This is a genomic window from Lachnoanaerobaculum sp. Marseille-Q4761 (assembly GCF_017565785.1).
Taxonomy (GTDB): domain Bacteria; phylum Bacillota; class Clostridia; order Lachnospirales; family Lachnospiraceae; genus Lachnoanaerobaculum.
Genome location: NZ_JAGEKB010000005.1, coordinates 18,562 through 60,092 on the forward strand (window position 1 = coordinate 18,562; position 41,531 = coordinate 60,092).

The 41,531-nt window shown below is 34.1% G+C and carries 32 protein-coding genes; 29 read left to right on the forward strand and 3 right to left on the reverse strand.

The window, feature by feature from the left end; genetic code table 11:
• The 3 genes from J4O15_RS15365 to J4O15_RS15375 all read right to left on the reverse strand — a co-directional run.
• The coding region (locus J4O15_RS15365; protein ID WP_243762111.1) for an ABC-ATPase domain-containing protein at positions 1–600 on the reverse strand (600 nt) is incomplete at its 3' end.
• A gap of 15 nt (positions 601–615) precedes the next feature.
• The gene (locus tag J4O15_RS15370) at positions 616–1,149 is read right to left on the reverse strand and encodes a PadR family transcriptional regulator (RefSeq protein ID WP_009220708.1); all 534 of its coding nucleotides are present in this window, start codon (positions 1,147–1,149) and stop codon (positions 616–618) included.
• A gap of 185 nt (positions 1,150–1,334) precedes the next feature.
• Positions 1,335–2,093, reverse strand: coding sequence for an SAM-dependent methyltransferase (locus J4O15_RS15375; RefSeq protein ID WP_208101448.1), 759 nt, complete (start codon positions 2,091–2,093; stop codon positions 1,335–1,337).
• Positions 2,094–3,211: 1,118 nt separating this feature from the next.
• Here J4O15_RS15375 and J4O15_RS15380 point away from each other — a divergent pair.
• The 29 genes from J4O15_RS15380 to J4O15_RS15525 all read left to right on the forward strand — a co-directional run bounded on the left by J4O15_RS15380 (position 3,212) and on the right by J4O15_RS15525 (position 41,030).
• Entirely contained in the window at positions 3,212–5,386 is a 2,175-nt protein-coding gene (locus J4O15_RS15380) for a hypothetical protein (RefSeq protein ID WP_009220999.1), read from the forward strand.
• A gap of 119 nt (positions 5,387–5,505) precedes the next feature.
• The gene (locus J4O15_RS15385; protein WP_009221000.1) at positions 5,506–5,931 is read left to right on the forward strand and encodes a hypothetical protein; all 426 of its coding nucleotides are present in this window, start codon (positions 5,506–5,508) and stop codon (positions 5,929–5,931) included.
• Between the two features lie 19 nt (positions 5,932–5,950).
• Positions 5,951–6,379 (forward strand): hypothetical protein, encoded by a 429-nt coding sequence (locus J4O15_RS15390; RefSeq protein ID WP_008752381.1) that lies wholly within the window; start codon positions 5,951–5,953, stop codon positions 6,377–6,379.
• 179 nt (positions 6,380–6,558) lie between these two features.
• Entirely contained in the window at positions 6,559–7,086 is a 528-nt protein-coding gene (locus J4O15_RS15395) for an FHA domain-containing protein (protein ID WP_009221001.1), read from the forward strand.
• A gap of 10 nt (positions 7,087–7,096) precedes the next feature.
• Positions 7,097–7,588: an FHA domain-containing protein gene (locus J4O15_RS15400; protein ID WP_009221002.1), complete on the forward strand. Its 492-nt coding sequence runs from the start codon at positions 7,097–7,099 to the stop codon at positions 7,586–7,588.
• Between the two features lie 110 nt (positions 7,589–7,698).
• Complete coding sequence (locus tag J4O15_RS15405; protein ID WP_040457741.1) at positions 7,699–8,523, forward strand: protein phosphatase; 825 nt, start codon at positions 7,699–7,701, stop codon at positions 8,521–8,523.
• Between the two features lie 14 nt (positions 8,524–8,537).
• Complete coding sequence (locus J4O15_RS15410) at positions 8,538–10,388, forward strand: PP2C family protein-serine/threonine phosphatase (protein ID WP_009221004.1); 1,851 nt, start codon at positions 8,538–8,540, stop codon at positions 10,386–10,388.
• Between the two features lie 80 nt (positions 10,389–10,468).
• Positions 10,469–11,770 (forward strand): hypothetical protein, encoded by a 1,302-nt coding sequence (locus J4O15_RS15415; RefSeq protein ID WP_208101450.1) that lies wholly within the window; start codon positions 10,469–10,471, stop codon positions 11,768–11,770.
• 25 nt (positions 11,771–11,795) lie between these two features.
• The gene (locus J4O15_RS15420; RefSeq protein ID WP_009221007.1) at positions 11,796–12,488 is read left to right on the forward strand and encodes a hypothetical protein; all 693 of its coding nucleotides are present in this window, start codon (positions 11,796–11,798) and stop codon (positions 12,486–12,488) included.
• 121 nt (positions 12,489–12,609) lie between these two features.
• Positions 12,610–15,204, forward strand: coding sequence for a molecular chaperone (locus J4O15_RS15425; protein ID WP_009221008.1), 2,595 nt, complete (start codon positions 12,610–12,612; stop codon positions 15,202–15,204).
• A 19-nt stretch (positions 15,205–15,223) separates the two neighbouring features.
• Positions 15,224–16,000, forward strand: coding sequence for a hypothetical protein (locus J4O15_RS15430; RefSeq protein ID WP_009221009.1), 777 nt, complete (start codon positions 15,224–15,226; stop codon positions 15,998–16,000).
• Positions 16,001–16,045: 45 nt separating this feature from the next.
• Positions 16,046–17,011: an FHA domain-containing protein gene (locus J4O15_RS15435; RefSeq protein WP_208101452.1), complete on the forward strand. Its 966-nt coding sequence runs from the start codon at positions 16,046–16,048 to the stop codon at positions 17,009–17,011.
• A 45-nt stretch (positions 17,012–17,056) separates the two neighbouring features.
• Positions 17,057–17,533 carry a hypothetical protein gene (locus tag J4O15_RS15440; RefSeq protein WP_009221011.1) on the forward strand — a complete coding sequence of 159 codons (477 nt, stop codon included), beginning with the start codon at positions 17,057–17,059 and terminating at the stop codon, positions 17,531–17,533.
• Positions 17,530–18,882 carry a hypothetical protein gene (locus tag J4O15_RS15445; protein ID WP_208101454.1) on the forward strand — a complete coding sequence of 451 codons (1,353 nt, stop codon included), beginning with the start codon at positions 17,530–17,532 and terminating at the stop codon, positions 18,880–18,882. The genes J4O15_RS15440 and J4O15_RS15445 overlap by 4 nt, the downstream gene beginning before the upstream one ends.
• Positions 18,883–18,939: 57 nt before the next feature.
• Positions 18,940–20,181 (forward strand): hypothetical protein, encoded by a 1,242-nt coding sequence (locus J4O15_RS15450; RefSeq protein WP_009221014.1) that lies wholly within the window; start codon positions 18,940–18,942, stop codon positions 20,179–20,181.
• Between the two features lie 163 nt (positions 20,182–20,344).
• On the forward strand, positions 20,345–21,421 hold the full coding sequence (locus J4O15_RS15455; protein ID WP_009221015.1) for a PAAR-like protein: 1,077 nt from the start codon (positions 20,345–20,347) through the stop codon (positions 21,419–21,421).
• Between the two features lie 12 nt (positions 21,422–21,433).
• Positions 21,434–21,724: a hypothetical protein gene (locus J4O15_RS15460; RefSeq protein ID WP_009221016.1), complete on the forward strand. Its 291-nt coding sequence runs from the start codon at positions 21,434–21,436 to the stop codon at positions 21,722–21,724.
• Entirely contained in the window at positions 21,721–22,041 is a 321-nt protein-coding gene (locus tag J4O15_RS15465; RefSeq protein ID WP_009221017.1) for a hypothetical protein, read from the forward strand. Before J4O15_RS15460 ends, J4O15_RS15465 begins: the two co-directional genes overlap by 4 nt.
• A gap of 110 nt (positions 22,042–22,151) precedes the next feature.
• Positions 22,152–22,727 (forward strand): hypothetical protein, encoded by a 576-nt coding sequence (locus tag J4O15_RS15470; protein ID WP_009221018.1) that lies wholly within the window; start codon positions 22,152–22,154, stop codon positions 22,725–22,727.
• A gap of 3 nt (positions 22,728–22,730) precedes the next feature.
• A complete protein-coding gene (locus J4O15_RS15475) occupies positions 22,731–23,294 on the forward strand; it encodes a hypothetical protein (protein ID WP_009221019.1) in 564 nt (187 codons plus the stop codon).
• Between the two features lie 95 nt (positions 23,295–23,389).
• Entirely contained in the window at positions 23,390–28,603 is a 5,214-nt protein-coding gene (locus J4O15_RS15480; RefSeq protein WP_208101455.1) for a DUF6531 domain-containing protein, read from the forward strand.
• A gap of 19 nt (positions 28,604–28,622) precedes the next feature.
• Complete coding sequence (locus J4O15_RS15485; RefSeq protein ID WP_009221023.1) at positions 28,623–29,108, forward strand: hypothetical protein; 486 nt, start codon at positions 28,623–28,625, stop codon at positions 29,106–29,108.
• A gap of 195 nt (positions 29,109–29,303) precedes the next feature.
• On the forward strand, positions 29,304–31,046 hold the full coding sequence (locus J4O15_RS15490; protein WP_243762114.1) for a leucine-rich repeat domain-containing protein: 1,743 nt from the start codon (positions 29,304–29,306) through the stop codon (positions 31,044–31,046).
• A gap of 39 nt (positions 31,047–31,085) precedes the next feature.
• Positions 31,086–33,053 (forward strand): RHS repeat domain-containing protein, encoded by a 1,968-nt coding sequence (locus tag J4O15_RS16390; protein WP_009221025.1) that lies wholly within the window; start codon positions 31,086–31,088, stop codon positions 33,051–33,053.
• Positions 33,037–33,516 (forward strand): DUF5071 domain-containing protein, encoded by a 480-nt coding sequence (locus tag J4O15_RS15505; RefSeq protein WP_208101459.1) that lies wholly within the window; start codon positions 33,037–33,039, stop codon positions 33,514–33,516. Before J4O15_RS16390 ends, J4O15_RS15505 begins: the two co-directional genes overlap by 17 nt.
• A gap of 107 nt (positions 33,517–33,623) precedes the next feature.
• Positions 33,624–34,088, forward strand: coding sequence for a hypothetical protein (locus J4O15_RS15510; RefSeq protein WP_009221240.1), 465 nt, complete (start codon positions 33,624–33,626; stop codon positions 34,086–34,088).
• Positions 34,089–34,189: 101 nt separating this feature from the next.
• A complete protein-coding gene (locus J4O15_RS15515) occupies positions 34,190–39,352 on the forward strand; it encodes a DUF6531 domain-containing protein (RefSeq protein WP_208101461.1) in 5,163 nt (1,720 codons plus the stop codon).
• Positions 39,339–39,863, forward strand: a complete 525-nt coding sequence (locus J4O15_RS15520; protein ID WP_243762115.1) for a hypothetical protein — start codon at positions 39,339–39,341, stop codon at positions 39,861–39,863. The genes J4O15_RS15515 and J4O15_RS15520 overlap by 14 nt, the downstream gene beginning before the upstream one ends.
• A gap of 768 nt (positions 39,864–40,631) precedes the next feature.
• Positions 40,632–41,030, forward strand: a complete 399-nt coding sequence (locus tag J4O15_RS15525; protein ID WP_040457782.1) for a sigma-70 family RNA polymerase sigma factor — start codon at positions 40,632–40,634, stop codon at positions 41,028–41,030.
• Positions 41,031–41,531 lie beyond the last annotated feature (501 nt).

A 41,531-nucleotide genomic window follows, 5' to 3' on the forward strand; every position in this document is an offset into this window, starting at 1 on the left:
GGCAACAAATGCAACCAAATTTCTTCGCTTTAATTCTTCCCTTATATACTCTTGGTCAATCATTAAAGAAATTTGTTTTTTCAATTCATTATGATCAATATTTTCATACAGTAATGCTGCATCTACAATTTTTACAAGAGTTTGTGAGAAAATCCGATGGGCTTCTTTTCCTAAAACGCGTCTACCGGCTGCCGGAAGCCCTATCTCAAATCTCACCTCAACTCTGTTATCCTTAATCAAAACGGAAGTTCTCTCCAACATCTCCTGTCCGCATCTGTCAATTACAATCATACCGCTACCACCTGTAGCATTTATTTTCTGACTGTAAATTTCAGCTTTTTTATAAAACTCTCTTGTTAAAAAATCCGAAACGACAATAATTTTACTTTTTGAATCAAGTAGTTCATCAGGTATACCTGTTACTTTCCTGTTCATAATAATACGCACTTTTGACGGCGGTGCATACGGGTCAACTTGTACATGGTCAATGGAAAGAATATATTTCCCAAAGTTATACTCCCCCTTTATAGATTTATATGCACCATATCCCTGACCGTTTATTGAAAATAATAATTGCTCCAGTTCCTGTCTACTTTTCAAATGTATACCTCCATATCATGTTTCCAAACATTTTAATACTTTTTTTATAAAATCCTGCTGTTGCCTAATTATTGCGAACATATTATCAAAAACCAACTTTACCATAGGCGCAACATCATTATTCATTGCTTCACACTTTTCTTTCCAGCCTTTCATAACAGATTCATATTCAATATCAAGCCTTTTAAGTTGGCTTTCCAAAGCGGTATAAACCTCATCGGATGTCAACTTATCACATAATGATATCCCGGCATATAAAGATGACGGATAGGAAAGAGAAAACTCCGTCAAAGAATCATAAATTAATGTTCTCAAATATTTTTTTCCTTTTTGAGTAATACTATAAGTTACTCTCGGTCTGTATTGTGCCTGTTCCATATCCGTTACACAGATATACCCGTTCTTTTCAAGCTTTTTTAAAGCATAATAAATAGAACCTATAAGCACTCCTCCCCATCTTTTTGCATCCATTGTTTGTAACATCTGCTTTATATCATAACCTGACATAGGTTCGTTATCCAGTAACCAAAGCACCAATAACCGTATCACAAAACTACCTCCATATTCAACATTGAATATAATACAACGAATATTTTTATATGTCAATATATAACACTTCTACATATTAAAAAAGCTATTATGAATTTTTCACTAATCCAAATCCATAATAGCTCTAATATTTTATTTATATTTAAGAAGTTACAGCTTTTTTATAAGCCTTATCATGATATATTTTATTCTTTTCTCCCTGCAAAGCATATATATCCAAGTTCTTTTTTATTATCCATCATAAATGAACGCATCCTTTGAAAGTATTCCTTATTAAAATCCTGTAATCCTGTTCTTATAATACTGAATGCTCCAAAAATACCCTCATCCTTCATCATTCCGGGAATACTCATAAGACTCATCGGACCGCTCTTTTCCTCCACTTGAAATCCGGACCTTTCAAAGCAGGCTCTCCACTCCGTTTCTATAAGCGGTTCCACATTTACATTTATAGCCCTGCTAAGACCGATACGAAGTTCCCTTGCCCTATTTTCATCATCAGTGATTAAAACAACATCCTGAGTTAATACAACCCCGCCGGGCTTCAATACTCTGTAATATTCTTTTAATGCTCTCTCCTTTTTATCACCCAAAAGCATTGTCAGCATGGCTTCATTTACCACAACATCAAAGCTCTCATCCTCAAAAGGAAGCTTAAAGGCATCACCTTCCATAACCTTTACTTTGTCTTCCAGGTCATTATCTTTTATCTTCTTTTTTGCCTTTTCAACCGCTTTTTCATCCAAATCCACTCCTACAATATCACAGCCGTATTTCTTTGCTGTATGAATCAAGGTGGTTCCCATATTACAAGCCACCTCCAAAACCTTTGAATCAGCTTTGATATTTCCCTTCTCAAGTAACCAATCGGTAGCCACCACACCACCAGGTCTTAACCTTGTCTTACCTATTCTTGCCAAAAATTCATGACCTTTCTCTGCCATAATCTCCTCCTGTAAACTAAAAACTATCTGCAAGTTAGGATTTACTAACTCAAATGTAAAATACTGCCTTTTAAAATAAATAAATTATACTTCATTTTATCGGGGATATTTACAAATACAGATATCATTAAATACTAAGAAAATATACTAAGCCGAATAACCGACTTACCAAGAGTTTTAGATATACATACGGTAAAAGTCAATATTAAAAATACAGAAAACGAAATACCTAGTGTATAGTATCGTTGATATTTAGTCTTATTACTGCTTTGTTAATAGATTGTAACAAATACATAATAAAGGGAGTTGAGATCTACTCTACTGTTGCTGTTATTAATTAAATGTCAATGATACATTACTTTTTCAAAAACCACTTAGTTGATGAAATCAAAGAAGTTACTTATGCAGGGGTTTGGGGATATTCCCCAACAAGCAAAAATTGACTGAAAGAGTCCGATGCAAAAGCGAAGATTAAGTCAATTTTTCGTAAGTGCATATGCACTTACTGTGCTTGCTACAATTATCCGGAAAAGTCCACATAATATTTTTGTTTTTTAATCATTCAAATCATGTTGGTTTTAAATTTCAACTATAAAAAAGTCGGTATAACTTTTTGTTGAAATCATAAAAATAAAAAAGATAATAGAATTTACCATGGAGTACCGCTCAAAACTGATATTTTAGTAGAGTTTACAGCTGAGAAATAAGTATAACTAACCTTAACTTTAATACTATTTTATATATCGTAGTATAGATGTAAATTATATTAAAAAAGCTTGAAATTGTCCTGTATATATGCTACTATCGTAAGCAGATAAGGGATATAAAAATTTGTGAATAAGATAGGTGTAATTGTTGTTTTATTGTTATTAAGAAATTGTTTCTTAGTAAAAATATATACTGTTGGTAGCTGGAGTTAGTTCTGATAGAGATAAACAACATAATTTATCTGTTGTTATTTTTCTATTTAGTCTATGTTCTGTACTGCCAATAATAATAGTTATTGGTTTTGTGTCTTGTAGGGATTCCTACTGTTTATATTCCTTTTACCCGATATGTAATGAAATCTTAGAGTTTGTATTTTATGTAATAAAAATATAGATTTAAGGAGATGTAGGATGGCAGAGAGTATTATAAAGCAAACGAACCGTACTTTGTTGATTGAAGAGATTAATCCTGAAAAACTTAACTTACTTACCTTAGTCGGTGATGTAAGGGGACTGGACAGCTTAAGTGATGACAAGATAAAAGAAATCAATGAAGCACTGCTTGTCAGAAACTTTGAAGAGTTTTTAGAAAAGTTTGACCCTACGGTATATTCTTTTTTTAATGCTGCAACCGGGAAGATTGTATATTCTAAGGAAAAGCCGGCAGGTGTACCGGAAAACATGTTAAGCATAGTTCATCTTAATGCACATAACGACTTTCTAAAAATGCTTATGACCTTGGTTGAAACCAAAAGAAGTCAGGGAATTATCAATGCGGATTTTAAGTTTGAAAAACTTACAGAAATGATTTCACCTTCAAAGGTTATGGATGACATAAAGCAGGTAAGAAAAGAACTTCAGTATACTTATGCGGAGTATGCAAAGCTTGAAGATGGAGATCCTCATAAGCTAGATCTTGGTGATAAGCTTAATTCAATGTTTGAAGAAGCCAGTGCTAATTATCAAAATCTTATGGCGATGATTCCTCTTGCTATTTCAGATATAAAAACAAGACTTTTACTTGGAGAATCAAAAGAGTCTGAAAGTAATGATGCTCTAACTTTAGGACTTCTTACCATGTCTTCTGAAGGAGAACTTACAGTAATAGAAGCTCCAAAGGTGGAAGAAAGCGCTTTGGTGGTTACGGATGACAATTCAAATGCAGGACTTATTGAAGCTCTTGAAGATGACTATGATGCTCTAAATTCTGAAGGAAACAGTTATGTAAAACAGTTGGTGGTAAGAACTTTTTGTCCTCTTAATTCATCAATGCAAAGTCAGATCGATGTAAAAAAGGAAGTGGACAATTATAACACATATCTTGAGTTTTATAAAAATGCCAAGGATGATTTTATAAAGGTTGTAAAGCCTTTGGTCGAAAAGATTTTAGGTGTGTGGGCATTTTTTGAACAGTATCCCAAGCAGGTAAAAGGAATGAAACCAAGTCTTCTGATTGCCAATGTTAAAAATGAAGCCATGGCAAACAGCCTGAATGTACCTAAGCTTTGTGCTTATTTAAATACGGTAAATGAAAAGAATGATTATGGCAATACCGTTTGGTATGCAATAGTTGCAGGAGTGTCTTTGGATGAAAAATCAAAGATGAATGTTACAAGAGAAAGATTTAAGGGAAATAAAGACAGCATAAAAACTGAAAATGTCAGTGTGGAGTCTTTGGCAAGAATCGCAGATGCATTAAAAGATTATGGAGTACAATGCTTTTATTCCTACGAAACAGGGGATAAGACAACATTTAACAGTATGGCAATGACCGGAGTGGGATTTTTTGACGATAGATGTGCAAGCCTTAGTGGTAAGCCATATTCAGAGTATTTGATTCCTTGTGTGCCGAACTTTACAATTATTCCAAAGGACAAGTCCGGAGTGAAGCTTGAAAGCAGGATGATTGTCAATGAAAATGAAGCTGCTGAACTTTCAAAAGCCAAGGAAGATATCATGAAGCTTTGGATAGACGGAGTTTACATAGGTGCAGCATATGTGGCAGCCGGATTTGTGGCAAGTTATCAATCTCCTGAATATCTTAAAGAGTATTTTAAGAAAGATGTGGATACGGATTTACCGGGTGTACGATTTGATATTGAAGCAAAAAATAATTCTCTTAAGATACATACTACTATGTCAAAGGAGATTACCGGATTTACAAACAGTGTGAAAGATGATATTAACAAAAGAGGATTCGGCTTTGTATTTTCTTCAGAAAATGCGGTATTAGACGGAGAAAATATCAGCCATATAATGGTATATAAAGCAAGAAACTTAAAACTTTCAGGTGGCAGTTATGAGCCTATTTATAAAACACAGACCGCTAACTATATTGAGAGGATTTTAAGGCATGCCACAGGAGATTTTAAGGCGGAAAATATAGCAAAGTTCTTTTCAAATAATCCGTCCAGTCAAAAAAGCATCTGGCTTTCTAAAAAGACAAATATTAACGGTATACTTGGAAGTAATGATGATATTACTTATGAAGCGGATGAAACGGCAGGTGTATGTGCTATAGAGATAAGTTTTGGAAATGCCGTTAAGAGAGTTGAAGTGCCGCTAAATCGTGTGGCGGGAGAGTAAGGATACATATTAAGATGTGATATAAAATGAGAACTTCATTTTTAAGTTGATTACAAAAAATATTTTAAATATTTGGAGTAGTTTTATAAAAAATATATATTTTCATAGGAGGTAGCACAATGGGAATTAGGTTTAGAGTAACCGGTTCGGAAGTAGCAGACTTTGATGAGAGAAGCATAGTAAACGCAGAGTTTTTGTCCGAGTCTCCAAAGGATTCCAATGCCAAAGCAACAGATTACGGTCTTGGTGTAAAGGTATGGGGAAGAGTTTTATACAATGTCGGAGCGGATGTTGATGATGTATTAAAACTTGCCAAGTGGTCTCAGATTCCTTCCGAGAATGCGGATTGCTACAGAGTAGCGGAAGTAACAGTGGTATCTGCCGGCTCTGTTGTAAGAAAGTATGTAATTCCGAATGCATTCGTGGTGGAGTATTCTGAAAAGGCGGATGATGTAAACGGTACCGGAGAGTTTTATATCCATATCCGCCAAAAGAAGGATAATAATTCAAGGGTAGCGGTAGAAGGCGGATATGCCGGAGAATAAGGAATAGGAGGGATTAAGCATGGCATACAAAGTGAAAATAGAAGGTAATGAAAGTTTTGAACTTGCAAAGGAATGTGTAAACAGCGTATTTTTATCCACAGACATTCCTATTGACTCAAATGCCCGCACTAATGATGCAGGTGCAACAATGGAGATTACCGGCAAGATTTTAACTGCGGTAGACGGGGATCCTTTCGACTCAACAAGAAATATGGCACTTTGGTCAATGGTTCCAGCACAAAACAAGGATTGCTACAGAAAGGTTACCGTAGAACAGATAGTAGCGGGAATTACCAAAAGAAAATATGTATTTCCAAATGCTTTTGTAGTGAACTACAAAGAAAGACATGGAGATGAAGAGGGAGTAGGAAACTTTACCCTTGTAATAAAACAGAAAAAAGATAAGATGGCAGGTCTGATAGTTGAAGGCGGATACGCAGCCGAGTAACAAAAATCAGTCGTTAAAAGTTTGGGCTGCAAGACATTTATTGTCATGCAGCCTATTTTTATAAATTATCTTAGAAGACTATATAAGGGGATTATAACCCTTAGGTGAATACCGCAATGCATACAAGTAGGGAGGATAAATATTTTCCACACGATTAAAAGCGGTAGGGATGGGAATATATGAATAGAAGATTTGTACTTGATGTTTCAGGAATAATTGCGGCTATCTTGTGTGCCATAATTGTCGGTTTTTTTGGAAGAGGATTAAAGGGCGGATATATATTTTATATGTTTTCTTTTTTTATTTCAGGTTCTTTGATTTATTTTGCGATAAATGACTTTTCTTTTAAAAAAGAAAAGATACAAGATACATTTTTGTCCGAGCTTGTGCTTTTAAGTGAAGAAGATACCGTAGTAAAGACATGGAATATTTTAGGAAAGAACTCATTGGTAATCGGAAAGAAAAACAGTAAAGAGGATATAGACATAGATTTGTCCGATACTTACTTTTCGGGAACCGTAAGTGACGTTCATGCGATACTTAACTATGTGGACGGTTCATGGTATATAGAAGATATGCAAAGCAAGAACGGAACGCAGATTAAAGGATTTTTAGAAGATAAGCTTTATAACATTAAAGACGGGCAAAGTAAGCTGGCAAAAAAAGACTATATTTTTATAGGGCTTAATAAACTACAGATAAGGTAAGGAAGTTATCATGGGAAATTTAATAAGATGCAAAAACGGACATATGTTTTCAAAAAGAAGATACGGAAATATCTGCCCGTATTGCAACATGGACATGACGGAAAGAAAAGAACTTGAAGAATCATTTGATGATAAGGAGCTTGAAGAAAGTTTGGTAAGAATAAAAACCAAACCGGTGTGTGCATGGCTTGTGTGCATCAAGGGACCAAGATACGGAAAAGATTATCGTGTGGTATTCGGGAAAAACTATATCGGAAGAACGGATGCCATGGATATTCAAATCATTGGAGATAATGCCATAAAGCAGGAAAACCATGCTATTTTATCCTTTGATGAAAAAGACCTTGAAGCAACTCTTATCTGTACAGAGGGTGGAGGAATTACCTACCTAAACGGAAAGGCAGTTTACACTCCACAGGCTCTTGAAACTTATGATGTCATTACCATGGGGGAAAGTGAGTTTTTATACATTGCTTTATGTGGAAAGCAGTTTTCATGGTAAATGCTTTTAATAAGCAATTGGAGAAATCCCATAGGAATAGGGAAAATGTAATAGACATTTTCATGGAAAATATAATGGGTATTTCTAAAAAAAATAAGGGGAAAACAGATATGGGGACTGCTTTTTGGATGGCTTTAATTCTTATTCTAACCGCTTTTTTTATTCTTTCATGGAGAGTGTATACATGGATTAAAGAAGAAAAAATCAGGATATACGATATAGGAGCCTTACTTGATATCGGAAAAAGACAGGTTCAGGCAAATGCATACGGATTCAAACAGGAAAAAGACAGACTTATGGCAATACTTAGCGCAGGGGAAGGAAAAGAGTATACCGGGAAGGTTGCAGCACTGACTACAGTAAGAACTTTCACTAAACTTTATAACCGATATGATAACAACCAAAGCAGTCGCTATTTCTTTGACATAGCCTTTGAGACGGCTAACATGAATGTCTTAAATGCACTTAGAGGAGAAAACGGAAGGGCGTATGCAGCCTGTCTAATGCTTAGAGGAAATCTTTTAAGCTATGCCATTATGGGGCATATAAATATTTATATTTTCCGCAGAAAAGAACTTATACTTCTTAGCAAGGGTCAGATAATGGAAGAACTTATAAAAGAAAAGGTAAATAAGGGACTTTTAAGTAAGGAAGCGGCTCGTAGAATTTCTGATACGGATAAGGCATATAACTGTATAGGAAGGGATGACTATATGAAACCGCTTATGACTAAAGAAGAAATAAGGCTAAAGAAAAAGGATATGGTTGTTATAACGACTACCGGAGTAGAAAAAAACATCTCTGTCAGGGAACTTGAAATAATCATTTCAAGGAAACATAACTGTAAGGGAACGGCAAAAGAGATTATTGAAACAATAAAAAAGAAAAATAACGAAGACTTGGACAATCTTGGACTAATAATTATAGGGATTTAGGAGGCTTAAAGAAGATGCGTAAGCAAAACAGTAAATTCAATACAAACTTTATTTCGGAAGAAGGCAGTTCATTAAAAAACAGTGATTTTTTTGCTTATGCTGAACTTGATAACTTTGCCTGCTATGTGCTTGCTGACGGTATTGAAGATGTGGCGGATACCGAATCGGCAAAGGAAGCGGTGGAAAGTATCATTGCAAAGTTTGGGGAAAAGCCTTCCATATCCAAAGGGAAAATACACGGATACTTAAACCATGCCAATGAAGTGCTTTTAAAAGCTGAAAAATATATGAAGCTTAAAGCATCAATTGTAGTTGCCATAACTGATTATGAAAGTGTACGCTTTGCCTATGCAGGAAATGCAAGGGCAAAGCTTTACAGAAATAACAAGTCATTTTATAAAACTACGGATACATCACTAAGCAGTGAAATGGTATCAAAAGAGATGATTAGCGAAGATGCCCTGTCAAGACATGAGCAAAGAAGTAATCTGTATGCCTTTTTAGGGCAAAAAGGATTTTCACCGGTGATATCGGGAAAGATAAAACTTGTTGATACCGATATTTTAATTCTTTATACAAAAGGGGTTTGGGAAAATGTATCGGAAGGAGAGATTGATAACATCTTTGCCGACAGTGGAAAAGACCCGAAAGATGCCATTGAGAAGATTGAAAAAGTACTTCTTGATAAAGAGCCCGAGTACATTGATAACTATACAATTGCCGGTATTTATATTGATAAGGTATTTGTCGAGTCGGATACCAAAAAGAAAAAAAGAAGGAAACTGATTTTGATAATATCAATTGTATCTGTAGTTGTGATACTTGCGGCCGTCATTGCCCTTTACTTTTATAACCGATACAGAAAAGAACTTAGGGAAGATATGAATACACACTATGAAAAGATGCTTAAATTTATAGAAATGGAAAACTATACAAAGGCGGATACTGAGTGTGAAGAGTCCATAAAGAAGGCGGAAAGCCTTAGAGATAAGGAAATGAAAGACCTTTTGTACCACTATGAGCAGGTTATAGAAGGAATACTTGAAGCGGATGAAAAGTATGATGCGAAAAGCTACAAAGAAGCAAAACCTTTATATGAATTTATACTTAGTGAAATTCCTTATGCAGACAATGCAGGACTTTCCTATGTAAGAAAAAGACTTGATTTTATTGCAGGGTATGAAAGTGTAAACTTAAGCCTTGATAACGGAGATATCCTTTTTGATTCGGAAATATATGATAAAGCAAGAGAAAGGTATGTTGATGCGAAAACTGAAGCAAGAGATATAGGATATGAAGAGGGAAAGTTAAAAGCGGAAGCAAAGCTTTTAGCGGTAGATCAAGCCATTGAAAAGGAAAATGAAGGGAAACAGGCGGAAGCTGATAAGCAATCTAAAAATCTGCAATCCGCAAATGATATGCTAAGTGCCGGAGATGAGGCACTAAGTAAAGGAGATTTTTTATCAGCAAGAGCTAATTATAATACGGCAAAAGATATTTTGGAAAAATCAGGTGAAAGTGCTGGACTTGAGGAACTTGAAAAAAAGATATCCACTGCGGATGAGAAAATAAGCTTAAGTGAAGAAGAAAAAACCTCTGCCACAAGTTACGCAATAACAGCAGATGAGGCTTTTTTAAAGGGAGATTTTGAAACGGCAAGAGATAATTATGAGTATGCCAGAAGACTTTATGTAAAACTTAATGATGAGATAAATACCATAGAAATGGATAAAAAGCTTAGTGATGTGCAAAAAAGAATTGATGAAAAAGAAAAAGAAGAACTGAAGGCGGCACAAACAGCAGCACAACCCCCCCAGCAACAGACAAGTGAGGCAGAGACTTCTGCAAGCATAAATGCTGAGTAATCAGGTATTTATTTAAAACTTGTGTATCAGTGCAAGTGGCAATTGTTTTTACCTATTAAAGATAAAAGAGGTGTTTTTATATGGACGCAGCGTACTTGGATGAGTTTGACATAAAAAAGTATGTAAAGGACAGGCTTTCAGAGATAAAAGATGAAGATGAGTATGCCTTGGCAAAAAGTGTTCTATATGACGGTCTTTACAGGATGAGTGAGGTTTTTGAAGAAAGATACAGATCTTTATACAAGAAAGTCTATGATGAGCTTGAAAGTAAAGAAGAAAGTTATGAGATTGCAATACTTTTACTTTCAAAAAATGAAAACGTATTTTTAAGGATGTTTTTTCCGATATCGGATTTAGATGTTTTGGAAGATAAAAAAAATGATATTAAAGAAGACTATACCGAAAGTGAAGACCTTATAAAAACTGTTTATCTTAATGCAACCGATACTGTATGTAAGGAATTTTTACAAGAAAAGATAGGAGTAAGTTTTACAAATAACGGAGAAAAACACACACTTTCAGTACAACCTAAAAAAGCCCTTCGCTACAGAAAAGAAGTTGGTAAACTTTATGAAACTTTCTCTTATAACGGACTTAGATGGAATACAGTAAATACCGCCTACCTTGACCGCTTTTTTGATATTGACCTGTCTAAACTTCCTCAAAATGCAAGAGATGTAGAAGTGGACTACGGGAAATATGCCGATATGATAAAAGAAGAACTTTATCCGGTATGGAATGTAGAAAAAACAGTATTTAAGAGCAGCACATTTTTAAGTCCGAGTAAAGACGGATTATACTATGAACGGGAAATGGTTAAGCAAAGGGATAAGGAGATTATCTTAAGACTGGTGCAAAAGACTGAAGGCATGGTAGGAATAAGACAGGAAGAAGAAAAGATTATAGTAAAGACCTATGAAGAAAGTTATTCAGATTTGGAAGGATATCATATCTTTGATATACGATATACGAAAGAAGAATTACCAACCGGCTTAATAAGTAACAAAAGAGAAGATGGAATGATTGGACGACTTCTAAATAAAACAGAAGAAAAAATCCATACCGAGGCGGAAATAGAAAGGATTATTGAAGAACTTGATATTAGAGAGTATGTATCACTTAAATCCTGTGAAAGATTGCCGATATGGAAAGAAGTTTCGGAGGAAAGTAGAGTACTTCCTGATATGAATAACTTTTCAAGTAGTGATTTTCCTCTAACAGAAGAAAGCCCCAAACTTGTTTTAAGGTTTTTAAGAAACAGCGACAGCAACCTTTGTGAAGCAATGGTAAGATATGCCGTTTCTCAACTACAGATAAGCTTTGATGAATATATCTGTGTAGGGGTTTTGGAAAACACCTATTATACAAAAGGGATTGTATAGAAAAAATATAGAACAGGAGCAAAGTATGAACTGTGTATGGGAGATTGTACTTAAGGCGCAAAAAAGCGGATATAACTTAGAAGAGCTTAGATTTATAAACAGTGGGAGTCCAAGCCCTTATACTGAAAGTTCCTTTGATTTTCTAAATTCCGATACCATTGAAGAAAGTGAAATAGAGGTAAATCCGCTATATCGTTTTGCAAATGAACTGGGCGAAGTATTCTTACCCGATGTGAAGGGGTATGAGAAGGCAAGAGAAATATTTTTAGATGTAATAATGCACTATGTAGCGGTATGGGATCTTAGAAGCGGAGGAGATAAAAAAGAGCTAAGGGCAATGTATATCTTAAAAGAGATAGAAGAGGGAAGGTTTCTAAAAAGTATAAGAAAAACCCTATTTTCCCTTGACTTTGAAAAATCTAAAAGAATTATTTTTTGCCTGCTTGATTTATGTGGGTGCAAAGATTACATCACGATTTTTAGAAAGGCACTGAGAGAACTTTATCCTAAAGCAAACCTTTACATCCACTCTGAGAATTTAAGGAAACTTACCGTTTTTACGGGGGTGGATAAGACAAAAGAAGATATGGAAAGAATTGAAATGCTGAAGAAACTTTTTTTGCCGATATCTTATGAAACGGATATTTTTTGGAAATATCACTTCGGTATTATAGGAGTTGATGAAAGTATGAAAATTGGAAAAACGGCGATGTACTAAAATATTTTAAGAGAAAATGCAATATGTGTTTTCCGGGCTAAAATCACAGAATCGTAGGTATTATCGACTTTTCATATGTGTTTTGGCATATACACAAAAAAGAAGATGGAAGGAAACTAAGATGGGCTATAAGCTTAACAGAAACATAACCAAAGAAGAGCAGGCTGCGGCGTATACAAGAAAAGAGCTTGAGCTGATGAGTGAATATCGACTTAGAGAGGTTTGCCTAAGAGAGCATATCGTAAGGGGACTTGATAAGGATATGACAAGTAAAGAGCTTATAGATGCTATACTTTCCTACTGTCAAACCTTTGAAGATGAACTTATCAAAGAAGAAAAGGAAGGCGGAAGAGAGAGGATTGAAGAGTGTTTTGATAAACTAAGCGTAAAAGAACCCGAAAAGGATGAACTTAGAATATCCGGCAAAATCAGTATTTATGAAGGAGCGGCACTTAATTTCCTTGATGATTACAAAATAGAATACAAAGAAAAGTTTCTAAATACCAATGCTTTGATTGTAAGCGGAGATAAAAAGGTATGTGCCGTATTCAATGTAGTTGCCATGGGAGATAAAAAAGACTCTTTATACCTTGTAAAAGAGGCAGCCCTTTCAGGTATGGTTACGGATATAAAAGACTATAGTCTATACCTTATGGAAAGAGATGCATCAAAGTTCATATACCGTATATATATGGGAGAAGAGGAAAAAGACCTTACAAAGTACAGGATATATAAGATTCCTTTAATGGACTTTGAAATTCTTCCCCTGATTGAACTTCACATGCCCATAGCACTTGATCTTGGCTCGACCAATACTACTGTAGCCATCTATGCGGACAGCAGTTATTATAGACAGATACATGCAAAGCAAAGAGGAATCAAGGAAAACACTATATGCCATACCCTGTTTTTAGAGTCGGTGGGAGGAGAAACCTTTGTTGAAAAGATGATACCGACGGTTGTAGCCGTAACGGATGTAAATAAAGACGGTATAGATTATGTTTTTGGAAGAAGAGCCTTATGGTTTGCAAACTTAAGCTATACGGATAAAGGATTTTCCGTATTTTATGATATTAAAAGATGGGCAGGGGATTTTGAAAGAAAAGAAGAACTTACGGATGCCAAGGGAAGATACAGGTATGTACAAAGGATAGAGATTATAGCCGAGTATCTAAGATATGTACTTAATATCACAAGAGATAACTTCAAGTGTCAGATAAAGGAAGTATATATCACAGTACCGGTTAAGCAAAAGCATGTGTATGAGCAGATGTTGGGGCTTTTATCGGAAATGCTTTCTATAAGCCTAAAGGTTACCTTAGATGAAAGCACTGCCGTACTTTACAGCTTTATCAGCAAGATGAGAGAAAAAAACAGCCTGAAAGACGGAGAAAGTTATAAGGCACTGATAATGGACTGTGGAGGAGGGACAACGGATTTAAGTGCCTGTAAGTTTAAGGTACATGCAAAGGGTGATATACAGACCTATACGATGGAAAACAGTTATAAAAACGGTAATACGGACTTTGGAGGAAACAATATCACCTACAGAATCATGCAACTTTTAAAGCTTAGAATAGTTTCAAAACTACTTGACACGGATAAAGATTTAAGCCTTGAAGTAATTAACGAACTGCCGACAGATCCGTACAGGTATATAGATGAAGAAGGTGTTGAAAGTTTTTATAAGGGATTACAAGAGGCCTATGAAAAGGCTGAAGATATCTTACCTACAGCTTTTAAGCGTTTTGAAACTTATGGAAAAGAAGGGTATTACAGGGTAAGGAATAATTACTTTTTTCTATTTACATTGGCGGATGAGATTAAGCAGGAACTTTTTTCGGGAAATGATATCGTTATAGAAGTGCCTGAAGAAAAAAACGGGAAAATGGGACTTTTAAGACTGGAAGTGGACAGGTATAAGCTTTCAGTCTTTAGAGGAGAAAGGCTTGAGATTTTAGAGGGGATGCCGAAGCTAAGTTTTAACCGTTATGAGGCGGAAAGGCTGATTGCAGGAGAAATATATGCCGTTATGAAGGTTTTTATGGAAAGACTTTATAAAAACGGAGAACTTTATAACTTTGACATGATAAGACTTACAGGACAGTCCTGTAAGATAGGGCTATTTAGAGATGCTCTAAAAGAATTTGTACCCGGCAACATGATGCAAAGTGGAGGCAGTGTTAAAAAAGAAGAGCTAAAACTTGCCTGTGTGGACGGACTTATGCGCTATCTTTACGATAAAAGAACCGGATATGCGGGATTTGACATAAGAGAAGAAGAAGCTCTAATTCCCTATAAAATAAAAGCACTTTCATACTCAGGCAGACAAGAGATTCTTATAGACGGATTTGAAAGTAACAAGATGACGGGAAGCCTGCTTAGAAGCCTTGAAGATATCCTGCTTAGAATGTATTTGTATGATGCTTCAGAAAGTGTACGGTTTGAGTACCTGTTTCACTTCAAAAAAGATGAGGCAAGAGAAACTGACAGGATGGAGCTGGCGGGAAGGTATAGCGGCTATATAAAGCAGGAAGATACGGATGACATACAAAACGGGGAACTTAAGATATTTGCTTTTGTAGATTATAAAAAATGGGGATTTCAGATCGTGCCGGTATACAGACTTGAAGACACACTATACGCAGGAGAAGGACAGGAATATAAGTTTGAAACGGATGAGTGGATTTGTGATTTCTTTGATGGAGAACACTAAAGACATAAAGGAGAAGCTAATGGAAAACAGATACCCTTTGTTTGAAACGGGAAGAATCTTGAAAAAAGAAGCACTTGAGGTAATAAGAGACTATCCGAGAGATTTGCTTTCTATCCTTTATGAGGGATATACAAACGGAGTCATAAGAGGATTAAGATTAAGTTCAGACCATGAAAACAGAACCCTTATTATAGGAAGGGGACTTGCAAAACTAAAAGGCGAGGTATACCTGATAAATAAAGAGATAAAGGTAGCCTACACCCATACCGAACAAAGGAAGTATCTTAGGTTAAAGCATAGTGAAATAAGGGATAAAGATTGGAAGATAGGTGAAATAGAAGCTTTTCTTTCTGATGATGAAGAAAGTAAAGACGGAGAAATCCTGCTTTGCGACTTTTTATTAAAATCGGGTTTTGTATTAAGGGATACCTACCTTGACTTTGCAGATATGAGGTCAGAGTATGATACCATACATTTGATGAATGCCGATTATGCAGGGTATGGTGAAAGCTCCTTTAATATAGAGGTCTTAAAAGTGTATGCAAGAGAGTACCTTAATACAAAAAAGTGCGAAGAAACGGACAGAACCTTTTGCTATATGGTGTTAAACAGCATGGAAGGAATAGAAAGAAGCATTATAGAAAACTATATAGCAGTTAAAGAAGGGAAGGCAAAAGGAACAAGCTTAAGCAATAAAGAAATTTATACCGGACTTTTGGATATATTAAGCAGTGCAAAAGACCCTGACGGACATAGAGGTACAGGATTTAGTCCAAAAAAGATTTTAGTAGATTAGTGATAATTAGGAGCAGGTAAGGTTGCGAATAGCAAGGAGGAGAAGATGTCAAATATTATGCGTTGCCCTTATGGACATGTGTTTTCAAAAACAAGGAACGGCACTATATGCCCGACATGCGGCTTTGACCTTGATACACCTGAAAAGGTATATGTGAACTTACGGAAAGAGAGCGGCCTTTCCCTAAAGGAAGAAAGACCGGTATGTGCATGGCTTGTATGCATAGAGGGAGCAAGAAGGGGAAAAAGTTATGTCATAAGTTATGGAGAAAACTTTGTGGGAACGGATAGGGATAATGAGATACAGGTTTTAGGGGATGAGAAGATGCTTGGTAAGTTCACCTTAATAATTTTTGATAAAGGGACGAAGGAAGCCAATCTGATTCCAGCTAGAGCTGACGGCATTGTATATATGGATAATAAACCTATATATGATAAGTATGTTATTAAAAATAAAGATATCTTGGAAATAGGTGGAAGCAAGTTCATGTATGTGGATTTCCTGACTGAATGTAAGAAGTATTTAAATGACTTTGAATATGAAGAAACAGATAATGAAGATAAAGAAAATTTAATCCAAAAAGAGAAAAACTATAGGAAAATTAAAAGAGAAAAAGCTACTGAAGAAGAAAAATACCGAGATAAAATGCTAGGGAAGAACCTTTCCATGGAAGAAGAAAAGCCTATTTATGCATGGATTGTATGTATAGAAGGAACTCGTCAGGGAAAATCTTATAATATAACAGAGGGGAAAAATCATATAGGCAGTCATGACACCATGAGTATACAGTTTCTTGGAGATGAAGAGATAAGGGAGAAAAAACATGCCGTTATAGCCTATGATGAAAGAAATTTGCAGGGGACACTTCTTGGAGAAGAGTCCATGGGATTTGTAAGATTAAATGAAGCGGCGATATATACATCAAAAGATTTAAAAGAGGGAGACATCTTGGAGATTGGTAAGAGTAAGTTTTTCTACTTTGATTTTGCAAAAGAATACCATCAATGGTAGAAAACTTGGAACAGAAATGTAAAATAAGGTAATTATGGAGAAACTATGAAAGGAAGCTTACCGTATTTTTATATAAAAGAAAATCTTGAAAACATAAGAGGAATACGAATATATACATCAGATGATATCCCAAGGAATATGGATACTCTTAACGAAAGATTTTATGAACTGTCGAGGGATATTGTTCTTGAAATAGAAACAACAAAAATTTTTATATTTCCTGATTTGATGATGAATGTATATCCTCTTATTTCAGAAAGATTTAAAGAGTTACTTGTTCTTTTTGATATAGAGATTTTTACAAAAAGAGTCATGCTGGCAGATAAAGCTAGCAGGAAGATAACAAGCTATTATTTACTGTATACTAAAAACTTATTAAAAGCTGATTTTAACAAGCATTTTAAAGCAGTCAGAGAAGATGATGGAAAAATAAAATTCACCATAAGCCTTGATTTTGCAGAAAGCTTAATAAGAAGAGGCGTTAAGGGAATAGAGTTTGTGGAAGTGGAGGAGGATGTATGAGAGAAAACCTTATAAAACTTGATATTTTTGATGTACTTGCAGTAACGGCTTATGAAGCAAAACATGAAGTAGGTAAGCATGGCAGTGCAGTAATAAGAGCTATTATAGAAGAAAAAAGAGAAGACGAGTATGTAAATACCGCTAAAAATACAAGATGGGTAAGGGTTGATGCCCTTGATGAAGCGGATAAGGAGAGTACGATATTTTACGGACTGTTGGAAAGGATATGTTTTTTTAAGGAAAGCGGAAGTTTTCTTGTTGAAATGGAGTTGGTTACGGGAAGTGCCTTAATGGAAGGAAAAGTTCATACAAGAGGATTTTCTAAGGATACCGGAGAATACACCGATATACTTAATGCATTAAAAGAAGGATATGAAGAGGCATACTATATAACAGGAGAAGAAGGAAAAGGAGTATTACCCGGATTTTTGGTGCAGTATGAAGAAAACGATTGGAACTTTATAAAAAGGATTGCCGCTTTAAAGCAGACAGTGGTAATGCCGGACTATCAGAGTAAGGGAGTGAAGTATTTTTTCGGTATGCCAAAAAGAGAAAGCAGGGTTTTAACTTCTAATGATGTACGCATTATTGTAAATAAAGAGTATACAGTATATGAAGTTAAATCAAGAGAAATCCATAGTTTAGGAGACAGGGTAAGTTTTAACAGAAAAGACTACCGTATAGTAAAAATCGTATCTAAAACAGAAGGAAGCGAACTTTACCATACATATTATTTAACACAGGATATAGACTATATAGTAAAAAAAGAAAGCAAGTATGATTTAAAAATAATAGGAGCATCACTTTACGCTAAAGTTATGAATGTAGAAAAAGAAAAGGTTAAGATAGCAATAGAGGATATAGAAAACAAGGATGAAGAGATAGGGGGATGGTTTGATTTTTCTACCGTATATTCTTCAAGGGACGGAGCCGGGTGGTACTGTATGCCTGAAAAAGGAGACAGCGTAAGGCTTTATTTTCCGACAGAAAATGAAGAAAATGCCTATGTGTGCAGTGCGGTACATGAAAACGAGGGAAATGGAATAAGAACCAATCCTGAAAATAAGATTTGGAGAAATAAGTACGGAAAAGAAATAAGGCTGACACCGGACGGTATACTTATAAGTGCAGGCAGCGGGGACTATATAGAATTAAAGGATAATGAGGGTGTAAAGATAGTAAGCAGTGGAAGCATACATATAAAAGCAAGGGATACTCTTGAGATAAGCAGTGAAGATTCAAATATATCAATAGCAGCTGGCAAGAGAATCATGCTTTTACAAGACGGAACACAGATAATATTAAAAGACGGAATAAGTGTAAGCGGAGACGGGGTTCATATAAGTTAATTGAGGATATCAGTGTTTTAAGAGTAATCTTATTACAGGAAAAAGGGGATTATATTTATGCTGATTATAGAAAATTTAGAGCTGGAAGTAAAACTTCCGATTTACAGGGTGGAAGGTTTTATGATAAAAACAGAGCCGAACATGCATGCAAGCCTTGACATGTTTGGAGTACTTATGGAAAATCCGGCAGAAAGTATTTTTACCGGCAAAAAGAACATGGATGTTCAGGTAAAACATGAGGGGAAGACTTTATTTAGGGGATTTGTAGAAGAACTTAAGATAGATTCCGATGCAAATGTCCACAGGTTTGAACTGAGTGCATACTCATACAGTAAAGAAGCGGATAAAGATAAACATACGGAGCTTTTTCAGGCTGTGAATGAAACATATATGGATATTTCACGAAGTGTAATAAAAAAATATCTTGGAGATATAAGAGTATATGATGTGGATGATAAAGACATTGAAAAGCCCCTACTTTGCTATAAGGAAAGTGCCTGGGAGTTTGCAATCAGAATGGCTGCAAACCTGAAAACTTTCATATATCCCGATATGACATCAGACAAACCCATTATATCCATGGGGATAAAAGAGGGAAAGCTTATTGAACCTAAAGATATCATAAGTGAAAGCAGAGAAATAAAAAAGGATAAGGGGAATACACAAAGGAGCGAATACAGGCTAAGAACTTATGGTTCTTATGAAATAGGAGACAGGGTAAGAGTAGGAGATAGAGTTTTAGTCTTATATAAAAAAGAAGCGGAGTTTACAAAGGGAGAGCTTATATTTAATTTTTATGGAATAGAGAAAACAGATATAAAAGAGATGGTAAAACCCTTTTACAATGAGAATATCATAGGGTTAAGCCTTATGGGAAAAATCAAAAAGTATGAGAATAATAAAATATATATAAGCCTTAATATTGATAAAAAAGAGGCGGAATACGGATTTGACTGGTATCCTGAAACCGGAAATGCACTCTATGCAGTACCTGAAGCAGGAGAAAAAGCGGAGCTTTATATAGCAGGTAATAAGCCGGGAGAAATGTATGTAATACGAACCTTTGGCAGTAAGAGTAAAGATGAAAAACAAAAGACATTGGAAATAGGAAATCAAAGTCTTAATTTGTCAGAGGAGGGAGTAAGCTTTAACTCAGATGATGTACTGATGATTAAAGATAAAAGCCTTAAACTTACAGGAAATGGAGGGCTAAGTATAAGTGCAGCAGGAAAGATAAACATAAAGGCAAGAAATATAAGAATAAATAGTAAAGATGATATAGTGTATGTAAGTGAGTAGTACAAATTATTAATAAAAGGGGTATTTAGAAAGTTATCAATAATAATTTACGATAATGTAAACCTATATAAAATATTTTATATCATAAAAGGGATGACATATTTTAAGAGGAAGATAATATGTGAAAAAATGACAATATATACTAAATTTAAGGAGGCTGTTTATGAGAGAGAATGAAAACGGTTTAAAGGAAATGTATAAATATAAAAAACAATTATCTGAATCAGGGTATGAGTATGTAGTGAGGGGAGCAAAAGTTTCTTGTTCAAAAGGAACTATGTCTACAGTAGTACAATTGCCAAATGATCATGGAGTATATGCAGCGGATAACCGTCCATTTATTACTCAAAGTGATGTGAGAAATGATAATATTAAAGGATTTGGTAAATGTAAAGCATCAAATAATAAAGACGAATTATGTAAACCAGCCCTTTGTAATTGGATTACAGGAACAACAAATGTAAAAATAAAGAATTCAATAACTAAAAAGAATGAGTATTTAGTTGGGACAGATTCTATAGCAATATGTAGGTGTGGGGGGATTGTTAAAATTGAGTCATCAGGACAGGTATCACCATTTGCCCTTGTAAGTGATCCCTCTAATGCTATAAAGCCAATTAGATATGAAGGTCAAGTAACATGGCAGGAACTTAGTAAAGATAAAAAATATGAAGAGATTATTTTAAAAAATAAAGACAACATATTATCGGCGGCTAAAAAATATAATATAGATCCAAAGATATTAGCGGCTTGTATATATGTAGAACAGAGTAAGAATGTAGATTCTAAGGATTATCGTATAGACTATATGGTAGGAGAAGTAGGTTTAGATACTTCTTTAGGAGTCAGCCAAATTAAGTTATCTACAGCAAAGCTAGTTGAAGATAAAGGATACATAAACATAAAGGATGGAGATTATGAAGGATTCACTGATGTAAATACCAGTGATAACAAAAGATTAATTAATAGGTTATCTGATGATGAGATAAATGTAGTATATGCAGCTGCTTATCTTAGATATATGCTGGACGAGTGGGAGCCTCTCGCCCCACAAGTATCATCTCCAGAACTATTGGGTTCACTTTATAATTTAGGTCATCAACATCGAGGTGGTGGACCGTTGGGTTATATATTTGGAGTTGGAAATACACCAAGACTGCCACATGATGATCCGCAGCCTAACCCTTTTGGAAACAGTGTCAAAGAAAGTTACAATAGAATGGGAGAATTATTAGAATAGGAGAATAAAGCATTGAGAAATTTATTTTATGCATTTATTTTAGGGTTATGCTTTTCAGTTTTTTACAGCTATATTTTGCATCCCATACATTTAACGGCTAAATATGGTGATAAAGTAAAGGAAATACTGGAAAAAGAATATAGTGATTATAGTAATTTGTGGGTATTTGTGCAGGGGGATACAAAACATGTGATTCGTGGTGTAATATTAAATACAGGACAGAATTTTTTGATAGTTGATATTAAACTTGCCGAATATGATTATAAGGCTATAAAGGTAATGATAGTAGGGGATAAAAAATGAGAAAATCTAAATATATATTAATAACAGTATTTTTTTTAATAGGATTTTTAATATATCCTTACATCAAAGTAGAAATATTGACATATTTGTATTCTAAAGAGTTTTTATATTTAGAAAAGGATAATTATTTTTTAGCAGATTATTATTATATAAAAGTATTTGATTATAGTAAAAATATAGCACAAATATATTACAGTGGAGACTCAATTGACTTGGTTACTTATATAAAAAAAGACGGTAAATGGGAACACTATATGTGGGAAACAATATGGTCTTCAGGAACTGCAGATGATTTTACATGGCCGTTTTATCCTTAATAATATTGATATAATTTTCAAATATAGTTCAGTAATATAATTATTGTATAAACATATTAATGTAATATTTATATTACACAGTTCGTTGAATCTAATAAAAGGGGAATTTTATGAAAACACATATTGATGAAAAAGTCGTACCTATAAAACTTACAAATGAAATAGATTACACTATGTCATTGGATACAGGATATTATATACTGGGAAGTTTGGAGAAATTTGTCATTGAAGAGATATTTAATCAGTCAATTTCTGTATATATACCGTCTTCATTTATAGATATGCCTGACGAAATAAAGGCAATAAAGTACCCTACAAATTTCAGACCTGAAATAATAAAAACTAATCTTGTAGGAGATATAAATTTAAGTTTTAGTTTTTTTGAAGATAATGAGGATGTAGATATCGAAACTTTAGTGAAGGACTTTAAAAATCTCCTTTCTAAGACAAATAAGGGTGTTAAGTTTTTAGATTCTACGAAACTTAAAAAAGAAGGTTATATTGAAATGCATTGTTTTGATTTCATCCTACCCGGGATAGATGAAAAAATCTACCACATGATAGGTATGGGAAAAGCCGGTAGGAAAATAATACAGACAATCTTTAATTGCAGTGAATCAAGTGCGAATGCATGGAAAAAAGCGGTAACGGATATATTTCAAACTATTGAATTTATAAGAAAGTAGAAGATGAACAGAGAAAACCAAAAAACAAAGTATTTTGAAGCTTTCAGGTATAGCCGGATAAGTGAAAAAATCGGAGAATATAAAGATTATCCTACCGAGAGCTTAGAAAAAGAGATAGAGGCACTGCTTATTGATGCAAAAGAAGAACAGGTTAAAAGAAAAGCGGATAATTTGGCATATATTATACTGTTTTTTCTTAATACAAGTCTTTATACAAAATCTTATAAATACATGCTTATTGCGGCAGATGAAAGCCTGTATATAAATAAGCCACTAAGCATAAGATATTGGGTACCTGATTTTATAAATGAGGACGCAAGCCTTATCAGGAAAGAACTTGTACAAAATAAGGCAAAGATACCTGATTTAAGCGAAGCGGAGATAGAAGAAGGAATAAGAGTTGTTTTAAAAGGATATGAGGGCATTATTGTCATACTTTGGAAGAAAGCAGTAGAAAAGGTACTTTGTGAGGATATGTTTAAAAATAAAGATATAGAAGAAATACCGTCTGTTCTTATTGGAGAATATATGGGGAAATTGAAGAAAGTAGAAATTTTAACAGATTAATTTATAATGCAGAATGATGTGGATTTTAGTGGTGAGTTTAATGAAAATCATTTCAGGGATTAAAGCACTGCAAGTTTGAATGGAGGTAGCGTCTGATGAAAAAGGTAAAGAAAAGTTCCATAAAGTTAAGCGGTGATGTAAACATAGCGTCTAAAGAAGTGGTGCTTAAGGGAAAGAAATCAAAGGTATGGGAAAACTTAAAAACACCGTACAAGGATAATTCAAAGGACTTTGAAAAGCTGCTTCCAATGCTGCTTGGAGGGTTACCTGTCATGGCAGGAGTACCGAGTGAAAAAGATAAGCTTATGCTAAAGCTTATGGGAGGGCTTGCGGTCTGTGCAGGGGTAAACATTACTAAAAATCCTAACGGAAGCTACAGCGTATCCTATATGAACGCATTAAACAGGGTAAGAAACAATGCAAAGCCGGTTACCGAAGAGCTTAATGAAGAAGGGCTAAAGCAGGAAATCTATAAGATTATCTCAGGGATGCTTGAAAAAGGAGGTCCTGCATTTACCTCATGGAATGCTTTGTTAAAAGACCTTATGAAAAATCATGGGATGGAAGATTTTCTAAAAGGTGCAAGGGCGGCACTTTGTGCTATGACAGGAGACCCTGTAAATGCTAATACGGGAAACTTTATCTATTCAAAAGAAGACATTAAGATCCTCTCAAGGATACCTTTAAGTTTTACAAGGTTTTATAACAGTAAGGAAGAAAAATGGGGAGTGTTTGGAAAAGGTTGGAGACATAGCTATGAAATATCCGTAGAAAGGGAAAAAAACGGATATATACTACACCTTGCAGACGGGCAGGATGAAGCCTACCTTTTAGATGATGAAGAAAATATAGTATCCGTTTTTGATGACTTTAACCGTCTTCAAAAAACAAAGGACGGGTTTGAGTATAAAAGCGGAGAAGGACTTTTGTACACTTTTAATAAAGAAGGAAGACTTCTTTGCATTAAGAGAAAAGATGGGGTAAAAGTATTACTTTCTTATGATACAAAAGGAAGACTTTTAAGTGTGTCCGATAAAGCAGGAAACAGCCTTAATCTTTCATATGATAACTTAGGGAAACTAAGAGAAGTAAAAGACCATGTCGGAAGAAAGATTGAGTATGGATATGAAAGCACTCAGCTTACAAGAGTATATTCCAACGGACAAAGGATGTATGATTACTTTTATGAAAAAGAACTTTTGGTAAAAATAAAAAATCCGAGGGGAGTATATGTACTTGAAAACCTGTATGACGGAGCAGACAGGGTGAAGATACAAAGATTTGCCGACGGAGGAATAATAAGATATGAGTATGACAGCGAAGAAAGTAAAACCTTTGTAACAAACCAGAATGAAAATGTAGAGGTACACATACATGACGAAAACTTCAGAAACATTGAAAGCGAATATGCGGGAGAGAGCGAAAGCTTTACCTATGATGAAAGAAACCTTTTAACATCATATACGGATAAAAGGGGAAATACCACGGTATATGAGTATGATAAAAAAGGAAACTTGAAAAGCTGCATACATCCTGACGGAGAGGCGGAAGGATTTGAGTATGATGAAAACTCTAACATAAGTGTTTATTATAAAAATAAAGAAGAGATTGAAAGATATTCCTATGATGACAAGGGGAGGCTTGTTGAAAGAAAGAATGCTTTAGGAGAGATTACAAGCATAGAGTATAAGGAAGGTGAATATGAAGAAGGTAAGGAAACTAAAGAAAGTCTTATCGTAACCCTTCCTGATGGTTCAAAAAGCAAAGTTTTTTATGATGAAAAGGGAAACATATCCCGAATAGAAGAAGAGAGCGGAAATGTTTTAACATACGAGTATGATGCCTTAAACAGGGTAAGGGTAAGCATTGACGGAAATAAAAACAGGACAGAGTTTTCATATAATGACAAGGACTTACTTACAGGAGTAAAGGATGCCATGGGTAACACTTGCAGATATGAGTATACCGAAAACGGCAAGCTGTCCCTTTTTGAAGACTTTAGAGGAAGCATTACAAAACTTAATTATAACGAAGTGAATAAAATAAAGGACTTTACTTTGCCTGATGGTGAAAACTTTAAGATGGAATACGACCTTTGTCAAAACCTTACAAAAGAAATACGACCGGACGGCGGGGAGGTAAGGTATGTTTATAATGCCGCAAATCTGGTGGAAAAAAAGATTTTACAAAACAAGGGATGCTATGAATATCGTTATGATGCAAACGGAAACCTTATATCGGTTATCGATCCTTTAGGAGATAGTGAAGAGTATTCCTATGATGAAAGAAACAGACTGTTGTCTTTTAAGGATAAATCGGGAGTAGTAACGGAGTATGAGTACGGGAAACATTACCTAAATATAACAAACAGCCTTGGAACACATAAAGTAAAGTATGATATTTTAGGAAGAATTATACTTGAAACAGATGTATATGGTGTTACAAAAGAATATGAATACAATGAACTTGGTAAAATAAAAAAAGTAAAAATCGGAGAGTTTGAGACAGTTTATGATTATTACAATGGTGGACTCTTAGAAAGAAAAACATATCCGGATAAAAGATATGAGATATTTACATATGATAAAAATCAAAATATCATAAAAAGAGAAAATGAAAAGGGTGATTACATTCTGATTACTTATGACAAGTTAAACAGAATTATTGAAGTAAGGAATAACTTTTCACAAAGACAAAGCTTTGAATACGATGCCATGGGCAATATAGTAAAGGAAACGGATGCTTTAGGGCATATGACGAAATACAGTTATTCTCTTGGAGGAAAGCTTACTTCAGTATTAGATGCCATGGGCAACAGAACGGAATACGGATATGATAAGGCAGGCAGACTTGTTACATTATACAGACATGAAGGAGATAAAGAGTTATTGAAAAGCATTGAGTCTGATAAATATCACAAAGAAGAAAAACTTGAACCCCAGAATCTTCCCAGGATAACAAGGTATAAAAGAAATTTGATGGGTGATATTGTCTCTATTACAAATGCCTATGGAGAGGAAGAAACATTTTCCTATGATCTCTTAGGCAGAGTAAAGTTGAGGAAAGATATGGAAGGCTATGAAACAGCATATTCTTATACTGAAGCTGGAGATATCAAAAGTATTCTTTATAATGACGGAAGAAGTGTGGAATATACATATAACAGCCTAAGACAGCTGATTCAGGTAAAGGATGCACTTGGAACTATAAATATAGAGACGGATAAGTTTGGCAGAGCTACAAAGGTAGTGGACTATACCGGTGATGAAGTCAGTTACAGATATGGAAAGTACGGAGAAAGATTAAAGACGGTATATCCAGACGGAAAAAGTGTATCATATGAATATGATAAATATTTAAGGCTGACAAGTCTTACCTCAGGAAATAAAAGAGTTGATTATACTTATGATAAAGAGGGAAGACTCATCAGAAAAGATATGCCGGATGAAGTAAGCAGTATCTATAAATATAATGAAAGAGGACTTTTAAGCAGCCTAAGACATTTAAAAGAAAATCGAAATGTTGAAGAGTATACCTATGATTATGATCTTTTAGGGAATAAAACAAAGATTGTAAAATATCGTGATGTAAGTGTAAAGGGAATAGAAGACGACAATAAAGAAGAAATCATTCACAGACTATGGCAGGATTCAGGCACCTTTAATTACAGCTATGACAGCCTAAACAGGCTTGTAGAAGTAAAAAGAGGAGACAGATTACTTCATAAGTATGCCTATGACGCCTTTGGTAACAGGACATTATTAAAGAATGAAGATAAAGATATAAGGTATACCTACGATGCACTGGACAGACTTATAAAAGAGGGAGGCTTACAGGGAAGTAAGATATACGAATACGATAAAAGAGGAAATCTTACAGGCATAACAGACAGAGGAAGAAAAATAAGAGCCTATGAATATGACGCCACCGGTAGGCTTGGTCTAAGTTACTCTTTTTTAGGAAAGGCAAGAAGCTACAGCTATGATGGACTTGGGAACAGAGTAGGTATAAAAGAATATGAGTTTGAGAGAGGAGGATTTGGGGAGAATAAGTTAAAAGATATATCAGAGCTTGACCTGTTACAAAAAGAACCGATATATGAGGAGAAGTACACCTTGGATAGAACGAGGGCATATCATAACCTTTTACAAAATAAAACCATCAAAAGAGGAAATCTGGCAGCGCAAAGCTATGCATGGGACTTCAATGCAGTATTTATGGAAGGAGAAGGAAAAGAGTTTACATATCTTCAGGACGAGCTGGGAAGTGTTATCCGCCTGCTTGAGGTAGGGAATGAGGGTCAGACAGTGTATGGATACAATGAATTCGGAGAGGATACTTATAATACACAGGGAAAGATACAGCCTTTTGGATATACTGGATACAGATATGACAATGTAGCGGATACCTACTTTGCACAGGCAAGAGAGTATGTGGTCGTTGTGGGAAGGTTTGCCGGGGAGGATAAGGATTGGTTTACCAGGTTTATGATTCCACAGTCTATCAATCTATACTCTTATTGTGTTTCAAATCCACTAACATATGTTGATAAAACGGGGTTTGACTTGAGAAGTGCTGCTGATACTGTCGGTAATTATATAAAAAATGAAAAGGACCCTTTTGGGGTGTTTATAGGAACACATTGGATGTCAGGCACAGGAAAGAATGTTGTGGAAGTTCCATTATATACAGGTGAAAATGGTCCTTGGGGACAATATATGATGGAAAATCCGATACTGACCGGCAAAGTGGGAGATTTAGTTATTCCGATAGGTGATAAAGTTAAACCAGGTGAAATTATAGATGTAACACTTGAAATACCACATATGGTTATTGAAAATGGTGAAAATGCAGTGGGGTATCAGTTTTTACATGGAACGAATGAATCAGTAGGAGGATTCAAAATATCAGGCAGTGTCATGAAAAATACAAATGGAGATGTAACATATATGATGACATATACATGGAATGACATTATAGATCCTAATAATATGTATACAACAGATATCGAAAAATCAAATGCTGCGAAAGGAAATGGTATAGTTAAACCTAAAGATTATGAAATTCATTTAACATGGAATGATGCTACAACAATTAGAGCGAATGAAGGAAAGATGTTCTGGCAGAAAAATTTAGGATGGCTAAAAAATTGGAATAAAAATTGGAAAAGTGGGATGACAAAAGAATATATAGATGCTTATAATGAATCTGAGGCAGAACAAGAAAGGATAGGTGCGCTCGCTTGGGAAGACTTGAGAAGCCAAATTTATTCATTACACCCTGAATACTACTGCAAAACAACAGAGTAGAGGAGGACGGTTTGGAATTATGAATAGAAAAAAATATAATTTAAAATTGTGTTTTATTATAGCGACAATGGTCAGTATACTTTGTATTAATATAATAAAAACAGAAAAAAGTCCGAAAGTAGCACTGCTAAAAGGTGAAAAAAACAGATTGGTTACTAAAGAAGAAAGTCCTATTGGATATATGTATTATGACGATACATTAAAAATGGTAGTAGCTGAGTTTGGAGTTGATGTTATAAATAGGGATAACATTCCACATAAAGTTGCTTTTAAAATAGATTCCAGTAAATATAGAGATTCCAACTATATTAAAAGTGATTTTGTTATATTAAAAACATATGAAGAAGTGATATATTTGGAAGGTAAGGATTATTCTGTCGGTAATGAAATTGTACTTGGGGCAAATGAAGAAAAAAATGTAAGGTTTTATGCAACAGCAAAGTATGGAGGTTCAGGAGAACGGAGTAGATCAGGACCGCCAGTGGAGATAAAGGTATTGGAATAAGGAATTTGACTATTATAAAAATAATTGGCGATAATACGGAGATATTTAAGTGATGTATTAGAAAACTTTTACTTTTGTAGATGGAATTTATAAAATTGCTTAGAGGATTTGAATATGAAGTTGAATTATAAAGTTTGGTGGGGGATCATTTTTATCACGTTGATTAGCTTTATGTTACATATAGCTACAAATCTTATGGGAAATATAATTGTAGTTGATAATAAAGTTGTTGGATATAAATTAGGAATAATAGAGAAGGTAAAAAGAGATTTAACTATAACTATACCCGATGGTATAACAGAAATTATGGAAGGTGCCTTTTCAAACTGCAATTTTATAGAGGAAGTGTATATTCCGGAAAGTGTAAAAATAATACATACAGAGGCTTTTAAGGACTGTAAAAATTTAAGGAAGATAGATCTACCTGAATCATTAGAAAGTATAGGTGATGCTACATTTAGCGGCTGCATCATGTTAGAGAGAATAAAAGTTCCGAAAGCGGTAATATATCTGGGAGATAGTGTATTTAGTGGATGTGCTGAGCTGGAAAATATAACATTACCATCGTCCTTAAAAGAAATAAAAGAATATACATTTTATGAATGCAAAAAATTAAAAAATATAGATTTTCCCCTATATATTATTAAAATAGGTACAGGTGCATTTTTAGGCTGCAGCAGCCTTGAAAGTATAGAAATTCCAAATTCAGTAACTGATATTGGAGATTTTGCATTTGCAGGTTGCTTAGGATTAAAGACGGCTAATTTACCAGATAATTTAAAAAGTTTAGAAAATTCTACATTTTATGAATGTTCAAATCTTTCGTCTGTAAAATTAGGAAACAGCATTGAAAAACTTGGAGATTACGCTTTTAAAAGATGCATTAACCTAAGTGAAGTAAATCTAGCTGACAGTATCAGTAAAATTGGAAGTGATTGCTTTGAAGAAACTGAGTGGATTAAAAAACTGCAACCGGATTCGTATGGATTAATATCTTATAAACATATATTGCTTAGTTCAACTGATATAGGAGAGAATATTGTGGTTCCTTCAGAAATTAAAGTAATTGCAGATAGTGCATTTCAGGGTTCAAGCAGTTTAAAAAGTGTTATTTTGCCTGAGGGACTAAACAGCATAGCAGATTATACTTTCTCAGAATGCATATATCTTGAGAAAGTGGAAATACCTGAAAGCGTAAAATATATAGGGGAAGGAGCATTTTATAAGTGTACAAGCTTAAATAAGTTATCAATACCTGAAGCAATTACTGAGATACATGACAGCACATTTGAAAATTGCGAGAGAATAACGGAAATAAACCTGCCTGAGGAACTTGAAGTTATAGGAAAAAATGCATTTAAAGGTTGCACTTTATTAAAGAATATAATTATTCCCAGTAGGATAAAAGAAATACAGGATGGTGCTTTCGGGCTTTGTAAAGATTTGGAAGATGTATTGTTTGAGGGAACTACAGAGTATATTGGGAACTCTTTTTATGGAACGAAGTTTTATAATAATATTGAAGAAGATGAGTATGGCTGTAAATATATAGGTAATCACCTTATAGAAAGTTTAGATAAAAGCAGAGAAGAAGTCATTGTAAAGAAAGGAACAGTCAGTATAGCAAATCGTGCATTTGTTGAATCTGGAATAGAAAGGATAACTTTTCCAAATGAACTAAAAATAATAGGAAATTCAGCTTTTGAACAGTGCCGTAATTTAAAAAAGGTGGAACTTCCGGAAGAAGTAATACATATAGGTAATCGTTGTTTTTCTTACTGTAAAAACTTGGAAGAAGCCTTTATTCCAAAATCTGTAATAAATGTGGATTATGGGATATTTTTAGGATGTGAAAATTTGAAAGAGATTACTTTAAGTAAAGGTATAACAGATAAGATTGACTTTGATGAAAATGTGAAGGTTAGATATATAGATTAGGATGAAAGAACATTGACTGTCCGGTGGTAATTGTGATAGGTGTTAACCGCACTTGGAGTTATAAGAATAGAAAATGACAAGCTCGGGAGGACAACAAAGGTAATTGATTATGACGGTAAAGAAGTAAGATATGAGTATGGAAAGGAAGGAGAAAGGTTAAGAATCGTATATCCCGACGGAAAAAGCGTTGATTACGGATATGATGAAAACTTAAGACTTGTAAATCTTATATCAGGAGGTAAAGAGATAAGGTATTCATATGATGAAGAAGGAAGACTTATAAGAAAGGACATGCCTGATGATATAAGCAGTCTTTATGGATATGATGAAAGAGGACTTTTAAGCAGTCTTTGCTATACAAAAGGAAACAAAAAGATTGAAGAATACCTTTACGGATATGATTTACTTGGAAATAAAACAAATACAGTAAGAGAAAGGGATGTAAACTCAAGTGGAATAAAAGAAGATAAGAACAAAGAAAAAATCATACATAAGTTGTGGGAAGATTCATCAGTCTTTAACTATGAGTATGACAGCCTAAGCCGCCTCATATCTGTAAAAAGAAGAGAAAAGGAAGTTTGCAGGTATGCTTATGATGTTTTTGGAAACAGAAGTAAGATGAAAAAAGACGGCATAGAAGTATCTTATACTTATGATGCCTTGGACAGACTGGTAAAGACAAGCGGATTATATGAAAATAAAACCTATGAGTATGATAAAAGAGGAAACCTTATAGGGGTAATGAACAGAGGAAAGAAGATAAAAGCCTATGAGTACGGTGCATCAGGTAGGCTTAGTTTAAGTTACTCTAATTCAGGAAATGTAAGAAGCTATGGTTATGACGGAATGGGAAACAGGATAGGCTTTAGAGAATACGGTGGTGGGTATAAAGGTTTTGGAGAAAACGGACTTAAAAGTATAGGTGAATTTAACTTACCGGGAAGCAGCCCGGTATATGAAGAAAGATATGTACTTGACAGAACAAAACCTTATAACAACATGCTGCAAAGAAATATGGTAGAAAGAGGAAAAAACAAAGATCATGTACAAAGCTATGTATGGGACTTTAATGCCGTATTTATGGAGGAAGAAGAAAAAGCCTATACATATCTAAATGATGAACTTGGAAGTCCTGTTCGTCTTTTTGAGCAAGATGGTGAAAACCAAACGATATACGGTTATGATGAGTTTGGAAATGATACTTACGGTACACAGGAACAGGTGCAGCCGTTCGGATATACAGGCTATAGATATGATAATGTAGCTAATACCTACTTTGCACAGGCAAGAGAGTATATACCAAGTGTAGGAAGATTTGGAGGAGAAGATTGGATAAAGGGAAATATAGAAAAGCCTTTTAGCCTTAATCAGTATGGGTACTGTTGGGGAAATCCTATTGGATTAGTTGATAGGGACGGAAAAACACCGGAAATGGCTAGTAACTATTCACAAGTATTTGATATACTGAAAACAGGAACTGAAATGGCAGGAGCAGCTGCCTTAGCTGATAGTCCTGCACCTGGACCAATGGATTTAGTTGCATTAGGTATACTAGGTATAACATTAGTTGTATCCGGAGGAGTAGCAGTTGGTAAATATATAAATAGTATGGCAAAGGAGAAAGAAAAGGCTAGGGTAATTGCATTAGAACAAGTAACAACAAAAAGACCTAATGAAACAGTTATATATAGACGTGGAAATGGAAATGCAACTAATTTAACTCCTAGACCCAGAGATTTACATACAGGTTTGTATTATGAGTTGAAAGTTCCAGCAGCAACGGAGTATACTATTACAACTATAGAGGCAATAAATGCAACAGGAGTATTAACGGCAGTTATAGATAAACCAAATCATGTTTCTGTAAGACCTGTAAATCCTTTGGAGATGATGGAATGGATTAATAGCAGACCAACAGCAAAAGAGAATCCATACTACTTAACAAAAATATTAGCATCAATATCTATAAGAGATAATGGAGGACCATGTAATGTCAAAATTGATTGATAACTTAATTAAAAAATATGAATATAATATTTACATTAACGAGAATATATTTGGGGAAAAACTAGACAAATTAGCATTATTATTAGAAAAAGAAGAAAATAATACAGAAACTTATTTTAATCCTTTGAGATACAAAAGTAAGTTTTCATGGTTCAATATTCTATATATTATAGAAAGGATGAGTTACACTAGAAAATTAGAGTATATACCATTTTTAATAGAACTATTACAAGATGCAAATTGGCCTACATTTGAGTATACTGTTTCATTATTGGTGTCTTACAATAAAAATGATTTGTTGCCCTATGTAGAAAGACTACTGTGGAGAGCATATGAAGATGATGATGAAATGTGGATATCTGGAATAGCTATACTTATTGAGGATAAGAATATTAAAAAAAGAGATTTTGAAAATCCAAAAACTTATGATTTGTTAAAGTATAGAGATTTTTATAGAACTTAATAAATTAATTGGCATAATCCGAGATTACCATATCCTTTTGGAGCTGGATCGTTGATAGTAAATTCTAATAATTTCTGTCAAAGTAGTGTTTAGTATAGGGAGATTAAATGTTTATAATAAGCTTTACAATAAATGGTTCATGTATAACAAATAGAACAATAACAGAAATATGGAATATGTTTGATAAATTATCTTTAATAAAAATATTAAAAGATAAAAAATTTCAAATGATACTACAAGGTAAAAAGAGTGGATTTAAGCATATAGGATTGTGTTATGTGAAAGGTAGCATAGAAGAACAAGATAATGGATGTAAGATAGAATATACGATATTTCCAGAGTTTATATGTGTAGTTCTGTTTATACTCTATATTTTTGTCTGCGTATACAAATTATATATAGATGTAATGAGTGGATTTAGTGGTGCTTTAAGTTGCGGAGCAGTAATTAGTGTTATACTTATGCTCTTACCTGCAATTTTAATTGTACTTGAGAGCAGAAGCCAGCAAAATGTATGTAAAGAAAGGCTGCAATATTTGTTATCAGAAGGAAAGACGATAATACTGTTATAGGTCAGTAGGTTTAATTTAGCTTAATCTTATTTAGAAATTCATATTTTATTGAGTTTCTTTTATTATAAAAACATAGTAAGTTTTGATGGAGGTAGCGTCTGATGAAAAAGGTAAAGAAAAGTTCCATAAAGTTAAGCGGTGATGTAAACATAGCGTCTAAAGAAGTGGTGCTTAAGGGAAAGAAATCAAAGGCATGGGAAGACTTAAAAGCACCGTACAAGGATAATTCAAAGGACTTTGAAAAGCTGCTTCCAAGGCTGCTTGGAGGTTTACCTGTCATGCCAGGGGTACCGAGTGAAAAAGATAAGCTTATGCTAAAGCTTATGGGAGGGCTTGCAGTCTGTGCAGGGGTAAACATTACTAAAAATCCTAACGGAAGCTATGGTGTATCCTATACCAACGCATTAAACAGGGTAAGAAATAATGCAAAGCCGGTTACCGAGGAGCTTAATGAAGAGCAGCTAAAGCAGGAAATCTACAAGATTATCTCAGGGATGCTTGAAAAAGGAGGTCCTGCATTTGCCTCATGGAATGCTTTGCTAAAAGACCTTATGAAAAATCATGGAATGGAAAATTTTCTAAAAGGTGCAAGAGCGGCACTTTGTGCCATGACAGGAGACCCCGTAAATGCCAATACCGGAAACTTTATCTATTCAAAAGAAGACCTTAAGATCCTCTCAAGAATACCTTTAAGTTTTACAAGGTTTTATAACAGTAAGGAAGAAAAAGTTGGAGTGTTCGGAAAAGGGTGGAGGCATAGCTATGAAATATCCGTAGAAAAGGAAAAGAACGGATATATAGTACATCTTGCAGACGGTCAGGATGAAGCTTACCTTTTAGATGATGAAGGAAGGACAGTTTCGGTTTTTGATGACTTTAACCGCCTTCAAAAAACAAAGGACGGTTTTGAGTATAAAAGCGGAACCGGACTTTTATATCTTTTTAATAAAGAAGGAAGACTTCTTTGTATTAAAAGAAAAGACGGGGTTAAAGTACTGCTTTCTTATGATACAAAAGGAAGACTTTTAAGCGTGTTTGATAACGCTGGAAACAGCCTTAATCTTTCCTATGATGAACAGGGGAAACTAAGAGAAGTAAAAGACCATAGCGGAAGAAAGATAGAGTACGGATATGAAAGCGGTCAGCTTACAAGAGTATATTCCAACGGACAAAGGATGTATGATTATTTTTATGAAAAAGAACTTTTGGTAAAAATAAGAAATCCGAGGGGAGTATATGTACTTGAAAACCTGTATGACGGTGCGGACAGGGTGAAGATACAAAGATTTGCTGATGGAGGAATAATAAGATACGAGTATGACAGCGAAGAAAGTAAAACCTTTGTAACAAACCAGAATGAAAATGTTGAAGTACACATACATGATGAAAGTTTCAGAAACATTGAAAGCGAGTATGCGGGAGAAAGTGAAAGTTTTACTTATGATGAAAGAAACCTTTTAACATCATATAGTGATAAAAAAGGCAACACAACATTATATGAATATGATAAGGATGGAAAACTTACAAGGGTTATTTTTCCTGATGGACAGAGTGAAGGCATGGAGTATGACAGTGAGGGAAATATATCAGCTTATTATGTAGACAGTGAAGAAATAGAAAAATATTTTTATGATGACAAGGGAAGAATCATTGAAATAGAAAATTTATTAGGGGAAGTTACAAGGATAAAATATAGAGAAGAAAAGGAAGAAAGTGTTACAGTAATATTACCGGACAGTTCCACAAGAAAAGTTTACTATGATAATAGAGGAAACATACATTGCATTGAAGAAGAAAGTGGAAATGCAACAACTTATGAATATGACAAACTTAATCGTGTAAAAGCAAGTATTGACGGAGAAGGAAACAGAACAGAGTTTTTCTATAATAATGAAGATCTTTTAGTAGGTGTAAAAGATGCCTTGGGTAACACATGTGGATATAGCTATACCGAAAACGGAAAGTTGTCTGTTTTTGAAGACTTCAGAGGCGGAGTTACGAAGATAAACTATAACGAAATGAATAAACCAAAGGAGTTTATTCTCCCTGATGGCGAAATTTATCACATGGAATATGACCGTTGCCAAAATCTTACCAAGGAAATACATCCTGACGGAGGAGAGGTAAGGTATGTTTATGATGCCGCAAATTTGCCAGAAAAAAAAATATTACAAAATAAAGGGGAGTATGATTATCATTATGATGCAAATGGAAACTTGACAATGATTACCGACCCTTTAGGAAACAAAGAAGAGTATGATTATGATGAGAGGAACAGACTTATATATTACAAAGATAAGGCAGGAGCTGTAACTGAATATGAATATGGGAAACATAGTTTAAATATAACGAATAAACTTGGAACGTATAAGGTTAAGTATGATGCCCTTGGAAGGATAATACTTGAGGAGGATGTTTATGGCAATACAAAGCAATATGAATACAATGAACTTGGGAAAATAAAGAGAATAAAAACAGGAGAATTTGAAACTGTTTACGATTATTACAAGGGTGGACTTTTACGAAGAAAAACATATCCAGATAAAAGATATGAGATATTTTTCTATGATAAAAATCTTAATATAATAAGAAGAGAAAACGAAAAGGGAGATTTTATATTATTTACTTATGACAAGCTGAATAGAATCATAGAATTAAAGAATAGTTTTTCACAAAGAAAATACTTTGAGTATGATGCTATGGGAAACATCATAAAGGAAACAGATTCTATGGGACATGAAACAATATATAAATACTCTTTAGGTGGAAAACTTATCTCGGTTTTGGATGCCATGGGAAACAGAACTGAATATGGTTATGATAAAGTAGGAAGGCTTATTACAGTATATAGGCATGAGGGTGATAAAGAGCTGTTGACAAGTATTAAATCCAATAAAGCTTATAAAGAAGAGAAACTTGAAACCGGTAATACTCCAAGGCTTACAAGATATAAAAGAGATTTGATGGGTAATATTGTATCTGTTACAAATGCCCTTGGACATGAAGAAACATTTTCATATGATCTTTTAGGTAGACCTGTGGGAAAGAAAGATGGGGAAGGCTATGAGACAACATATTCTTATACACAAGCAGGAGATATTAAGAGTATTCTGTATGGAGATGGAAGCAGTGTGGAATATACATATAACAGTCTTAGACAGCTGATTCAGATAAAGGATGCTATTGGTATTATAAAAATAGAGACAGATAAGTTTGGTAGAGCCACAAAGGTTATAGATTATCAAGGTGAGGAAGTAAATTATACTTATGGAAAGAATGGAGAAAGATTAAAGATCGCATATCCTGATGGGAAGAGTGTATCATATGAATATGACAAATATTTAAGGCTTACAAGTCTCACATTAGGTAATAAAAGGGTAGATTACTACTATGATAAAGAGGGAAGACTCATCAGAAAAGATATGCCGGATGATGTAAGTAGTATATATGAATATAATGAAAGAGGACTTTTAAGCGGTCTTAGTCATGTAAAAGGAAGTAAAAAACTTGAAGAGTACATTTATGCTTATGATCTTTTAGGGAATAAAACAAAGATTGTAAAATACCGTGATGTAAGTGAAAAGGGAATAAAGGATGGTAACAAAGAGGAAATCATTCATAGATTGTGGCAGGATTCAGGTATATTTAATTACAGCTATGACAGTCTAAATAGGCTGGTAGAGGTGAAAAGAGGAGACAAATTACTTCATAAGTATACCTATGATGCCTTCGGTAACAGGATATTATTAAAGAATGATGATAAAGAAATAAGATATACCTATGATGCACTGGACAGACTTATAAAAGAGGGAGGATTGCAGGGAAGCAAGACATACGAATACGATAAAAGAGGAAATCTTACCGGTATAACAGACAGAGGAAGAAAAATAAGAGCCTACGAATATGATGCTAAAGGTAGGCTTGGCTTAAGTTACTCTTTTTTAGGAAAAGCAAGAAGCTACAGCTATGACGGAATTGGAAACAGGATAGGAATAAAAGAATATGAGTTTGAAAGAGGAGGATTTGGAGAGAATAAATTAAAGGATATTTCTGAATTAAACTTGATTCAAAAAGATCCGATATATGAGGAAGAGTATGTCCTAGACAGAACAAGGGCATATAATAATCTTTTGCAAAATAAAGTTATAAAAAGAGAAAATAAAACAGTACAAAGCTATGCATGGGACTTTAATGCTGTATTTGTTGAAGAAGGTAAAAAAGAGTTCACATATCTCCAAGATGAACTTGGAAGCATTATCCGCTTGCTTGAAGTGGAAAGCGAAGGACAAATGATATATGGATATGATGAATTTGGAAAAGATACCTATAATACACAGGGGGGAATACAGCCCTTTGGGTATACAGGATACAGGTATGATAATGTGGCAGATACTTATTTTGCTCAAGCAAGAGAGTATGTAGCAGGTGTAGGAAGATTTGCAGGGAGAGATTGGGTAAATCCGGATTTATTTAATCCGAGTACATATAACAAGTACCTGTATTGCCATGGGAATCCTATAGTATATATAGATTTGGACGGGTTTAAAGAAGGATATGTTTATTATATTGATGATTTTAAGAATGAAGCCACATGGAGAGCAAAACAGCTTGAAAACCAAGGGGTAAATGTGAAAAAAATATCTTTGTCATTGCCTTCAAATCAAGATACTGATGGTAAGAAAGTTGCATTAGGGTTTATGAAAGAATGGAATAATATGGATGATACCGATACGATAGAGTATGTGTATATATTTAGTCATGGAAGTGAGCGAATGTTGCAGTTTGTGGATGGTTCTAAGTATAATGCACTTACATTAAATGGGAAAAACAAAGCTGGAGATGCCGATGTGGCAGGTAGCATACAAGACTTACAGGGAAAGGATATAGAAAGATTATATATAGAGGCTTGTAATACCGGTTTAGTTGAGTATATGCAAGTTGAGGATGCAAATGTAGCCAGTATGATGTCTAAAAAGCTGACGGGTGATGGCGCAGTCTATGCTTGGAATGGAAGCGTTTCATTTGGACCTCCGGCAGTTCAACAGAAAGCATATAAGTTTGCAGGTAAGTCAATAAGTTATGAGCCTAGAAGTTCTAAAACGCAATCTCATTATGAGGAATTTTATAATGAGTATATTGCAGCCGGAAAAATTAAAAATATGCATGTGCGATTGGGCCAAGTTATATATTATAAAGGAGAGTTTATGCGTAATGGATACTATCCGGGAACTTGCATAACTAATGCATGTGATGGGAGCAAATAGAACAATGAGAATTATACTGTTTACAGGATTTGCAATTTTAATATTTCTAACAATAATAATCTTTAACATAAACAATAAAGGTATTTATGTTAAAGATTATTATACAGTAGTAAATTTTGCAGAAAATAATTTTTATGAATCAGTTATTGTAAATAATGGGGAAATTAAGGAAATCAAAGATAGCAGTTATGGAGAATATGGTTATGGTTTTAGAGAAGTATGCACTACAGATGGAAGAAATTTTGTATTTGGAACAATAAGTGGGAAGGTTACTTATTTATGCAGGATAGAAATTACCAGTAGCAAATATAGGTTTGGGCGTTATAAAATAGGGGTAGGTACAAGTAAAAGTATTATTGAGAAAATATATAGGAATGCTAGATATTTTGAATATGAGCCAGAAGGATACTTGTCAGTTGTAGATGGTACATTTGAAATAAATTACTATTTTGATAAAGATGATAATGTATATAAAATAACTGTAGGAAAGCAAGATTTTATGCATTATTAGCACAAAGTCTGATAAACATGGTATGTAACTGTATTAAAACTAAATATGCAGAGCTGATAATAGAGTATTATTTATATTATGGTTTAGAAAAACGCTTGAAAGGTAGAGATACTTTTCAAGTGTTTTTTCTTGAAAATTAGATTTTACGGCAAGCACTGTATAAGATAATGCCTTATATTCATCTAATAATGAAATAATATGTACCAATAACTGCATAGTACTGTTTAGTTATAGTAGTGTATAGTGATGCAAGTTTTAGGTACTTATGGCTCAAGTAGCTAAAGTTAAAAATTGTTTAAAACAATGATGGTGAAAAGTAATAGTTTTCCAGAAATAAAAATATCATGTATCAGTATAATAGGCACTTTTTGATAAAAAACTAAATTATGAGAAGGGGATGAACAAAAAAGCGTAAGGAGATTTCTATTCCGTACCTAACAAAAAAATTGGACAGTTAAATCTATTGTCGGAAATATTCACATAATTTAATTAAATATTGTATAATTAAATTGTAGGGCTTAGATAGATAAATATTTATGTAACTATTTTGATATTAGGACATTTTAGCACTAAAAGGAAATTGGATATGTCTAATTTAAGGATAGAAGAAGTTTGCTGTTATAAGTTTTATTCCGGTGTTTAAATTACATATATCTAAACCATATTTTATATTTCACAGAGGATTTCGCATGCCAAAATGCAGGAGTCCTCCTTTTTTTGTTCAAAAAATTGGATTTGAAATTTTGAATGAAAAGGAGGATTTCACAAATGACAGATGATAGAAAATATATCTATGTAAAAGGTGAAAAGATATATGTATCCGATGAAATATATAAAGCATATAAGAAGCAAGTCAATCATGAGGCTTATTTAAATAAATCAGATAAAAAACATAAGGTTTATGGGTATGAGGATTACAAGATTGATTTGAATTCCGTTGTAGATGAAGATGTGGATATCGAAAAAATCATTGAAACTAAAATGAGAATCAAGGATCTATATCAGGCACTGCGAAAGCTAAATGATGAAGAGCTAAAGGTGATAGATTCTTTGTATTTCAAAAAAATGACCATTCGTGATTTAGCAAAAGAGCAACAGGTATCTTCTAAGAAGATTTTCAGTTTTAGAAATAAGATTTTAAAAAAGCTAAGAGAGATGCTTAAATAGTAACTAATTAAGTAGGGAGCAGACCGGATTTGTAGTTTGTTCCCTACTTTTTTAAAAAAATTTTAAAAAGTGGAAACAAAAGCATCTGAAAGTAAGGTTTATATATAGAGGGGAAAATTTTACCTTTGGAAAATTGAATATATTTTTGAAAATATAAGAATCTTGTACCTTGAAAGCTAAATAGACCAAAACAGGACATTAACCATTTATGGAGCGTTTGTCAACAAACGCTAAGACCTTTCTGCTGAGAAGATTAGGATTTAAGGGAATAACCATGTACCCTCCTGCAATCTCGGTTTAAACACATACTTGCAAATACAAAGGATAAAAGAAAGTGAGCGACAAATTTGTAAGACAAAAAATAGGTTTGGCAACCTATTTGCGATGATGTAAATGGGGATAATGATACTTCTTTAGTGAAAGCCGGCTCATCTTGAAAAGAGGCGGAGGTGAAATTCCTATGTTGTGTGCCAAGACACCTGTTAATGTCAGAAAACTTAA

Bases quoted from the DNA above. Each gene is read 5' to 3' on its own strand.
- J4O15_RS15405 (WP_040457741.1), top strand. From the start codon at position 7,699: ATGGGGACTGCTTTTTGGATGGCTTTAATTCTTATTCTAACCGCTTTT.
- J4O15_RS15450 (WP_009221014.1), top strand. From the start codon at position 18,940: ATGCTGATTATAGAAAATTTAGAGCTGGAAGTAAAACTTCCGATTTAC.
- J4O15_RS15420 (WP_009221007.1), top strand. From the start codon at position 11,796: ATGAACTGTGTATGGGAGATTGTACTTAAGGCGCAAAAAAGCGGATAT.
- J4O15_RS15390 (WP_008752381.1), top strand. From the start codon at position 5,951: ATGGCATACAAAGTGAAAATAGAAGGTAATGAAAGTTTTGAACTTGCA.
- J4O15_RS15400 (WP_009221002.1), top strand. From the start codon at position 7,097: ATGGGAAATTTAATAAGATGCAAAAACGGACATATGTTTTCAAAAAGA.
- J4O15_RS15505 (WP_208101459.1), top strand. From the start codon at position 33,037: ATGTCAAAATTGATTGATAACTTAATTAAAAAATATGAATATAATATT.
- J4O15_RS15520 (WP_243762115.1), top strand. From the start codon at position 39,339: ATGGGAGCAAATAGAACAATGAGAATTATACTGTTTACAGGATTTGCA.
- J4O15_RS15435 (WP_208101452.1), top strand. From the start codon at position 16,046: ATGTCAAATATTATGCGTTGCCCTTATGGACATGTGTTTTCAAAAACA.
- J4O15_RS15485 (WP_009221023.1), top strand. From the start codon at position 28,623: ATGAATAGAAAAAAATATAATTTAAAATTGTGTTTTATTATAGCGACA.
- J4O15_RS15475 (WP_009221019.1), top strand. From the start codon at position 22,731: ATGAACAGAGAAAACCAAAAAACAAAGTATTTTGAAGCTTTCAGGTAT.
- J4O15_RS15425 (WP_009221008.1), top strand. From the start codon at position 12,610: ATGGGCTATAAGCTTAACAGAAACATAACCAAAGAAGAGCAGGCTGCG.
- J4O15_RS15440 (WP_009221011.1), top strand. From the start codon at position 17,057: ATGAAAGGAAGCTTACCGTATTTTTATATAAAAGAAAATCTTGAAAAC.
- J4O15_RS15415 (WP_208101450.1), top strand. From the start codon at position 10,469: ATGGACGCAGCGTACTTGGATGAGTTTGACATAAAAAAGTATGTAAAG.
- J4O15_RS15445 (WP_208101454.1), top strand. From the start codon at position 17,530: ATGAGAGAAAACCTTATAAAACTTGATATTTTTGATGTACTTGCAGTA.
- J4O15_RS15410 (WP_009221004.1), top strand. From the start codon at position 8,538: ATGCGTAAGCAAAACAGTAAATTCAATACAAACTTTATTTCGGAAGAA.
- J4O15_RS15470 (WP_009221018.1), top strand. From the start codon at position 22,152: ATGAAAACACATATTGATGAAAAAGTCGTACCTATAAAACTTACAAAT.
- J4O15_RS15395 (WP_009221001.1), top strand. From the start codon at position 6,559: ATGAATAGAAGATTTGTACTTGATGTTTCAGGAATAATTGCGGCTATC.
- J4O15_RS15490 (WP_243762114.1), top strand. From the start codon at position 29,304: ATGGGAAATATAATTGTAGTTGATAATAAAGTTGTTGGATATAAATTA.
- J4O15_RS15385 (WP_009221000.1), top strand. From the start codon at position 5,506: ATGGGAATTAGGTTTAGAGTAACCGGTTCGGAAGTAGCAGACTTTGAT.
- J4O15_RS15430 (WP_009221009.1), top strand. From the start codon at position 15,224: ATGGAAAACAGATACCCTTTGTTTGAAACGGGAAGAATCTTGAAAAAA.
- J4O15_RS15525 (WP_040457782.1), top strand. From the start codon at position 40,632: ATGACAGATGATAGAAAATATATCTATGTAAAAGGTGAAAAGATATAT.
- J4O15_RS15515 (WP_208101461.1), top strand. From the start codon at position 34,190: ATGAAAAAGGTAAAGAAAAGTTCCATAAAGTTAAGCGGTGATGTAAAC.
- J4O15_RS15380 (WP_009220999.1), top strand. From the start codon at position 3,212: ATGGCAGAGAGTATTATAAAGCAAACGAACCGTACTTTGTTGATTGAA.
- J4O15_RS15465 (WP_009221017.1), top strand. From the start codon at position 21,721: ATGAGAAAATCTAAATATATATTAATAACAGTATTTTTTTTAATAGGA.
- J4O15_RS15480 (WP_208101455.1), top strand. From the start codon at position 23,390: ATGAAAAAGGTAAAGAAAAGTTCCATAAAGTTAAGCGGTGATGTAAAC.
- J4O15_RS15510 (WP_009221240.1), top strand. From the start codon at position 33,624: ATGTTTATAATAAGCTTTACAATAAATGGTTCATGTATAACAAATAGA.
- J4O15_RS15455 (WP_009221015.1), top strand. From the start codon at position 20,345: ATGAGAGAGAATGAAAACGGTTTAAAGGAAATGTATAAATATAAAAAA.
- J4O15_RS15375 (WP_208101448.1), bottom strand. From the start codon at position 2,093: ATGGCAGAGAAAGGTCATGAATTTTTGGCAAGAATAGGTAAGACAAGG.